The 56,303-nt window shown below is 53.2% G+C and carries 59 protein-coding genes (1 of these 59 only partly in view); 10 read left to right on the forward strand and 49 right to left on the reverse strand.

The annotated features are described in order from the left end of the window. The 4 genes from pgeF to hpt form a co-directional block, all read right to left on the reverse strand. Positions 1-71 carry the start of a peptidoglycan editing factor PgeF gene (pgeF, locus tag BMW31_RS00825; protein WP_091819898.1) on the reverse strand. Its footprint begins 709 nt before the window's first position, so the window shows 71 of its 780 coding nt (coding positions 1-71); it begins with the start codon at positions 69-71; the stop codon falls past the left edge of the window. Then, positions 68-1,246, reverse strand: coding sequence for a GTPase ObgE (obgE, locus tag BMW31_RS00830; RefSeq protein ID WP_091819900.1), 1,179 nt, complete (start codon positions 1,244-1,246; stop codon positions 68-70). Before obgE ends, pgeF begins: the two co-directional genes overlap by 4 nt. 99 nt (positions 1,247-1,345) lie before the next feature. Beyond that, a complete protein-coding gene (locus tag BMW31_RS00835; protein ID WP_091819902.1) occupies positions 1,346-1,918 on the reverse strand; it encodes an adenylate kinase in 573 nt (190 codons plus the stop codon). Between the two features lie 23 nt (positions 1,919-1,941). Then, a complete protein-coding gene (gene hpt, locus BMW31_RS00840; RefSeq protein ID WP_091819905.1) occupies positions 1,942-2,481 on the reverse strand; it encodes a hypoxanthine phosphoribosyltransferase in 540 nt (179 codons plus the stop codon). Positions 2,482-2,572: 91 nt separating this feature from the next. Between hpt and BMW31_RS00845 the strand changes: the two genes are divergently transcribed. Continuing rightward, positions 2,573-4,090 (forward strand): NAD(P)H-hydrate dehydratase, encoded by a 1,518-nt coding sequence (locus tag BMW31_RS00845; RefSeq protein ID WP_091819908.1) that lies wholly within the window; start codon positions 2,573-2,575, stop codon positions 4,088-4,090. 18 nt (positions 4,091-4,108) lie between these two features. Then, entirely contained in the window at positions 4,109-5,158 is a 1,050-nt protein-coding gene (locus BMW31_RS00850) for a DUF4831 family protein (RefSeq protein ID WP_091819911.1), read from the forward strand. Positions 5,159-5,816: 658 nt separating this feature from the next. On the opposite strand, the gene BMW31_RS00855 is transcribed toward BMW31_RS00850, so the two are convergent. Then, positions 5,817-6,830, reverse strand: a complete 1,014-nt coding sequence (locus BMW31_RS00855) for a class II fructose-bisphosphate aldolase (protein ID WP_091819914.1) — start codon at positions 6,828-6,830, stop codon at positions 5,817-5,819. Between the two features lie 396 nt (positions 6,831-7,226). On the opposite strand from BMW31_RS00855, the gene BMW31_RS00860 reads away from it, so the two are divergent. The 4 genes from BMW31_RS00860 (at position 7,227) to BMW31_RS00875 (ending at position 15,146) form a co-directional block, all read left to right on the forward strand. Further along, positions 7,227-10,403, forward strand: a complete 3,177-nt coding sequence (locus BMW31_RS00860; protein ID WP_255404768.1) for a SusC/RagA family TonB-linked outer membrane protein — start codon at positions 7,227-7,229, stop codon at positions 10,401-10,403. A gap of 28 nt (positions 10,404-10,431) precedes the next feature. Next, the gene (locus BMW31_RS00865; protein ID WP_091819917.1) at positions 10,432-12,123 is read left to right on the forward strand and encodes a RagB/SusD family nutrient uptake outer membrane protein; all 1,692 of its coding nucleotides are present in this window, start codon (positions 10,432-10,434) and stop codon (positions 12,121-12,123) included. A 273-nt stretch (positions 12,124-12,396) separates the two neighbouring features. After that, the gene (locus BMW31_RS00870; RefSeq protein WP_091819920.1) at positions 12,397-13,524 is read left to right on the forward strand and encodes an alkaline phosphatase; all 1,128 of its coding nucleotides are present in this window, start codon (positions 12,397-12,399) and stop codon (positions 13,522-13,524) included. A gap of 11 nt (positions 13,525-13,535) precedes the next feature. Next, entirely contained in the window at positions 13,536-15,146 is a 1,611-nt protein-coding gene (locus BMW31_RS00875; protein WP_091819922.1) for an MGH1-like glycoside hydrolase domain-containing protein, read from the forward strand. Positions 15,147-15,200: 54 nt separating this feature from the next. Here BMW31_RS00875 and BMW31_RS00880 read toward each other — a convergent pair whose 3' ends face one another. The 4 genes from BMW31_RS00880 to BMW31_RS00895 form a co-directional block, all read right to left on the reverse strand. After that, positions 15,201-16,412 carry a sugar MFS transporter gene (locus BMW31_RS00880; protein WP_091819924.1) on the reverse strand — a complete coding sequence of 404 codons (1,212 nt, stop codon included), beginning with the start codon at positions 16,410-16,412 and terminating at the stop codon, positions 15,201-15,203. 80 nt (positions 16,413-16,492) lie between these two features. Next, entirely contained in the window at positions 16,493-17,206 is a 714-nt protein-coding gene (locus tag BMW31_RS00885; RefSeq protein ID WP_091819926.1) for an MIP/aquaporin family protein, read from the reverse strand. 96 nt (positions 17,207-17,302) lie between these two features. Further along, the gene (locus tag BMW31_RS00890) at positions 17,303-19,153 is read right to left on the reverse strand and encodes a MutS-related protein (RefSeq protein WP_255404769.1); all 1,851 of its coding nucleotides are present in this window, start codon (positions 19,151-19,153) and stop codon (positions 17,303-17,305) included. A 385-nt stretch (positions 19,154-19,538) separates the two neighbouring features. Beyond that, the gene (locus BMW31_RS00895; protein ID WP_091819928.1) at positions 19,539-22,511 is read right to left on the reverse strand and encodes a PEP/pyruvate-binding domain-containing protein; all 2,973 of its coding nucleotides are present in this window, start codon (positions 22,509-22,511) and stop codon (positions 19,539-19,541) included. Between the two features lie 286 nt (positions 22,512-22,797). On the opposite strand from BMW31_RS00895, the gene gdhA reads away from it, so the two are divergent. Together gdhA and BMW31_RS00905 are read left to right on the forward strand one after the other, a co-directional pair. Then, positions 22,798-24,135, forward strand: coding sequence for an NADP-specific glutamate dehydrogenase (gene gdhA / locus BMW31_RS00900; protein ID WP_091819931.1), 1,338 nt, complete (start codon positions 22,798-22,800; stop codon positions 24,133-24,135). A gap of 102 nt (positions 24,136-24,237) precedes the next feature. Then, positions 24,238-24,888 carry a septal ring lytic transglycosylase RlpA family protein gene (locus BMW31_RS00905; protein WP_255404770.1) on the forward strand — a complete coding sequence of 217 codons (651 nt, stop codon included), beginning with the start codon at positions 24,238-24,240 and terminating at the stop codon, positions 24,886-24,888. A gap of 181 nt (positions 24,889-25,069) precedes the next feature. Here the strand turns inward: BMW31_RS00905 and BMW31_RS00910 are convergent, their stop codons facing one another. Then, positions 25,070-26,599, reverse strand: coding sequence for a Gfo/Idh/MocA family protein (locus BMW31_RS00910; protein ID WP_091819938.1), 1,530 nt, complete (start codon positions 26,597-26,599; stop codon positions 25,070-25,072). Between BMW31_RS00910 and BMW31_RS00915 the strand changes: the two genes are divergently transcribed. Further along, the gene (locus tag BMW31_RS00915; protein WP_091819940.1) at positions 26,588-26,782 is read left to right on the forward strand and encodes a hypothetical protein; all 195 of its coding nucleotides are present in this window, start codon (positions 26,588-26,590) and stop codon (positions 26,780-26,782) included. The two genes, BMW31_RS00910 and BMW31_RS00915, sit on opposite strands and share 12 nt — an antisense overlap. A gap of 297 nt (positions 26,783-27,079) precedes the next feature. Here BMW31_RS00915 and BMW31_RS00920 read toward each other — a convergent pair whose 3' ends face one another. From BMW31_RS00920 to BMW31_RS00930, 3 genes are all read right to left on the reverse strand, one after another. After that, a complete protein-coding gene (locus BMW31_RS00920) occupies positions 27,080-27,919 on the reverse strand; it encodes a glycine zipper domain-containing protein (protein WP_091819942.1) in 840 nt (279 codons plus the stop codon). A 121-nt stretch (positions 27,920-28,040) separates the two neighbouring features. Then, positions 28,041-28,769 (reverse strand): response regulator transcription factor, encoded by a 729-nt coding sequence (locus tag BMW31_RS00925; protein WP_091819944.1) that lies wholly within the window; start codon positions 28,767-28,769, stop codon positions 28,041-28,043. Positions 28,770-28,793: 24 nt separating this feature from the next. Then, positions 28,794-30,332 (reverse strand): sensor histidine kinase, encoded by a 1,539-nt coding sequence (locus tag BMW31_RS00930; protein ID WP_091819946.1) that lies wholly within the window; start codon positions 30,330-30,332, stop codon positions 28,794-28,796. Between the two features lie 149 nt (positions 30,333-30,481). Here BMW31_RS00930 and BMW31_RS00935 point away from each other — a divergent pair, with 149 nt between their 5' ends. Continuing rightward, complete coding sequence (locus tag BMW31_RS00935) at positions 30,482-32,530, forward strand: outer membrane beta-barrel protein (protein WP_091819948.1); 2,049 nt, start codon at positions 30,482-30,484, stop codon at positions 32,528-32,530. 373 nt (positions 32,531-32,903) lie between these two features. Here the strand turns inward: BMW31_RS00935 and BMW31_RS00940 are convergent, their stop codons facing one another. From BMW31_RS00940 to BMW31_RS01115, 36 genes are all read right to left on the reverse strand, one after another. Next, a complete protein-coding gene (locus BMW31_RS00940) occupies positions 32,904-33,245 on the reverse strand; it encodes a type II toxin-antitoxin system HicB family antitoxin (protein ID WP_091819950.1) in 342 nt (113 codons plus the stop codon). Positions 33,246-33,522: 277 nt separating this feature from the next. Next, positions 33,523-34,071 (reverse strand): 50S ribosomal protein L17, encoded by a 549-nt coding sequence (gene rplQ / locus BMW31_RS00945; RefSeq protein ID WP_091819953.1) that lies wholly within the window; start codon positions 34,069-34,071, stop codon positions 33,523-33,525. Positions 34,072-34,094: 23 nt separating this feature from the next. Next, the gene (locus BMW31_RS00950; protein WP_091819955.1) at positions 34,095-35,087 is read right to left on the reverse strand and encodes a DNA-directed RNA polymerase subunit alpha; all 993 of its coding nucleotides are present in this window, start codon (positions 35,085-35,087) and stop codon (positions 34,095-34,097) included. 12 nt (positions 35,088-35,099) lie between these two features. Beyond that, a complete protein-coding gene (gene rpsD / locus BMW31_RS00955; protein ID WP_091819960.1) occupies positions 35,100-35,705 on the reverse strand; it encodes a 30S ribosomal protein S4 in 606 nt (201 codons plus the stop codon). 74 nt (positions 35,706-35,779) lie between these two features. After that, a complete protein-coding gene (rpsK, locus tag BMW31_RS00960; protein ID WP_091819963.1) occupies positions 35,780-36,169 on the reverse strand; it encodes a 30S ribosomal protein S11 in 390 nt (129 codons plus the stop codon). A gap of 87 nt (positions 36,170-36,256) precedes the next feature. After that, entirely contained in the window at positions 36,257-36,637 is a 381-nt protein-coding gene (rpsM, locus tag BMW31_RS00965; protein ID WP_091819965.1) for a 30S ribosomal protein S13, read from the reverse strand. 108 nt (positions 36,638-36,745) lie between these two features. Then, on the reverse strand, positions 36,746-36,862 hold the full coding sequence (gene ykgO, locus BMW31_RS00970) for a type B 50S ribosomal protein L36 (RefSeq protein WP_004350205.1): 117 nt from the start codon (positions 36,860-36,862) through the stop codon (positions 36,746-36,748). Positions 36,863-36,885: 23 nt separating this feature from the next. Continuing rightward, on the reverse strand, positions 36,886-37,104 hold the full coding sequence (gene infA / locus BMW31_RS00975; RefSeq protein ID WP_091819967.1) for a translation initiation factor IF-1: 219 nt from the start codon (positions 37,102-37,104) through the stop codon (positions 36,886-36,888). Between the two features lie 2 nt (positions 37,105-37,106). Further along, complete coding sequence (gene map, locus BMW31_RS00980) at positions 37,107-37,907, reverse strand: type I methionyl aminopeptidase (RefSeq protein WP_091819970.1); 801 nt, start codon at positions 37,905-37,907, stop codon at positions 37,107-37,109. A gap of 14 nt (positions 37,908-37,921) precedes the next feature. Further along, a complete protein-coding gene (gene secY / locus BMW31_RS00985) occupies positions 37,922-39,259 on the reverse strand; it encodes a preprotein translocase subunit SecY (RefSeq protein WP_091819973.1) in 1,338 nt (445 codons plus the stop codon). Between the two features lie 4 nt (positions 39,260-39,263). Continuing rightward, positions 39,264-39,710 carry a 50S ribosomal protein L15 gene (gene rplO, locus BMW31_RS00990; protein ID WP_091819975.1) on the reverse strand — a complete coding sequence of 149 codons (447 nt, stop codon included), beginning with the start codon at positions 39,708-39,710 and terminating at the stop codon, positions 39,264-39,266. Between the two features lie 24 nt (positions 39,711-39,734). Continuing rightward, positions 39,735-39,911, reverse strand: coding sequence for a 50S ribosomal protein L30 (rpmD, locus tag BMW31_RS00995; protein ID WP_091819978.1), 177 nt, complete (start codon positions 39,909-39,911; stop codon positions 39,735-39,737). 15 nt (positions 39,912-39,926) lie between these two features. Further along, a complete protein-coding gene (rpsE, locus tag BMW31_RS01000) occupies positions 39,927-40,439 on the reverse strand; it encodes a 30S ribosomal protein S5 (RefSeq protein WP_091819980.1) in 513 nt (170 codons plus the stop codon). A gap of 6 nt (positions 40,440-40,445) precedes the next feature. After that, positions 40,446-40,790: a 50S ribosomal protein L18 gene (rplR, locus tag BMW31_RS01005; RefSeq protein ID WP_091819982.1), complete on the reverse strand. Its 345-nt coding sequence runs from the start codon at positions 40,788-40,790 to the stop codon at positions 40,446-40,448. A gap of 20 nt (positions 40,791-40,810) precedes the next feature. Continuing rightward, a complete protein-coding gene (gene rplF, locus BMW31_RS01010; protein ID WP_091819985.1) occupies positions 40,811-41,383 on the reverse strand; it encodes a 50S ribosomal protein L6 in 573 nt (190 codons plus the stop codon). 14 nt (positions 41,384-41,397) lie between these two features. Beyond that, positions 41,398-41,793, reverse strand: a complete 396-nt coding sequence (gene rpsH / locus BMW31_RS01015) for a 30S ribosomal protein S8 (protein WP_091819988.1) — start codon at positions 41,791-41,793, stop codon at positions 41,398-41,400. 141 nt (positions 41,794-41,934) lie between these two features. Continuing rightward, positions 41,935-42,237: a 30S ribosomal protein S14 gene (rpsN, locus tag BMW31_RS01020; protein ID WP_091819989.1), complete on the reverse strand. Its 303-nt coding sequence runs from the start codon at positions 42,235-42,237 to the stop codon at positions 41,935-41,937. A gap of 5 nt (positions 42,238-42,242) precedes the next feature. Continuing rightward, positions 42,243-42,797, reverse strand: coding sequence for a 50S ribosomal protein L5 (gene rplE, locus BMW31_RS01025; protein WP_091820204.1), 555 nt, complete (start codon positions 42,795-42,797; stop codon positions 42,243-42,245). After that, a complete protein-coding gene (gene rplX, locus BMW31_RS01030; protein WP_091819991.1) occupies positions 42,797-43,141 on the reverse strand; it encodes a 50S ribosomal protein L24 in 345 nt (114 codons plus the stop codon). Before rplX ends, rplE begins: the two co-directional genes overlap by 1 nt. Before the next feature lie 19 nt (positions 43,142-43,160). Continuing rightward, positions 43,161-43,526, reverse strand: a complete 366-nt coding sequence (gene rplN, locus BMW31_RS01035; protein WP_091819992.1) for a 50S ribosomal protein L14 — start codon at positions 43,524-43,526, stop codon at positions 43,161-43,163. 2 nt (positions 43,527-43,528) lie between these two features. Continuing rightward, positions 43,529-43,795 (reverse strand): 30S ribosomal protein S17, encoded by a 267-nt coding sequence (gene rpsQ / locus BMW31_RS01040; RefSeq protein WP_091819995.1) that lies wholly within the window; start codon positions 43,793-43,795, stop codon positions 43,529-43,531. 2 nt (positions 43,796-43,797) lie between these two features. Then, entirely contained in the window at positions 43,798-43,992 is a 195-nt protein-coding gene (gene rpmC, locus BMW31_RS01045; RefSeq protein ID WP_091819999.1) for a 50S ribosomal protein L29, read from the reverse strand. 2 nt (positions 43,993-43,994) lie between these two features. Continuing rightward, positions 43,995-44,423 (reverse strand): 50S ribosomal protein L16, encoded by a 429-nt coding sequence (rplP, locus tag BMW31_RS01050; protein WP_091820002.1) that lies wholly within the window; start codon positions 44,421-44,423, stop codon positions 43,995-43,997. Positions 44,424-44,437: 14 nt separating this feature from the next. Further along, positions 44,438-45,166, reverse strand: a complete 729-nt coding sequence (gene rpsC / locus BMW31_RS01055) for a 30S ribosomal protein S3 (RefSeq protein ID WP_091820005.1) — start codon at positions 45,164-45,166, stop codon at positions 44,438-44,440. An 8-nt stretch (positions 45,167-45,174) separates the two neighbouring features. Beyond that, positions 45,175-45,579, reverse strand: a complete 405-nt coding sequence (gene rplV, locus BMW31_RS01060; RefSeq protein WP_091820015.1) for a 50S ribosomal protein L22 — start codon at positions 45,577-45,579, stop codon at positions 45,175-45,177. A 40-nt stretch (positions 45,580-45,619) separates the two neighbouring features. Then, positions 45,620-45,886, reverse strand: a complete 267-nt coding sequence (gene rpsS / locus BMW31_RS01065) for a 30S ribosomal protein S19 (RefSeq protein ID WP_009161014.1) — start codon at positions 45,884-45,886, stop codon at positions 45,620-45,622. Positions 45,887-45,904: 18 nt separating this feature from the next. Beyond that, the gene (gene rplB, locus BMW31_RS01070) at positions 45,905-46,729 is read right to left on the reverse strand and encodes a 50S ribosomal protein L2 (RefSeq protein WP_091820018.1); all 825 of its coding nucleotides are present in this window, start codon (positions 46,727-46,729) and stop codon (positions 45,905-45,907) included. Positions 46,730-46,735: 6 nt separating this feature from the next. Further along, positions 46,736-47,080 (reverse strand): 50S ribosomal protein L23, encoded by a 345-nt coding sequence (rplW, locus tag BMW31_RS01075; protein ID WP_091820020.1) that lies wholly within the window; start codon positions 47,078-47,080, stop codon positions 46,736-46,738. A gap of 15 nt (positions 47,081-47,095) precedes the next feature. After that, positions 47,096-47,725: a 50S ribosomal protein L4 gene (rplD, locus tag BMW31_RS01080; RefSeq protein WP_091820022.1), complete on the reverse strand. Its 630-nt coding sequence runs from the start codon at positions 47,723-47,725 to the stop codon at positions 47,096-47,098. After that, on the reverse strand, positions 47,725-48,339 hold the full coding sequence (gene rplC, locus BMW31_RS01085) for a 50S ribosomal protein L3 (protein ID WP_091820023.1): 615 nt from the start codon (positions 48,337-48,339) through the stop codon (positions 47,725-47,727). The genes rplD and rplC overlap by 1 nt, the downstream gene beginning before the upstream one ends. A 24-nt stretch (positions 48,340-48,363) precedes the next feature. After that, complete coding sequence (rpsJ, locus tag BMW31_RS01090; protein ID WP_091820025.1) at positions 48,364-48,669, reverse strand: 30S ribosomal protein S10; 306 nt, start codon at positions 48,667-48,669, stop codon at positions 48,364-48,366. Positions 48,670-48,765: 96 nt separating this feature from the next. Beyond that, entirely contained in the window at positions 48,766-50,880 is a 2,115-nt protein-coding gene (gene fusA, locus BMW31_RS01095) for an elongation factor G (protein ID WP_091820027.1), read from the reverse strand. A gap of 24 nt (positions 50,881-50,904) precedes the next feature. After that, on the reverse strand, positions 50,905-51,381 hold the full coding sequence (gene rpsG / locus BMW31_RS01100) for a 30S ribosomal protein S7 (protein WP_091820029.1): 477 nt from the start codon (positions 51,379-51,381) through the stop codon (positions 50,905-50,907). 257 nt (positions 51,382-51,638) lie between these two features. After that, positions 51,639-52,019, reverse strand: coding sequence for a 30S ribosomal protein S12 (gene rpsL, locus BMW31_RS01105; RefSeq protein ID WP_091820031.1), 381 nt, complete (start codon positions 52,017-52,019; stop codon positions 51,639-51,641). A 281-nt stretch (positions 52,020-52,300) separates the two neighbouring features. After that, positions 52,301-52,483 carry a hypothetical protein gene (locus tag BMW31_RS01110; RefSeq protein WP_091820041.1) on the reverse strand — a complete coding sequence of 61 codons (183 nt, stop codon included), beginning with the start codon at positions 52,481-52,483 and terminating at the stop codon, positions 52,301-52,303. A gap of 14 nt (positions 52,484-52,497) precedes the next feature. Then, a complete protein-coding gene (locus BMW31_RS01115; protein ID WP_255404772.1) occupies positions 52,498-56,106 on the reverse strand; it encodes a hypothetical protein in 3,609 nt (1,202 codons plus the stop codon). Between the last annotated feature and the right edge of the window lie 197 nt (positions 56,107-56,303).

Raw genomic sequence — 56,303 nt, forward strand, 5'->3', positions numbered from 1 at the left:
CCGCGGCGGGTGGTGCTGAAGGCCGTTACGCCGTTACCTATATCGTAATGTATCAGTACCGGTGGGGTCATAACGTCGCGTCGTCATCGTATTCAAAATCCTCCAGGTCTTCAACATCTTCCAACTCGTCGGCATCCATGAACTCAACGTCGCCGTCCTCGCCCTCATCCTGCATCTCTGCCCGGAAGCTGCTCATGTCCTTGTCACGGTGTACGAGGGTGTCCTCGGCCGTTATTTCCTGCAGTTTATTGCTCTCGCTGTTCAGCTCCTTCCATAGTATATCCTTGAGTTCGTTGAGCCCCTGTCCCGTTACTGCAGAGATGAAGACCACGGGGAGGTCGGCAGGCAGCGTGTCACGAAGCATCTCGATGAGCTCTTCATCCAGCAAGTCGCACTTGGTAACGGCCAGAACGCGGTGCTTGTCGAGCATGTCGGGGTTGAATTGCCGCAGCTCGTTGAGCAGCACCTCGTACTCTTTCTTGATGTCGTCGGTATCGCCCGGCACCATGAACAGCAGCAACGAGTTGCGCTCGATGTGGCGCAGGAAGCGCAAGCCGAGGCCTTTTCCCTCGCTTGCTCCTTCGATAATGCCCGGAATGTCGGCCATGACGAACGACTTGTTGTCGTGATATCCCACTATTCCCAGCGACGGTTCGAGCGTTGTAAAGGGATAGTTGGCTATCTTGGGGCGCGCGCTGGAGAGCGACGAAAGCAACGTCGACTTGCCTGCATTGGGAAATCCCACCAGGCCGACGTCGGCCAGCAGCTTGAGTTCCAGGATGATTGTCATCTCTTCCATCGGCTCACCAGGCTGCGCATAGCGTGGAGCCTGGTTGGTTGCGGAGCGGAACTGGAAGTTGCCCAAGCCTCCCCGGCCGCCCTTGAGCAGCAGAACCGTCTGCCCGTCGTAGGTGACATCGCACACGTACTTGCCCGTTTCGGCATTGTACACCACCGTACCGCAGGGCACGTCTATGTACATATCCTTGCCATCGGTACCGTGGCACTTGTCTCGTCCGCCGTTACCGCCGTGCTCGGCGAATACATGTCGCTGGTATTTCAGGTGCAGCAAAGTCCAATAATTATGGTTGCCGCGAAGATAGATGCTGCCACCATGGCCGCCGTCGCCGCCATCCGGGCCTCCGTTAGGCTGGTACTTCACGTGGCGCAGGTGCATGGAGCCTCGGCCGCCCTTGCCCGAGCGGCAGTAAATCTTTACGTAATCAACGAAGTTGGAATCTGCCATTGCCTCTGTATCTTTAAAAAGAAAGAATGAAAAAATGAAGATTCTTCCGGTCAGAAAGGAATCTTTCATTTTCCCATTCTTTCGCTGTAATGTCTTTGTTTATAGGTTGTCTATTACCTTGCAGATATCGCCGAAGATGCGGTCGAGCTCGCCGAAGCCAACAATGTGGTGGCGGATGCCTTCCTTGTCGTACCACTCAATGAGCGGAGCGGTCTGGCTGTGGTAAACGTCGAGGCGCTTCTTGATGGTTTCCTCGTTGTCGTCGCTGCGGCCGCTCTGCTGTCCGCGCAGGATGAGACGCTTCATCAGCTCCTCTTCGGGCACGTCGAGCTCTATCATGGCAGCCACCTTGTGGCCACGCGCTGCAAGCATCTGCTTGAGTGCCTCGGCCTGTGGAATGGTGCGGGGGAAGCCGTCGAAGATTACGCCTTTATGTTCCTTGCCGAAGCTGTCGTAAACACTGGCCAGGATATCGACCATCAACTCGTCGGGAATAAGCTGCCCGTTGTCTATGTAACCCTTTGCAGTTTTACCGAGTTCGGTGCCGTTTTTCATCTCGTTTCGCAGCACGTCGCCGGTAGAGATATGCTCAAAGCCGTACTTGGCTATCAGCTTGTCGCTCTGCGTACCTTTGCCTGAACCGGGTGCACCGAAAATAACAATATTCTTCATCTTTATGTTTTGTATTGAAAAAATTAATCTTTCACGAGCGTGTAGATATCCCGCAGGTTGCGCCCCTGCTGGTCGTAGTCGAGCCCGTAGCCCACTATGAAATCATTGGGGATGTTCATTGCCGCGTATTCTATGTTGAGCGGAACCTGCAGTTTGCCCGGCTTGACGAGCAGCGAGCAGATGTGCACGCTCTTGGGGCCACGTGTGCCGAGCGACTCTATCATCTGTTTCATCGTGGCGCCCGTGTCTACGATATCCTCTACAATGATGACCGTGCGGTCGTGCAGGTCCTCGTTGAGCCCTATGACCTCCTTGATTTTGCCCGTTGAGGTGGTGCCTTGATAGGATGCCAGCTTCACAAAGGAAATCTCACTCGGTATTGTTATGAAGCGCATCAGGTCGGCCGCGAACATGAAAGAACCGTTCAGAACTGCCAGAAACAGAGGATTCTTGCCCTCCATGTCTTGGTTTATTTTCTCTGCAACGGCCTTCACGCGCTGCAGAATCTCCTCTTCAGGGATGAACGTCTTGAACGTCTTGTCCTTGATTTTAACTACACTCATCGCTTGTTTTTAGATAATTTGGAGCAAAATTACTAAAAATATGGCAAACGATGGTCACTGATTAGCATTAATTTTGTATTTTTGCAGAGTTATGAAGATTTTTACAAGTGCTCAAATTCATGAGCTCGACAGATATACTATAGAGCACGAACCCATCAAAAGCATTGATTTAATGGAGCGTGCAGCCAAGGCGCTCACCCGCGCCATTACCGAGACATGGTCCGAACGCACGCCCGTAGTGGTCTTTGCCGGACCGGGCAACAACGGCGGCGATGCGCTGGCAGTGGCCCGCATGCTTGCCGAACAGAACTACCAGGTATCGGTCTATCTCTTCAACATCCACAACCACCTCTCCGAGGAGTGCGAAGCCAACCGCCGGCGCGTGGCCGAGAGCAAGCGCATCAAGGCCTTCACGGAGATTTCACTCAACTTCGATCCGCCCAAACTGGATGCCGACACGCTGGTTGTTGACGGCCTCTTCGGCTCCGGACTCAACAAACCGCTGGCCGGAGGGTTCGCCTCTTTAGTGAAATACGTTAACCAGAGCCCCGCCAAAGTGGTTGCCATCGACATCCCGTCGGGGCTCATGACGGAGGACAACACCTACAACATCCACTCCAACATCATACGGGCCGACCTCACGCTCACCCTCCAACAGAAGAAGCTCGCCATGCTGATGGCCGACAACCAGCAGTACATAGGCCAGCTGAAGGTGCTCGACATCAGGCTCAGTCCCGAGTACATCAACGCCACGGAGGCACAGTACCGCATCCTCGAAGAGTCCGACCTGCGCCCCATGCTGCTCCCCCGGAGCCCCTTTGCACATAAAGGAACCATGGGCCATGCGCTCATCATTGCCGGCAGTTACGGCATGGCGGGAGCTGCCATACTGGCCACGAGGGCCTGCCTGCGCACCGGTGCCGGCAAGGTAACCGTGCACACGCCCAAGCGCAACTACGAAATCATGCAGCTCTCGGCACCGGAAGCCGTGCTGCAGATGGACCACGAAGAGACTTACTTCTCCGAGGCAGTAGACGCGGAAGACTTCGATGCCATTGGCATAGGTCCCGGTCTGGGCCGCCAGGAGAACACGGCCATAGCCCTGATAGCGCAGATACGCCGCGCGCAGTGCCCCGTTGTGCTCGATGCCGATGCACTGAACATACTGGCCAACCACCGCGCCTGGCTCCAGCAACTGCCCACAGGCATCGTCATGACGCCCCACCCCAAGGAGTTCGACCGCCTGGCCGGCGCCGCCAGCAGCGGCTGTTACGAGCGGCTCATCAAAGCTCGGGAGATGGCCGAACACCTGCACGCCTACATTATTCTCAAGGGTCACTGCTCTGCACTCTGCCTGCCCGACGGCCACATCGTCTTCAACCCCACCGGCAATGCAGGCATGGCAACGGCCGGCAGCGGTGATGTGCTCACCGGCATCATCACCGCCCTGCTTGCCCGCGGCTACAAGCAGCCCGAAGCCTGCATGCTGGGCATGTACCTGCACGGCTCGGCCGGCGACATTGCCGCACAGACCACAGGCCAGGAGAGCCTCATAGCAAGCGACATCATAGACCATTTGCCACAGGCATTCAAGCGACTCAACGACTAACAACACAGCACTCAAGATATGAAAAAACTAATGCTCAGCATCCTGATTGCCGCCGGCACAGCGCTTCCCGCATGCGCCCAGCAGCCTGTCAACGGCACTTCGTACTACCTGCCCAAGACGGCCTTGCGCTTCACCCTGCTGATAGAGAAGACCACCTACACGCCCGGGCAGTTCGCCATCTACGCCGACCGCTACATGAAAACGGGCAACGTGCAGCTGCAACCCGGCCAGAGTTACCGCATCGTGAGCACCCGGATGGTGCCCGTAGGCGTGCCCGACTCGGCCAAGCAGTTCACACTCGACCTTGAAAAGAAGCTCAGCATCAGCAACATTGACCGCGACGAGAACGGCATCCTGCTGGCCATCAACGCCAAAGGGCACCGCCAGGAGCTGCCTGCTCCCTTCGTGCCGGGCCGCAAGAAGGCGCTGCCCAACCCCCGCGACTTCATGAACGAGGACATCCTCACGGCCGGCAGCACCGCCAAGATGGCCGAACTCACGGCGCAGGAGATTTACGACGTGCGCGAAAACCGCAGCATGCTGGTCAAGGGGCAGGCAGAGTTCATGCCCAAAGACGGCGAACAACTGCGCATCATGATGAACAGTCTGAACCAGCAGGAGGCTGCCTTAATGCAGACATTCGAGGGTACCAGCGTCAAGGACACAACGGAGGTGGTGCTCAACTTCACGCCAACGGCCGAGACGGACAGGCAACTCTTCTTCCGGTTCTCCAACAAGCTGGGCCTCACTGATACCGACGACCTCGGCGGCTCACCTTATTATATCAGCGTGAAGCGGGCCAACAACGTGCCTACTCCTGCCCCCACGGCCAAGGAGGAGAAGAAAGCAAAGGACGACTTCGGCCTTAACGTGAACGTGCCCGACAAGATTGAGGTAACGCTCTACAAGGAGGAGCAGCCCGTGGAGCAATATGAAGTGCTGGCGGGACAGTTCGGCAAAATGGAGAACATGAGCGCCGAACTCTTTGGAAAGAAACAGACAAGCAAGCTGCTGCTATACCCCGTAACGGGTAGTATTGAGAAGATAGAGGTGGAGAACGTAAAATAGACCTCCCCCCTACCCCCTCCGAAGGAGGGGGAGTAAACCTTCCCCGACCCCTCCGAAGGAGGGGAAAGTCGGCTGTGGACATTTTTCTTGTGACTGATAAAGGCTGAGAACAGGGATAAAAACAGGTTTCTAAGGGAAGAGAATTGGAAAAGAAACATCCTTACTTGGATGATATAAAGGGATTGGCGGACAATGGTTACCCGTCTTTTTTTATGCTTTTTGGGCGGCGGTAACGATTAACTTGGCGGCGAAGGGGGGTGACTTGAGGGCGTGCGGATGATGGCGAAAATTCCTTTCTCATATCACCTGGTTTGTAAAAGCTATAGGTCAAGAGGCTTGAAGCTATCGGTCAAGGAGCTTGAAGATGCCCTTCAAGGGGCTTGAAGAGGGCATGTTTGCGGAACGCCGACTGTATGGGGCTTCCGCGACGGTGTGCAGGAGGGGTGAAAGAACTGGCTTGCGACTGCGTTTCTCACACTCTGCGGCTGTGTTTCTCACGCTCTGCGACTGCGTTCCTCACACTCTGCAGCTGCGTTTCTCAATGGTAGCCGAGGGGCAAACAAAAAGCGGGAGCCGCACATGTGTCGGTCCCGCTTCTTTTCAATTCAATTATGTATGTGCTTAACGTAATCGTTACGTTCAAGCTGCTACTGCCCGGTTAGTCGAGATTAGCGAGCTTGTCGTTGGAGCCAAGCACGTCGGTAATCTTGTGCTTGTACAGGTCCTCCATGTATTCACGTGCCTTGCCGCAATACTGACGGGGGTCGAAATAGTCGGGATGCTCCACGAACGTCTGGCGTACACCTGCCGTGAAGGCCAGGCGAGAGTCAGAGTCGATGTTAATCTTGCATACGGCGCTCTTGGCTGCCTTGCGGAGCTGCTCCTCGGGAATGCCTACTGCGTTAGGCAGCTTGCCGCCGTTGGCGTTGATGATGTCTACATACTCCTGCGGTACTGATGAAGAGCCGTGGAGCACGATGGGGAATCCAGGAAGCTCCTTCTCTACGCCCTCGAGTACGTCGAAAGCCAATGGAGGAGGAACCAGGCGGCCTGTCTTCGGGTCGCGGGTGCACTGCTCGGGCTTGAACTTGTAGGCTCCGTGCGATGTACCGATAGAGATGGCCAGCGAATCAACGCCAGTGCGGGTAGCAAAGTCAACCACCTCTTCGGGCTTGGTGTAGTGAGACTCCTCGGCAACAACCTCGTCCTCAACACCTGCCAGCACGCCGAGCTCGCCTTCAACGGTTACGTCAAACTGGTGAGCGTAGTCAACCACCTGCTTGGTAAGGGCGATGTTCTCCTCGTAAGGGAGTGCGGAACCGTCAATCATCACTGATGAGAAGCCCATGTCAACGCAGCTCTTGCAGAGCTCGAAGCTGTCTCCGTGGTCCAGATGGAGCACTATCTCGGGGTGGTTGCAGCCCAGTTCCTTGGCGTATTCTACAGCTCCTTCGGCCAGATAGCGCAGGAGCGTCTGGTTTGCATATTTGCGGGCACCCTTTGAAACCTGCAGGATGACCGGCGACTTGAGCTCTGACGAGGCCTTGATGATGGCCTGCAGCTGCTCCAGATTGTTGAAGTTGAATGCGGGAATAGCGTAACCGCCGTTGATGGCTCTCTTGAACATCTCGCGTGTATTCACGAGACCTAATGTCTTATAACTAACTGCCATAATGTTGATATGTTTAAAAAATGAATAAATCTCTTGTTTATCTCATTGCAAAATTACGCTTTTAATTTGAGTTAACAAAACGATACGCCGCTTTTTAGTGTTATGTTGAGGTTAAAAAAGATAATATTCCCTTAATTGGAAGCTATGAAGAGACGATTTGCCAATTTTATGTTGCAAAAGCCGAACGGCCGTTCTCCGCTCCGGGTAGTGAGGAGCAATCTGCTTTTTGCAGGCTTTTTACATTTTGATTAAAAATCTTCTGTTTTAATGGATGATTACTGAAAGTTTTTCTATCTTTGCATCCAACCGAAAAGAGAAGCGGCAGCTGGCATCCCACCATCCCGGTCTAACTGTGTGAACAGATACATTACAATTATCATATAACCTAAATTCATCATGATGGAATTAAAGAAATCACCTGACAACAGGCGCAACGTGCTGTGCACGATTGCCTTTGCAGCTTTTTGTTTTTTTGCTCCCACCCCGTCGTCGGCAGGCAATGCGCCGCGCACGGTGCCCGCTGCACAGCAGCAGGACAACAAGATTACCGGCACGGTTAAGGATACCGGCGGCGAGCCACTCGTAGGTGTAACGGTCAAGGTGCTGGGCTCCGGCACGGGCGTTATTACCGATGCCGACGGCAACTTCACCCTCAACGTGCGTCAGGGCAGCACCATCGAGCTTTCGTCTATCGGTTACAAGACCCAGCGCATCAATGTTGGGCGCGGCAGCCGGATGGACATCACCATGCAGGATGACAACCTGATGCTCGACGAGGTGGTGGCTATCGGCTACGGTCAGGCTAAGAAAGGAGACCTCTCGGCGGCCGTTTCAACGGTTACGAACGTGGACAAATTGCAGGAGCGACCTGTGAGCAGCGTGAGCCAAATGCTGCAGGGACAGGTGCCGGGAGTATCTGTCGTGGCCAACGGAGGCCACCCCGGACAGGAGCCCACCATCACTATCCGAGGCATGGGTTCGCCTAACGGCGAGGCTCCCCTGTATGTGGTAGACGGCGTTCCGGGCGCTCCCTTCAACCTGAGCGACGTGACCAACATTACTGTACTCAAGGATGCAGCCTCTGCAGCCATATATGGAGCCTACGCAGGTTCGGCAGGCGTCATTCTCGTAACCACCAAGCAGGCCGCTGCCGGCAGGCCGGGCGTGGAGTACAACGGCGTTTTCGGCTTCTCTACTTCGCAGAATCTGCCGCAGTCGCTCTCGTGGGCAGACGAGATGAGGGTGCGCAAATACTCGTACGAAGAGCAGGGTGGAACGCTCCCCAACGGCTGGAACGTGCTGAACAGCGACCCCGTTTACGGCCAGACCAATACCGACTGGATTGATGCCATCTTCCGTACGGCATCGTTCAACCGCCACAACATCGCCATTTCAGGCGGCACGGAGGAGTTCTCCAACCGCCTCTCGCTCGAGATAAACAATGCCCAGGGCACGCTCGAGAACACCTACAACCGGCAGGTAATAGCCCGGTTGAACTCGATGTGGATGATAAACAAGTACATCCGCATACGCGAAGACCTGAGCTGGCGCGATGTAAAGACCGTGGACGCCAATACCACCAGCGCCGAATCAGGTATCATCTCGTCGGCTCTGATGATGCCGCGCAACGTGTTCCCACGCGAGGAGAACGGCAGCTACATGGGCACCGTGCCGGCTGCCTACAGCCAGTATGGCGACATACACGGCGATGCCATCAACCCCATCCGCATGCTGATGGACCCTTACAACAACAACCACGCATCGACGGTTACCAGCTCCACCTTCCTTGACATTCTGCAACCCGTGCGCGGACTCAACTTCACGAGCCGCTTCACCTACAAGCAGACCAACTACATGCAGCGCACTTACCGCACGCGCCGCACCGAGATAGGACACGGATATCAGGAGAACCAGCTCTTTGAAGCCAGCTATCGCGAGCCGCAATGGGACTGGGAGAACACGCTGTCGTACGACCGCATCTTCGGCCGTCATACCCTGGGGCTCATGGCTTCGACCACGGCAAGCCAGTACCAGTACCGCTATTTCGACGCCATGGCACGTAACTTCAAGGACGAAACGCCGTCGATGTTCTACTTCGTCAATGCCGGCGAGTATCAGAATCCTACCGACCAGTACAACAAGGACCGCAACCTCTCGTTCGTGGCACGTGCTGCCTACAGCTTTGCCGACCGTTACTTCCTCACCGCTTCTATCCGTCGCGACTACGCCAGCAGGCTACCGGAAGGCAAGAAGTACGGCGATTTCCCCTCTGTTACGGCAGCCTGGAAGCTCACTTCAGAGCCTTGGTTCCCCAAGAGCTCCACGCTGAACCTGCTGAAGCTGCGCGCCAGCTGGGGCAAGATTGGCAACCTGGGCTCCATCGGCTACGGTTACGGCAACGCCACGCTGTCCAGCCGCTACATTGGCAGCGGCGACGTGGGCAACCAGATAGGCATCAACACGCCCATAGCCTACGGAACCTACCTGGCCACAGCTTTCAACCCGAACCTTACCTGGGAAACTTCAGAGCAGTGGGACCTCGGCCTCGACGTGGCCATGTTCGGCAACCGGCTGAGCCTGACGCTCGACTTCTTCGACAAGAACACGCGCGATCTCATCAAATACCAGAACACCGACTGGCCTTCTACCATCGGTATCGGCGCACCGCTCATCAACGACGGCGAGGTGAACAACCGCGGCGTGGAGCTCTCGGCACTGTGGAAAGACCGCATAGGCAGCAACTGGACGTACTACATTGGCGGCAACATAGCCACTCTGCGCAACCGACTGACCGACATCGGGGCCGCCAATCCCGACGGCACCAAGCCCGTTGAAGCCCTCGACACCAACTACAAGAGCACCCTCTACCCCTACCGCAACGCCGAGGGACAGCCGCTTTACTCCTATTACCTGGTGCGTACGGCCGGCGTGTTCCAAACTGATGCCGACGCCGCAGCCTACGTTAACGCCTCCGGTAACCGCATTCAGCCCAACGCCAAGGCAGGAGACCTGAAGTTCGTTGACCTCGACGGCGACGGTTCCATCGGCAGCGGAGACTACGAATACCGCGGTAACGCCATGCCGAAGCTCACCTACGCCCTGAGCGGAGGCTTCAGTTACAAGAAGCTCTCCATTGATTTCATGTTCCAGGGAGCCGCAGGCGGCAAGGTATTCAACGCCTACAAGTACACCACTCTCAACGAGGCGCTGAGCAGCTTCAACCGAGATGAGCGCATCCTGCAGGCTCTCGACGGCCCCACTTACGCCGTGCCGCGCATCAGTCAGAGCGACCCAAACGGCAACTTCACAACTGAATCCGACTGGTATCTGGAGAGCGGCTCCTATCTTCGGCTGAAGAACCTCTCCGTAAGCTATTCCTTCACCGACCTGCTGCGCCGCATCAGCTACTTCAACGACCGCCAGAGCGCCCTCGACCTCACGCTGAGTTGCGACAATCTCTTCACCATCACCCACTATTCCGGCATCGACCCAGAGGTTGGCGGCATTGGATTTGACTGCGGACAGTACCCCATCGCCCGCACCATCTCACTGGCTGTAAAGCTTAAATTCTAATGAGTATCACCAAGTAAACATCAAGATTATGAAATTCAACAAACTATATATCCTGTTATTTGCCGCCGCCGGAACGCTCTGCTCCTGCACCGGCGACTGGCTCGACACGACCAACGAGGGCGCGCCTTCGGAGAAGAACTTCTGGAAAACAGATGCCTCGTACATCTCGGCAACCAACAGCCTGTACTACATCTTCGGCCTCGAAGAGACTTACGGGCGTGACTTGTTCTGGGAGCAGGGTGCATCAGACGACATCTTCTACAGCCGTTCGCGAGGCAACGGCGAAATGTCGCTGGCCAACTTCACCTACGACGGCAACACCGAAAGCCGCCTCTCGACCATCTACGACGAGTTCTACACCACCATGGCCGCGGCCAACAACATCGTGTACCACGCCCTGCAGATACCCGAGGCCGAACGTTCGGCCATCGTCAGGCGCTCGCTCGGCGAGGCCTATTTTATGCGCGCGTTCTCTCACCTGATGATTGCGTACCGCTATGGGAGGGCCGACAACGGCGTGCCTTTTGTGCGTTACGAGGACTTCGGCGACTATGCGAAGCAGGTGAACGAGATACCCACGCAGCAGGCTACGGTGATGGACGACTACAAACTCATCATAGAAGACCTGCAGCATGCCGCCGACAACCTCGATTGGTTTAAGAACTACGGCCAGGATGACTACGGTCGGCCCACCAAGGACGCCGCTCTGGCCTACATGGTGAAGACCTACGCCTACTGGGCACGCCACGACGCAAGCCAGTGGGCACACATACCGGCACTGGTAGACCGCATTGAGAGCGAGGGCGAACGCGGCCTGCTCGGCAACTATGCCGACGTTTTCACCGTGGCCAACAACTGGAGCAAGGAGTACATCTGGAGCGTAAACTCCAGCGGCTCCAACTATGCAGGCAGCCTGTTTCCAGCCATCGTGCTCGAAAACAAGGGCTGGGGCATCTACAACGGATGGGGAAACTTCAAGCCAACGCTCGAACTCTACGCCGAATACAACGACCAGGACGCCCGCCGAAGCGCCACGATACTGAAGTACGGCGATGCGTTCACCTTCTTCGGCGAGCAGCGCAGCTACTTCTCGCAGTCAGATAACGAGTGCGGATTCCAGTTCAACAAGTACATGGAACCTTTCAAGTACGGCAGCAAAGGCGTAAGTGAATACGTGTCGAACAACGGCGACCGCCCCACCACAGCACTCAACCTGCCGCTCTGCCGTTTTGCAGAAATGCTGCTGTTCAAGGCCGAGGCGCTCATCATGCAGGGCAAGAATGCCGATGCGGCAGCCCCGCTCAACCGCATTGCCCAGCGCGCCCACGAGGGCGTAAGCTACACGGCACCAACCATGACGGACCTCATGCACGAGCGCCGTTGCGAACTCGCAGGCGAGTGGACGGACCGTCGTTTCGACCTGATACGCTGGGCTTTCAGCGGCAACGAGGCCTGGAACCGGGACGCCCGCGCACGTCTGGTAACGGCCAAGCACGGCCTCAAGCACACCGACCGCGCCAACCCGGCTTCGCCGCTCGATACGGCAGGCGGCTCGACAATGACCATCAACGGCAAGACCTACCAGGGAGTAATCGGCCTGACCAACATGTCGCAGCCGCGTACCATCGACGAGAACCACACCGTATTCCCCTACCGCGTGAACACGGTCATACAGTCAAACGGCAAGCTCAGGCAGAACGCTGGCTACGCCTCCAACTAACAGCCCCGGCCCCAACCATAATCCCCGCTCCTGCATGGGTGGGGATTATGCGTTACAGGTGCTCGGAAAAGGTGCTGAATACATGCTTCAGGAACTTTCGACACCTGTCGCACATGAATGCGACAAGTGTCAAACAATCGTGCGACAAGTGTCGAAAGTTCCCGAAGCATGCCTTTTGCACCGTCGGGGCAGTCAATTATCACCCTGTTTAAGGTGCAATTCGCTATTTATTTCGTATATTTGCATCAATCGAACCTCATCAACAAAAACTACATGAACATAAAGAACCTCACGCTCTCGTTGCTGGCAGCCCTGCTGCCCGTCTCGCTCCATGCGCAGGAAGCAAACCTGCAGACTTTCACTCTCGACCGTCCTTACACCGTGGAGAAGCTGCGCGTGCCCAAGGGAAAGAAGGTAAAGAACGTCATCCTGATGATAGGCGACGGCATGAGCCTGATGCACATCCAGGCTGCCTGGACCTGCAACCGGGGCCGCCTGTGGCTGGAGAACGCCCAGTACACCGGCCTCTCGAAGACGCCTGCTGCCAACCGGCTCATCACCGACTCCGGTTCGGGCGGCACGTCGCTGGCCACCGGCCACAAGACTCTGTACCACGCAGTGGGCGTGGACGTGCAGGGGCGGCCGCTGAAGTCGCTCGTTGACTATGCCAAAGCCAGCGGCAAGGATGCCGGCATAGCCGTTACCTGCCGCCTGTGGGACGCCACGCCCTGCGATTTCTGCTGCCACAACATAGACCGGAACAAGGCACAAGAGCTCATAGCCGACTATGTGAACAGCCCCGTTGACTATGTTTTCGGCGGCGGCGCCAAGTATTTTACCCAGCGTACTGACGGCCGCAACATCTTCAGCGAGCTGCAGGCCAAGGGCTACCACATATCGCGAACCTTCGAAGACCTGCAGACCTGGCACACGAGCAAGGTGTTCTGCGTGCCTTACGACGTAGACACGCCGCTGCCCGACGAGCGCGGCGACCTGCTGGCCCGCGCCTCGCTGAAGGGCATGGAGCTGATGTCGCAGAACCGCAAGGGCTTCTTCATGATGGTTGAAGGCTCGCAACTGGACGACTACGGGCACTTTAACCAGTTGGACATGCTGATGAAGGAGACGCTCGACTTTGACCGCACGGTGGGCGAAGTGATGAAATGGGCGGCCCGCGACGGCGAAACGCTGGTTGTTGTAACGGCCGACCACGAGACCGGAGGCATGACGGTGCACGGCGGAAACCTGCAGAGCGGCACCGTTACCTGCAACTTCTCGTCCAAGAACCACACGGGTACAATGGTGCCCGTCTATGCCTTCGGCCCCGGCGCCGAGCACTTCAGCGGCATCATGGACAATACGGACATCTGCTGGAAGATAAAGAGTTTGATGAAAATGTAACCCCCCGCACGATGATGAAGAACAGATATCTGCTTGCAGCCTTGCTGCTTCCGGCCTCGGCAATGGCCGTGGCACAGAACCTGATACCGTCGGGTTCGCCCCTCTACAAGCTGCCTTACAAGAACACCTACGTAATGGAAACGCTCGTGGCGGAGAACTCGTTCCGCACGGCAAAGGTGGAGAAGACGCGCCCCGGCACCTTTGAGCAGGCCCGCCGCGTGCTTCCGGCGCCCTACTGGGAGGGCCACGAGCGCGAGATTGACATGTACTGGAGCGCCTGGCAGTACGGAATCAGGAACATCTGCCAGCCGCTCGACGACTCCGGTTTTGTGACCAGCTACATCTCACCGGCCTATAACGGCAACATCTTCATGTGGGACGATGCCTTCATCACCATGTTCTGCCGCTACGGCAAGAACTTTTTCCCCTTCCAGAAAACGCTCGACAACTTCTACGCCAAGCAGCATCCCGACGGCTTCATCTGTCGGGAGATACGCGCCGACGGCTCCGATTGCTTCGGCCGTTACGACCCCACGAGCACCGGTCCCAACCTGTTGCCGTGGTCGGAGTGGCTCTATTACACCCAGTTTGGCGACGACAACCGGCTGAACAAGGTGTTTCCGGTGCTGGCGGCTTACTACAAATGGCTCAAGCTGAACCGCACCTGGCGCAACGGAACCTACTGGACAAGCGGCTGGGGAACGGGCATGGACAACATGCCCCGCGTGCCCGAAGGTTACAACACCATCTACAGCAACGGCCACATGGTATGGCTCGACGCCTGTCTGCAGCAAATCATGGTGGCCCGCATACTGCTCAAGATGGGCTTCTACCTTGAGAGATGGCAGGAGATAGAGACCTTCGAGGACGACATCAGGCAGCTGTCCGCGTACATCAACGCCCACATGTGGAGCCGGAAGGACGGGTTCCTGTACGACCAATATGCCAACGACAGCCTCAGCACCACCCAAGGCATCTACGCCTACTGGGCCTTGCACACCGACGTTCTGCCCAAGGCACGGCTCGACAGCCTTGTATCGCACCTGGCGGACACGGCCAAGTTCAACCGCCCACACCGCGTGGCATCGCTTGCGGCCGATCATCCAAAGTACAAGGCCAACGGCCGCTACTGGCTTGGTGGCGTATGGGCACCTACCAACTACATGGTTATATCGGGCCTGGTGGATAAAGGCTATCGCCAGCTGGCATGGGACATCACCCTCAATCACTACCGGAACGTGTTCAAAGTGTGGCAACGCACGGGTACCTTCTACGAGTACTACGCCCCCGAAGCTGCCGAACCGGGCTTCATGGCACGCAAGGACTTCGTGGGATGGACCGGTCTTCCGCCCATCGCAGAGCTCATTGAGTACATCTTCGGCATACGTGCAAACTACGGCGAGAATACCATCACCATCGACGTTAACCTGCTCGATGCCTATGGCATAGACCGTTATCCCTACGGACCTGATGGCAGCATCTCCTTCAAAGTGGCCAGGCGCAGCTCCCGCGAGCAGCAACCCAAGGTGACCATCAAGACCAACGTGCCCTTCAAGGCAGTTATCCTGTGGGGAAATCACAAAACAGAAAAAGAGGTGAAGGCCGGAAGCCAGACCATTTAACAAGAGGACTGGAAAAGAAAAGCTCAAGCTCCGACGACGGAACTTGAGCTTTTTTCATTCCCGTTTGCGGGTCAGCTCCGAGGCAAAAAGCAGCACTACGAAGTACCCTAAGAATGGAATGACGAACGGGAGGGTGAGGTTCGTGTTGTCGGCAATGATGCCCATGAGCAGGAATCCGCAGCCTCCGATGGGCGTCATCATGAGCAGCGACGAGGCGCTCTTGGTGAGATTGCCCAGTCCCGACAGGGATAATGAGAAGATGGTGGGGAACATGATGGCCTCGAACAGGTAGTTGCAGATGACTGCCACCATAGACAGACGCCCCAAATCGAGCAGCACTACGCCCATGCACGACACGCTGCCGATGGCACAAACCAGCAAGGTGTACTCCGCGGGGACGCGCCTCATGACCCAGCTGCCAATGAAACGGCCCACCATAAAGAATGCAAGCGCCACCGTAAGTACCACGGATGCCGTGTTGTCACTCATCCATCCCTTGCCCGTAACGAAGTTGATGAAGTAGCTGTTGATGGAGATTTCGGCTATCTCATACGCCAAGAGGGAGAACAGACCGAACACGAACATGGGGTGATGGACGAAGAGTTTCCGGATGCGAGTGCCGCTGCTGCGGTCTTCCTCCGTTTCTTCGTGCTTGATTTCGGGCAGATGCACGCGCGAGAAAACTATCGCTATCAGCAGCACCAGCACGCCAAGAATGGTGTAGGGTATCACCACGTCGCCGCCTTCTGCACTGCCGCTGAAGAAGAACTGACCAATGGTAAAGGTGGCAAAAAGCGAACCGAGGCCGTTGAACGACTGCGAGAAGTTGAGCCGTGCCGTGCCCGTAGACTCATCACCCAGCTCAGTAACGTAGGGATTGGCCGCCGTTTCGAGGAACACAAGCCCGCACCCGATGATGAAAAGCGCGCCGAGATAAGCGTAGAAGGTGCCTGCCTCGGCCCCGGGAATGAACAGGAACGCCCCGATTGCAAACAACATGAGGCCGAAAACCACACCCCGGCGGTAGCCCTGGCGGTTGATGAACCAGCCTGCAGGTATGGCCATAATGAAATAACCCAGGTAAGTAGTCACCTGAATGAGCGACGACTGGGTGATTGAAATGTCGAGTGCATTCTGAAAATGCTTGTTAAGCACATCGAGAATGGCCCGCGCGAAGCCCCACAGAAAGAACAGCGAAGTTATCAGAATGAACGGAATAACGTACCGTTTGTCCGTCAGCGAGTGTTTTGGCTTGTCTTTTGACATAACTGAATGGCTCGAAACGCAAAAAGATGAGGGGCGCTGAAAGCAACGCCCCTCATGGTTTTACGGTTTTCTTGTTAGTGTTATTTGTCCGCGGGCTCTATCATCTTCCAGATGCCTGCTGACAAGGCAGCGCCGATGAACGGGCCTACGATGAATATCCACAGGTGAGACAGCGCGGAGGCATGGCCCGGTGTGAGCTGTGCGAAGATAGCAGGACCGATGGAACGAGCCGGGTTCACGGACGTGCCGGTGTAGCGGATACAAACCAGGTGAACCAGAACAAGCGACAAACCGATGGCCAGACCGGCGAAGTTATTGGTCGCTCCATTGGTCTTGGCGGTAGCACCAAGCACCACGAGTACGAACACGCAGGTGAAGAAAATCTCTGCCAAAAGGCCTCCGGCCACTGTAACAGTCTGCGCATCATTGAGTGCCTGCAGGTCGTTAGCGCCCAAGGCACTGGCTGCCAGGTCGCCACCGGTAGCGGTAACGAGCACGTACAGGATGGCTGCACCTATCAAACCGCCTATTACCTGGAACAACATGTACATGCCGCAGTCCTTTGCGCTCATGCGACCGCTCAGGTACACGCCGAGCGTTATGGCCGGGTTGATGTGGCAACCCGAAATACCACCGATGGTGTAAGCCATCGCCACTACCGACAGACCGAACGCCATAGCGGTTCCGATAACCGTTTCGGGGTCTGCGTTGTTACATCCCAAGGATACGGCTACGCCGCAACCCATGAGCACCAGCACCATAGTGCCGACCATTTCTGCTAAATACTTTTTCATTTGTTATGATGTTTAATAAAGTAAATTCTCATGTAGACAACGCAAAAATAGCAATTATATTTTATCCGACAATGGCTTTTAGCCAAAAATTATTAATTACTCAACATTTTTCAGTACATCGCGTAACAGAAACGTTGCATTCTGGTTACGAGCCACGCCGGGCGTTATCTTGTACGAATAGGTAACCTGCGTGCCGAGTTCTATCTCGAAGCAGTAGTTGTGGAAGCGGTCAGGACGTTCGTCGCCCATGCGCGACAGCTCCAGGTCGTGGGTGGCTATGAGTCCGCTAACGGGCAGTTTGGCGATGCTCTCGAGGAAGAGTCGCGAGCCGTTCAGCTTGTCCAGAGAGTTTGTTCCCTTAAGTATTTCGTCCAGGATGATGAGCGTACTGCGCATGGAACCGTTGGAGCCTGCCGCCGGCTGCCGGCCTCCGGTCTTGCAGAAGCCGATGAGCTGGCGCAGCCGCAGCAGCTCGGCATTGAAGTAGGAGATGCCGTGGGTGAGGTCGTCGGTGGTGCGCATGCTGCTGAAGAGGTTGAACCGCGACACCTGCAGCTGCTCTGCAAACACGGGCATGCCGTTCATTGCCAGCACGTAGTTGATGCCGATGGCGCGCAGGAAGGTGCTCTTGCCGGCCATGTTGGCACCCGTTACTATATAATAATGTGTGTCCGCAATCTCGAAATCGTTTCTTACGGCATCCTTGCCGATGAACGGATGCCAGATGCCACGCGCCCGATACGTCACGCCGTCGCCCTCTGCAATCTCCGCCGTGCAGGCCTCCGGATGGTTACAGGCAAAGCGGCCGGCCGACACCAGCGCGTCTACATGGCTCATGGCCTGCATCCAGCGGCCGCTCCCTTGGGCGAGTGCAGCCCGCCAATGCAGAAAACGGCGCACGATGAAGAAGTCGCCCAGATAGAAGACATTGGTAACCAGGAGGCCGAACTCGTTGCCGCGGCGGTCGATGGCAGCCATGAGCTGCTCCAGCTGCTCAAACGAGCCGGACGCTGCCTCCAGTTCTGCCACGTCGGCCTTTAGCCCCTCCGGCCAGTCCGTCTTCTGCCTGCACAGCTGCACCAGCTTAACGTACAGGCCTACGTGCCGCTGCAGCGAGCCGGCTGACTTGGAGATGCGGCGGATGTACGGATGGCACAGCAGGAAGACGAGGTAGAACTGCACCACGCCCCAAGCTATGGGAACGCCCACAGAGACGCGCCCCGCAAAGGCCAGAACCACCACCGCAAAGAAGCCTGCCAGCAACAACACGGCCGCCGCACGAGCCGCCCACGAGCCCAGCCAGCGCGGTACACGCACACCGCACAGGGCCTCCGTGGCCTTACGGATGGCCTCGGTGTCTGCCTGCCCGCGCTGTCCGAGGGCCTGGAAATGGTCCATGAAGCCGGCATCGTGCCCCAGGTGGCGTATCGCCTCGGGCTGACAGACGGCGCACTCGAGCGAGAGATAGCCGGCCAGCAGCTGCGCCCCGCCCGACGTAACGCAGCGGTTCATGCGCTGATAGAGCGAATCGGGGCCGAAGACATCCAGGTCTACGGCGAACGGATGGTGCGGATTGGCGAAGCGGCTGCCGTCATTGAACGACGAGAAGTTGCCCTCCAGCGCCTCCAGCTCGTGAACGAAGACGCTGCGCAAGTCCTCCTTCCGGGCTATGGTACGGTCGTTGCGCACATCCAGCCAGCGCACCACAAAGTAGCCCGCCAGCCACAGCGCGGCCGCCGCCAGCAGCCCCCAGCCCCACTGCACCACCGTGTACAGCACCACGAAGCCCACGGCAGCGAGAAAAAACACTATCTCGGCGCCAACGTAACCGCGGCTCCTGCGCTTGAGTAACTTGATTTCGGAGGCCAGCCGGGCTGCGCCTTCCTCGTAATGTTCCCTGTTGGACATGTTGACGTGTAAGTTATAGCTGTACTGATACCAATCCATACGGCTGCAAAAATACGCATTTATTCCCACCCGTGCAACCCCCCGGTGCTCAAAAACTTCTGCCTCCACGCGGCCGGAGCTATCCTTCAAGGCGCCCGAAGGTATCGTTCGGGCCCCTTGAAGGCATCATTCAGGGGGCTTGAAGCATAGCTTTTACGAAACCGCTCTGCAGCAGGCAGTTACACGACAGAGAAAAACGGAGGGACTGAAGACGGCGAACGCACCAGACTAAAGGGCATAAAAAAAGGGGCTCCGCTGAGTCCCAATCTTTGTTAACCTTAAATCTAATACCATGAAAAACACGATGCAAAGATAAAGGTAAATAGCATACCGTGCAACAAAAACATGCTTTTATTTTGCCGAAAGCGTGTTTTCTTGATTTAAATCAAGAGTTTGTGTGCGTAAACAGCACCACTCCCTCCTGCTTCTTGCCGTCCATCATGATTTTAAGCGGTTGCGGGAAGCGCACGTGGCGCACGTACTCGGTCTCTTCTACGGCGGGCATCGCGTCGAGTATCTCCTTGCGGTAGATGCCGTTGCCGGCAGCGGCATCGACGGTGAAGTAGCCCACGCCGAAGCTCGTCAGGTTCTGGAAGAAGTGCGTACCCTGGCTGGGGTCCACGTGGTAGTTCTTGAGCGCCACCTCTACGATGACCCTCGCCGCGCTGATATGGGGCCACTTGACCGGTACACCCAGCCAGGCGTCGCTGGAACCCCAGCGCCCCGGGCCTATGAGTACGTAGTTGCGGCCGGCATCGAGGAAGCTGCGGTTGATGCGTTCGATATCAGCTGCCACGGCCGGATTGTTCATGGCGGTGTACTGACTGTTGGTTTTTACGTACAAAACATCGGTTACATCGTCCGTGATACCATGCCCCAGCGAGTTGTGAGAGCGCAGCAGGCAGTCGGAGTCGGGTATGGCGGCAAGGTCCTCGTCGAGCATCTGCTTGGAATCTACGATGGGTCGGATTTGCAGGAGGTAGAATTCGCCCGTGCGGTCGGCGTTCAGGTTGCAGGCGAACTCTATCTCCACGGGGCGGCGCATCTCTCCGGCGCCGTACTTCATGGCCAGCTGCAGTATCTCCGGCAGGGGGAACACGCCCTGCTGCAGCACGCCGGCAAAGGAGATAATCTTGCGCCCGCCCTCGTAAAGACCATCGCGTATAACCTGGTCGTAGGGGTCGTAAGTGGAGGCGATGTAGCTGAGCGTGCGGTCCTGTTCGGCCTCCTTGACCTTGAGGCTGAGGATGTTGAAGCCGTCGTCGACCTTGAAGTCCTCGCCCACCCGCGTGGTGTCGAGGGCGTAGAAGTGCGTCTGGGTTTCGCGCAGGGCCGTTTCCATCTCCGAGGTCTGCAGCACCTGGTGCGGGTGGTAGGGCGAAACGCGCAGCGTCTGGCCCCCGTCAACGATGTACTTGCCCAGTCCCAGGGCCAGCGATGCTATGCCCTCCTCGGCCGTCTCGTCGCCTATGGGGTAGTAGTTGAGCGAACGCAGCACGCCGCTGAAGCTGGGGTAGAAGCGCGTAGCATGCTGCTTGCCCACCACCTCCTGCAGGATGACGGCCATCTTCTCCTGGTCTATCACGTTGCTCGTGGCCGTCATGTAGGCCTTGGAGTCCTTGTAGAACACCGAGGCGTAAACACCCTTGATGGCGCAGGCCAGCATGTGGAGCATGAGGTCTTTGTCTTCAAGGTACGGTATCATGTAAGTGGAGTAGATGCCTGCAAAGGGCTGGTAGTGCGCATCTTCCAGTAAAGAGCTGCTGCGCACGGCTATCGGGCTGTTGGTGGCATCGAAGAAGGCGTAGAAATCGCCGATGAACTCATCGGGGAGCTGTGCCTTGAGGAAGGCGGAGAGAATTTCCTCGTCGCTTACGTCACTGAGTGCAAGCGGGTAGAGGTCGTTGCGTTCCATGAATTGGTCGAACACGTCGGTGCACAGAACTACCGTCTTGGGTATCTGTATCGTTACGCCGGGAAACTGGTTGAAGTCGGTGTGCCGCTTGATGATGTTGTCCAGGAAAGCCAGTCCTCTGCCCTTGCCGCCCAGGGAGCCGTCGCCTATGCGGGCGAAGTGGGCGTATTTGTCGAATCTCTGCCGGTTGAAGACGGCCACAATGCCCAGGTTCTTCATCTGGCGGTACTGTACGATGGCGTCGAAGATAATCTGCCGGTGCACGTCAACATCCTGCAGCTTGTGCCAGGTGATGTTTTTCAGGAAGGCGGAAACGGGGAAGATGGCCCGCGCACAGAGCCAGCGGCTCATGTGGTTGCGACTGATGTGGTAGAGCATGGAGTCGTTGGGTATCTTGAAGATGTTGTCCTGCAGCTCCTTGAGGTTGTGTATGCGCATGATTTCGGCATGCGTGGCGGGGTCTCGGAAGATGAAGTCGCCGAAGCCCATGTGCTCTTCGAGCAGGTTGCGCAGGTCGAGGTTCATCGTTTTCGAGTTCTTGTCAACAAAGCGGAAGTGCTCTGCCTCGGCTCGGGAGCGGTTCTCCTGCTCGGCACTCTCCATGATGAGAGGCACGTACTCGTCGTTGCGGCGGATGGTGCGCAGCAGTTTGAGGCCGGCATCGGAGTCCTTCTGGCCGTTTACGGGGAAGCGGGCGTCGCTGATAACGCCCAGAGTGTTGTCGGCATACTTGGTGTACAGATCCATTGCTTCTTCGTAGTTGCGCGCCAGCACTACCTTGGGTCGGCCCCGCATGCGCAGTGTAGCCGAGTGGGTGTTGAGCGCCTCGGTCGAGAAACTCTTGCTCTGGACCAGAATGTAGTTGTATAGATTGGGCAGGATGGAGGAATAGAAGCGCACGCTGTCTTCCACTAAGAGTATCATCTGCACGCCAGCTTCGCGGATGTCGTGCTCCAGGTTCATCTTGTCTTCAATGAGTTTGATAATCGACATGATGAGGTTGGTGTTGCCGAGCCAGCAGAACACGTAGTCGAAAATGCTCAGATCCTCGTTCTCCATGCGCTTGGTAATGCCATGCGAGAAAGGCGTCAGGACGATGCAGTGTATGCGCGGGAACTCTTCCTTGATGGCTCGCGCCACGGCGAAGGCATCGTTGTCGGCGTTGCCCGGCATGCAGATAACCAGGTCAATGCGTGTGGTGGCCAGCACCTTCTCGGCCTCCGCTATCGTACTTACTTGCGTGAAGGTGGGCGGATAGCGCAGTCCCAGCTCCATGTACTCATTGTATATCTTCTCTTCTACGCGCCCGTCTTCCTCCAGCATGAAGGCATCGTAGGGGTTGGCCACGATGAGGATGTTGTAGATACGCCGCATCATCAGGTTGACAAAGGTCACATCCTTCAGATAAAACTTATTCCATTCCTGTGGTATCTTTGCTTTCATAGACTCTTGTTTGTCGCGACAAAGATAAGTAAAATATTGTGTTTTCAGCCTGAAAAGTAATGTTTCCTGTCGTTTTAGTTGCAAAAATGAAAAGTTTTTCATTAATTTGCAGCATTGATTTAACCGTCATGCGCTCTTTGACAACAGGCAGATTTGACAGATTGTAACGTAAAAATTCAAAATTATCCGCTTTTAATTTGGAGGCTATCCATAAAAAGCATATATTTGCCTTGTCAACAATGACAATGTGTAAAATACTAACCTAATTTTAAATAAACGTATTACTATGGAAGTCGAGAAAATCATGCAGGAGCTGGAACGCAAGCATCCGGGCGAGTCGGAGTATCTTCAGGCAGTCAAGGAAGTGCTGCTGTCCATCAAAGATGTCTATGAGCAGCATCCTGAGTTTGAAAAAGCAAAAATCGTTGAGCGTATCGTCGAGCCGGAGCGAGTGCACGAGTTTCGCGTGCCTTGGGTAGATGACAAGGGCGAAGTGCATGTAAACATAGGCTACCGCGTACAGTTCAACGGCGCCATAGGCCCCTACAAGGGCGGCTTGAGGTTCCATCCGTCGGTCAACCTGTCCATCATGAAGTTCCTCGGATTTGAGCAGACATTCAAGAATGCCTTAACTACGCTGCCCATGGGCGGTGCTAAAGGTGGTTCCGACTTTGCTCCCCGAGGCAAGAGCGACGCTGAAATCATGCGCTTCTGCCAGGCATTCATGAACGAACTTTACCGCTACATAGGCCCCGACGAGGACGTACCGGCAGGCGACATCGGCGTAGGCGGCCGCGAGATAGGCTACCTCTTCGGCCAGTACAAGAAGCTAACGCACCGCTACGAGGGCGTGCTCACCGGCAAGGGAATGGAATGGGGAGGCAGCATCCTGCGGCCGGAAGCAACCGGCTTCGGCGCCCTCTACTTCGTGAACCACATGATGAAAGCGCACGGACTCGACCTGAAAGGCAAGACGATAGTGGTTTCCGGCTTCGGCAACGTGGCCTGGGGAGCCGTGAAGAAGGCCACCCAGCTGGGCGCGAAGGTTATCACCATCAGTGGCCCCGACGGCTACATCTACGACCCCGAGGGCATTAGCGGCGAGAAGAACGAATACATGCTCGAGCTGCGGGCAAGCGGTAACGACATCTGCTCACCCTATGCAGAGAAGTATCCCAATGCCAAATTCATTGCCGGCAAGAAGCCCTGGGAGCAGAAAGCGGACATTTACCTGACCTGCGCCACGCAGAACGAGCTGAACGGTAATGACGCTGAACAGATTCTGACCAACCATCCGCTCTGCGTTGCCGAGGTGAGCAACATGGGATGTACGGCCGAGGCAGTAGACAAGTTCATCGCTGCAAAGCAGCTCTTTGCACCGGGCAAGGCCGTAAATGCAGGCGGCGTGGCCACATCCGGACTGGAAATGACGCAGAACTCCATACGTCTGCACTGGAGCAAGGACGAAGTTGACGAGAAACTGCACTACATCATGAGCTCCATCCACGAGCAGTGCGTGAAGTACGGCACACAACCCGACGGCTACGTAGACTACGTGAAGGGTGCCAACATTGCCGGATTCATGAAGGTGGCCAATGCCATGATGGCGCAAGGCATCGTATAAAACGCCTCTCCCCACTCTCTCCCTCCTCACGGGGAGGGAGCTCTGCCCGAGTGGGAGAGCTCTAACATAAACGTTTTGAGATATAGAAGAAACCTTTTTTTATTGTTTATATTACTGGCAGGCTTTACCTCTCTGAGTGCTCAAACGCAGAGGGGTAAGGCCTCTTTTTATTCCAAGAGAGCCACGGGAGCACGCACCGCCAGCGGCGAAAGGCTGCATCACGACAGCCTCACGTGTGCTCACCGCTACTATCCCTTCGGCACTTTGCTCAAAGTAACTAACCTGGCAAACGACAGCGAGGTAATAGTAAAGGTCACAGATCGCGGCCCCTTCGGGCGCGGACGCATCATCGACCTGTCCTGGAGAGCCGCCAAGGAGCTGGGCATACTGGCACAGGGCGTGGCAATGGTGAAGGTGGAGGTTTACCAGGAAGCCAACGGCATACCCTACAAGGGCAGTGACAACATCGAACTGCCTGAACTCGACTTCGAGATAACGGAGGCCGGATACAGCTACATCGACGAGTGGAAAGAACGGAGTCAGGCTCCCGACCTGTCCGGAAAGATGAAACCCGAAAGCAAGAGCAAGGCAACGAGAAAGCCCGCACAAAAGACCAAGCCCGCAACTGCCAAGCCCGACAAAGCCGAAAAGCCAAAAACCACGGCCTCTGCCAAGAAGAACGAGAAGGAAGGAAACAAGTGGATGGATGTTTTCGAAAAGCTGAAAAACTGGTCGGGCGACATCTTCAAATAGCCTTCCCTCCCACTCCGTCTTCCCGTAAAGCGTGAACGCACAAGCCGCAATCGTGCTACCGGCGCTGCACCGCCTGCCGTTCTGCTTACAAAAAATCCGCCATTCCGTCCCTGCCCGGCAGCCTGTTGCTGCGCTGTGGGTAAAGGTCGAAATGGCGGATACTTATTAGTAAACCGGGCGCCTACTTGTGCTTCTCCCAGTACTTTTTGCCTTTGGCTTTCAGCTTGGCCGTAAATTCGGCCGAAGCCTTGTCTACCTCAGCCTCTTCCTCGGGCGAGGCGAAAGCGTGCTGGTAGCCTTTCAGCTCGTTCCAATGGCCGCGGGTAAAGTCGGGAACGGCCACGGGCATGTTGCCGTTTTCCATGGAGATGCTGCCCAACTCGGCCAGACAGCACCACTCGGCCAGGTCGTAAACGTCCATATCGAGTGGTAATCCGTGCTGCAAGCAGTACACCAGGCGGCTGTCCATGATGAAGTCCATGCCTCCATGGCCTCCAACCTCCTTCGCCTCCTCGGCATATTTCTTGATTATCGGGCTCTCGTACTTGGCCTCCAGCGCCTTGCGGTCGGCCTCCTTCATGTAGCTGTGGCCCGAGAGGTCATCGGCCGAAGGCGTTACGCCGGCCTTCTTCATCTCCTGCCCCGACAGCGCGTAGCCCTCTACCGGATACTTGTTGGCAAATCCGTGGGTACCAATGAGCTGGTACATGCGGTTGTAGGGCTGCGGCGTCATGGTGTTGTGCTGCACCTCTATCACCTTACCCTGCTCGGTGCGGATAAGTGTTGTGGTGTGGTCTCCATTGGCAAAGGCGTCGCACTCCTTGCCCGACAGCTTCTCGACCCACGCCTTTCCGTTCACCGATTTGGTGTCCATGGCCACGAGCGTGCGCATGCGGTCGCCGCGGTGTATGTTCAGCACCTGGGCGATGGGGCCCAGTCCGTGAGTGGCATACACGTCGCCGCGGAACTTCTGGTTGTAGTCCAGGCGCCAGCCCAGCTTGTCGTTGGCGTCTTTCTTCCAATAGGCATCCCAGAAAGGCGACAGGTCGTGCCTATAGGCACCCGTTACGTAGAGCACGTCTCCAAACACATTGTGCTGTGCCATGTTCAGGGCATTGAGCTCGAAGAAGTCGTAGCAGCAGTTCTCCAGTATCATGCAGTGCAGGCGGGTTTTCTCGGAGAGGTTGATGAGTGTCCATATTTCGTTCATGTTCATGGCCGAGGGAACCTCTATGGCCACGTGCTTGCCGTGCTCAAGGGCGTACTTGGCCACGGTGAAATGGTGCAACCAGTCGGTAGCGATATATACCAGATCGATGTCCTTGCGCTCGCACAGCTTCTTGTATCCTTCCTCGCCGCTGTACACATCGGCAGCAGGCAGCCCGGCCTCTTTCAGTATCCGGTTGCAAGCCTCGGCGCGGTTGGCCTCATGGTCGCACAGGGCCATGGTCTGGGTGCCGTTGATGTAGGTCCAGCGACGCACGGCATCGGGGCCGCGCATGCCTAATCCCACGAAGCCCACCCGCACCACTTTGAGCTTGGGGGTAGTGAGGTTAAGAACCGGCTGCTGGCCGGCCGGGCGCGCGGGCACATCGGTCACGATGGTGCCGTCTACAACTTTGTAGGGCCAGTTGAACTGGGCACTGATGCTCTGTGGCAGCAGGGCCAACGCTATTAACACAAGGGATAACAGTTTCTCATGAAGTTTCATAAATCTTTGGTTTTAGATATAGACACGCAAAAGTACATAAAAAAAGCCGTACAAGCAAACGTAAAAGGCAATATTTTCATGCTGCAGCCTAAAAAAGGATTTCTGCCGGCAAGCCGAACGGGCGTCACTGCCCTGCCGCACAGCCACCCGCAGCGGCAGCAAAGGCACCCACAGCAACCGTGAAACACCGAAAGGCAGGTTGCCGAGGAATTGAGACGGAGGTACTGAATGACGGGAGCAGGAACTTTTGACACTTGTCGCATCATCGTGCGACACCTGTCAAACAATCGTGCGACAAGTGTCGAAAGTTCGCGAAGCATATCTTCAGCACCTTTTTAGCCATGCTGCAGCGAGCCCGAACACGGCCGGCCGTAAAACAGCAAGGGGACACCGGCACTGCCGGCATCCCCCGCTTTCTTGAGTTCTTGCTTGTATCGGCTCTGTGTAAAGCCTTTTTGCGGTTCGGCGGTTCGGCGCGTTCTATCTCCTGGTGGGGATGTTGAACTCGCTTACCTTCGATATTTTTTCGTTGTTGCCCTGTATAACGGAGACGCAAATCTTGACCGTTCCGTCCTTCAGTCGGTTGTCCGCCTTCACCAGTGCGGTGTAACGGATGCCCTTGCCGGGATCTATCTTCTCCACGTGCATGCCCGGCGAGATGTACAGATGGCGGTTGCCCGTAGCCTCAACCACCGTGGGCTGAATGTCGTAGAGCGGCTGCTGGCTGCGGTTCATGACCTCGAAGATGACCTTGCACAGCTCTCCGCGGCTGATGGCATCATCGCCGTCGGCATCTACAAAGCGTGCATTGCGTATCTCGATGGCCGGCGTATAGGCCAGTCCCTGGGCTATTTCCTCCACGCTCGAGGTGCCGGGAAGCGTGGCGGTGGGCTGCTGCCCGTTCTCCGGAGCCGTGTAGTCGGGGCCGTTGAAGTCGTAGATGCGGTCGTCGCCGCCGTTGTTTTCGTCGAACCCGCTGCCCTCTTCATCCTGCTGGCTGTAGTTGTAGACATCGTTCCGGCTGTTGTTCTGCTGCCTGTGTTGGCGCATTCTTTCGGCCTTGTCGCGGCGGTACTGATCCAGGTCGGCCTCCCGTTTCCGGTCCATCGACGTGCCTATGGCACTGCCCACCACAGCTCCGCCGGCCATGCCGATGATGGTTCCGATGTCGGAACCGCGCGGGCCGTCGGCCAGTCCGCCTATGGCGCTGCCCAGGATGGAGCCCAGCGTGGTGCCCGTATAGGCGCCCGCGCCCGCATAAGTCTGGCAACTACTTGCCAGAACAGTTGCGCATACTGCCAAAATAACATTCCTTTTCATAATCAAGAGCTATATTTCTGCCGCAAAGATAGCCATTATCGGTTACCCGGCAAGTATATTTTCCCTAAATAAGAGTAGGGAAATTCCTACTCTTGAGCAGCCTTGCCGGGCTTTTGATGGGTCAGGTCAGGCGGCCGGGAGAGCCGTCTACGAGCTTGTAACCTATACCACGCACGTTTACGATGCGTACCTGCGGGTCGCGTGCCAGCTTGTGTCGCAGCTTGGTAATGAACACTTGCAGGCTGCGGGAGTTGAAGAAGCTGTCGTCGCCCCATAGCTCGAGCAGGATGTCGCGGGTGTTTACCACGCGGCAGTTGTTGTCGGCAAGGCGGCGCAGTATCTCGCTTTCGCGGTACGACAGCTGCTCCGTTATGCCCGAGAGCTGCAGTTGCTGCGTGGTGGCGTTAAAGAGATAGTCGCCTATCGGCACCCACCCGGCTGCCGGACGGGCGGGTTGGCGCTGCTGCTCGTTGTCTTTCATCCTGCCGGTCAGTGCCCGCAGGCGCACGATGAGTTCCTGCATGCCGAACGGCTTGCGCAGGTAATCGTTGGCGCCGGCCTCGAATCCCTGCACTACATCGTTCACCGCAGAGCGCGCAGTGAGAAAGAGAACGGGCGTGAGGCGGTCGTGCTGCCTCATGCGGCGTACCATCTCGAAGCCGTCCATGCGCGGCATCATCACGTCGGCCACCACCACGTCGGGCTTCCGCCGGCTGAACTCGTCGAGCCCGGCCTCTCCGTTGGGGGCAATGGTGATGCTGAAGCCCTGCGCATCAAGCGTGTCCTTGATAATCATGGCCAGCGTCTGCTCGTCCTCAACCAGCAGCACCTGTATCTTGTCTTCTGTCATATCCGTTTGTTGTTTCTGCCTCCGCTACTGCCCGAAGAGCAGCGTAAAGGTTGTTCCGCGGCCCGGCGTGCTGGCTGCGGTTATCTGTCCGCCCATCTTCTCCATGAGGCTCTTCACGTAGTAAAGCCCCAAGCCGTAGCCTTTCACCTCGTGACGGTCGCCCCGGGGCACGCGGTAGAACTTGTCGAAAACATAGGGCAGCCGCTCCGGAGAGATGCCGATGCCGTTGTCGCTCACCACGATACGGCCGGGCGAACACGCAATGCGGATGGCTACCTCGGCGCCGGAATACTTGATGGCGTTGTCTATCAGGTTGCCCACTATGTGCTGCAGGTGCTGGCGGTCAGCCCAAACGGTGGCGCCAGGGGGTTCCACGGAGAGCGAGAGTTCTGCCTTCTTGTGCGCCTGCAGCCTGTATTGGGCCATGAGCGGGGTAATGAGCGGCTCCACGGCTACGTGCTCCATGCTTAGCTGCAGGGTGTGGCGGCGCTCCATGCTCATGGAGAGTATCTGCTCTACCAGCCCCCCGAGCTTTTCCAGCTGCTGCTGACTGATGCGCAGATACTCCTTCTGTTTCTCTGCTGTTATGGAGGTATCGAAGTTCAGCAGCGCGTCGTTGGCGGCGTAGGCAACGGCGATGGGCGTCTTCAGTTCGTGCGTCATGTTGTTGGTAAAGTCGCTTTTCATCTCGTCGAGCGTCTTTTGGCGGAGGATGGTACGGATGAGATACCAGAACACAAGCACCAACACGGCCAGCGTAACGAGCGATGCGCCGAGGATGCCGGCCATCTGGCGCAGCACCACCGTAGTGGTTGGCGGCAGCAGGAGCAGGTAGCTGTAGCTGTCAACCAGGTCGGTCTCGTAGCTGTAACGTTCCGTCCGCCCTCCCGGCAGGTGGCCTTCGGCGGCTACGGTGTCGGTCAGCATGCCCTTGGAACCTGCCGTTTTGTACTTGTGCAGATAGTAGAGCCGGTGCTGCCCCTTGATACCAAGCTCGGCAAGACGCCTGGTGAGCAGCCGGTCTACGTACTTCACGTCAGGCTCACTCATTGCATCGAGCCCCGAATGGAGGCCCCGCTGCATGTACAGAGCCAGCTCCTGCATGTTCTGCTGGTCCTTGAGAATGGTGCTGAAGTTGTCGTTTGTGGTCAGGGCAGCATCCGATGAGTCGGCCGGCAGCACTTTAGTCTCCTTGGTATCGGTATTGAAATGGATGGCGGCAGGCTTGTGTTGCCGCATCAGCTTGGCGAGTGTACGCTTGGCCTCGGTATTTTTTTCGTCTTTGACAACTACCTCGCTGGTGCCGCTGGTGGTGCCGGTATGCACGTTGTAATTGGCCGATAGCTCGATGCGGCCATGCTGGTCGTGCTTTCGTTTGCGCAGTTTCTCCACCCGATACATCATTTCGCCGTAGTCGGAAATGCGGAGCGCCTCGCCTATATCGGTGCGCATCTTGGCCTGCATGGTGCCGTACAGCCCCACGAGCCAATACGCCTGGTAGGCAAAGATGGCCAGCAGGGCGGCCATAACCAGCAGAGCTATGTATTTAAGAGGCAGTTTCATGCTGCAAAGATAGTTGTTTTTCGGTTTCGGCAGGTGATATGATAAGACTAAATAACACTTCTCTTAACACTATATAAGCGTAAAACTTTCGGCCTAAACCTATTTGGTCGTAACTTTGCAGCAACGAAACAACACCAACAAGAAGCGTTATGAAGAAAGTTATAGTTTGTTTTACCCTCGCCTGTTGCTGCACGGCGGCATGGGCACAGGAGGCCGACTCGCTGCGCATGGACAGCATTATACACACCCTGCCCGATGTGCTGGTGAAGGGAGAACGCCCGATGGTGAAGGTTGAAGGCAGCGCCATGATATACGACCTGCCGCGAATGGTGGAGCAGAAAGCCATAGACAACGTGTACGAAGCCCTGAAGGAGCTGCCCGGAGTGACGGAGCAGGGAGAGAGCCTGTTGCTCTCGGGGCGGCCGGTGAACATCATCTTCGACGGCAAAGTTACCACCATGACGGCCGAACAACTCTACACCACGCTGCGGGCCATGCCTGCCGGGCGTATAGACAAAGTGGAGGTACTGTACAATGCACCTGCCCGCTACCAGCTGCGGGGTGCAGTCATCAACGTGAAACTGAAGCACCAGACCGACAACAAGGCCGCGCTGCAGGGCGAGGTGAACCTGGCGTGGAACCAGGAGCACACGGCCAACTTCGGCGAACGCGCCTCGCTGCTCTACAACAAGGGGCCGTGGGCGGTGGACTTCATGTGGAAACACAGCCACGGCAAGGACTTCGGCGTTACCGATGAGACCTCTCTGCACACCCTGAACGACGGCACCACCCACGACATCAGCACCCGCGAGGTTTCCCGCTACCGCTCTCATGGCGACAACTTCAGGCTCGGCATTGACTACAACATCGCCAAGGACCACCGCCTGAGCCTTGTTTACAGCGGCAACTACGAAAAGGACAACAGCCGACAGGATGTGAGCGGAACCATCGAAGCCGACTTCCGCATCCGCTCATCCGACTGGTTGCACAACGTGAGGCTCGACTATCAGTCGCCCTTCGGACTGAAAGCTGGCGCCGAGCTCACCTACTATCACAACCCCGAAACACAGTGGCTGGCGAGCACGCTGCCCACAGGAACCCTGAACTACGAGATTACCAACAGCCAGCGCATTAACCGCTGGAAGTTCTTCATCGCCCAAGAACACAAGCTGAAGCACGGCTGGGGCATCAATTACGGCACCACTTACACCACCAGCCACGACAACAGCAGCCAGCTGACGGCCGGCACCGGCGACCGCGTAAGCCAGCGCGAGGACAACGTGAACGCGTACTTCGGCCTGAACAAGAACTTCTCCGCCAAGCTCATGATGGACGCCTCGCTGGCTGCGGAGTATTACCACTCCCCGCTGTGGCACAGGTGGGACCTCTTTCCCACCCTCAACCTGACGTGGCTGCCCGCACAGGGACACGTGCTGCAGTTCGGACTCAGCAGCGACAAGGCATATCCCGAATACTGGGCAATGAACAACTTTGTTACCTACAGCAACGGCGGTTACAACGAGATAACGGGCAACCCGCAGCTCAAACCATCGGTAGAATACCAGGCGCAGGCGGTCTACATTCTCCGCAGTAAGTACCAGTTCGTGGCTTGGTTCAAGCATACGAGAGATTACTTCATACAGGCACCCTACCAACGGGCCGACCGTTTGACCATTGAGTACCGGTACCTGAACTTCAACTACCAGCAGCAGGCGGGCCTGCAGGCGTCGGCGCCCTTCAAGATAGGCCGCTGGCTCGACTCCCGACTCACGCTAATCGGCGTGTGGATGCGCGAGAAGGACGACGATTTTCACGACCTCTCGCTCGACCGCAGCGTGGCTTACGTCATGGCAACAATGCGCAACACCTTCACCCTCTCACGCCGGCCGGACATCGTACTCACTGCAGATGGCATGATACATTCCAAGGCCAACCAGGCCACTTACGACCTGCCGGGGTCCGGATACCTGAACCTGGGGCTGCGTTACCGCTTCTGCAAGCAGAAAGCCACGCTCAAGCTGTTCTGCAACGACATCTTCCGCACGGCCACGATTAACCCGCGCGTGGATTATAAAGGGCAGCACCTGACCATGAACTTTGCCTGTTACCGCACCTTCGGCATCAGCTTCACCTACAGCTTCGGCGGTTTCAAGGAGCAAAAGCACACCGAGGTAGACACGTCGAGGTTCAAGAAATAAACCCAAACCAAATCTCTCTCTGCCGGTATAACAGCCTCTCCTGGGGCGTTATACCGGCTTTTTCGCGGTGCAGAAGGATAGCTCTTGGAACTTTCGACACCTGTCGCACGATCTTTTGACACTTGTCGCACGACCGTGCGACAAGTGTCAAAAGATCCAGGATGATGTGTATTGGGTAATGGTTGCACCCTCCCCCGCACCCCGCTTTACCACATCTCTCTTAACTCTTTGCATACGGAAATGAGAACGGAGGCTGCAGACGGGGCAGCGCTTCGGCCGCAAGCGGAACTGCAAACAATAAAAAAGAAGAGCCGGGAGAACTGCTGCTATTGTTCTCCCGGCTCCGTTCCGCATTGCCAAACAAGCGGTGGCGCTAAAGCGAAAGGCCTACGGCCTTGGCCAAAGTTTGGCGTATGTAGCCGTTGATGGTGGTACCGGCCTGCTGTGCCAGCATCGCGATACGGCTGTGAATCTCGGGCGTGAGGCGCACATTGAGACTCCCGCTGTAAGGTTTACGAGGTTCCACACCGCTGGCACGGCAGCTGTCGAGATAATCGTCTACGGCTGCCTGGAAGTCGTTGCGCAATTCGTTTACATCGCGCCCCTCGTAGGTGATGGCGTCCTTGTTCATGCCCAGCACTTTGCCGTAAAGGCAGTTGTCAGCTTCGCTGTAATCAACGCTGCCCGTATATCCCTTGTAAGTCATTGTTCCCATAATCGTTTCCTCCTTAATGAATATATCCGTTAGCTTTCAAATAAGTGTGAACTTGCTTCATCACGTACCCCTTGATGATATTGGCCGAGGCATGGCACACTACATACAGACCTCCAAAAGTAACTAAAAACAGTTACATAGCCAAGCAAACGGTCAGCTTATTTAATGCCAAGGGTAAAAGCGGCAGCTGGTAGGAGAAACGGGTAGAACTACCGGACACAAAAAAAGCGCCTCACCTAAGTGAAGCGCTTTATTGCGAGTGATATTAATCAAACGATTATTCAGCCTTGGGAGCTTCCTCTGCGGGAGCTTCTGCAGCCGGAGCCTCCTGTACGGGAGCCTCTGTAACCGGTGCTTCCTTAGCGGGAGCCTCGGCAGCCTTGGCGGCCTCTTCGGCTGCAGCGGGCTTAGTGGAACGACGGCTACGGCGTGTCTTCTTCTCAGCCTTGGGTGCCTTGGCCATGTTCTCATCGAAGTCTACAAGCTCGATGAAAGCTATGGGAGCAGCGTCGCCCTGACGCAGGCCGAGTTTAATGATGCGCGTGTAGCCTCCGGGACGGTCAGCCACCTTTGCTGCAACCTCTCCAAACAACTCTTTAACAGCTTCCTTGTTCTGCAGATAACGGAATACAACACGGCGGCTGTTGGTGTCATCTTTCTTTGAGCGTGTGATCAGAGGCTCTACATACTTCTTCAAGGCTTTTGCCTTGGCGAGGGTCGTAGTGATTCTTTTGTGCACAATCAGCGAGATGGCCATGTTAGCAAGCATGGCGCTACGGTGAGATGCAGTACGACCCAGGTGGTTGAATTTCTTATTGTGTCTCATTCTTGTTTTTTACTTTTGTGGACTTATTCTTTGTCCAGTTTATACTTTGAAATGTCGGTTCCAAACGACAGATTCAGACCCTCGAGCAAATCATCAAGCTCTGAGAGCGATTTCTTACCAAAGTTGCGGAACTTCAGGAGGTCGGTCTTGTTGTACTGTACGAGGTCGCCCAGCGTCTCTACATCGGCTGCCTTGAGACAGTTGAGGGCACGAACGCTGAGATTCATGTCTACCAACTTGGTCTTCAGTAGCTGGCGCATGTGCAGTACCTCCTCGTCAAATTCCTGGTTGCCCTCCTGGTCGGAGTTCTCAAGCGTAATCTTCTCGTCGGAGAACAACATGAAATGATAGATGAGGATTTTGGCTGCCTCCTTCAGTGCATCTTTGGGATGAATGGAACCATCCGTAGTAACCTCGATGACGAGCTTGTCGTAGTCGGTCTTCTGTTCAACACGATAGGGCTCAACAGCGTACTTTACGTTACGGATTGGGGTGTAGATGGAATCGATTGGAATTACGTTGACATCGTTGCAGAATTCGCGGTTCTCATCAGCGGGAACGTAGCCACGGCCCTTGTTGATGGTAAGGTCAATCTGCATAGATGCTTTGGAGTCTAAATGACAAATCACCAAATCAGGATTTAACACTTCAAATCCAGTCAAATACTTGCCTATATCACCGGCTTTGAACTCTGTAGCGTTCTCTACGGTGATACTAACTTTCTCGTTCTCGAATTCTTCTACTACTTTCTTGAACCGAACTTGCTTCAGATTCAAGATAATGTTGGTAACATCTTCCTTTACACCAGGCACTGACGAGAACTCATGCTCAACACCGCCTATACGGATGGTGTTGATGGCAAAGCCCTCAAGTGATGAAAGGAGAATGCGGCGCAGGGAGTTACCGATGGTAACACCGAAGCCAGGCTCAAGAGGACGGAATTCGAACTTGCCGAAATGGTCATTAGCCTCCAGCATTACTACTTTATCAGGTTTTTGAAATGCTAATATCGCCATTAATTTAATGATTTATTTAGAGTACAACTCAACGATTAACTGTTCCTTAATGTTCTCAGGGATGTCAGCACGTTCGGGCTTGTGCAGGAACTTGCCGCATTTTGCATTGTCATCCCATTCGAGCCATGGATACTTGCTGTGGTTGAAACCTGCCAGAGCTGCCTGAATTACCTCGAGAGACTTGGCCTTCTCGCGTACACCTACAATCTGACCTGGCTTAACTGAATACGAAGGAATGTTAACTACCTGGCCATCTACTACGATATGCTTGTGGCCTACCATCTGACGGGCAGCGGCACGGGTAGGAGCAATACCAAGACGGAACACGACATTGTCGAGACGGCACTCCAAATTCTGGAGGAGAACCTCGCCGGTAATGCCCGAAGCCTTGGCTGCCTTTTCGAACATATTACGGAACTGACGCTCCAGCACACCGTAGGTGTACTTAGCTTTCTGCTTCTCTGCCAACATGACACCGTACTCAGATTGCTTTCTGCGGCGGTTGTTGCCATGCTGTCCAGGAGGGAAGTTTCTCTTGGACAAAACTTTGTCGGCGCCGAAGATGGGTTCACCAAACCGGCGTGCAATTTTAGATTTCGGACCTATATACTTAGCCATAATAAAATAAATGTTCTTTTTTGATTTTTATCTGCAAGAGCTAGCGGTTAACTCTACGCTGTTAACTCTTACGGTTATACGCGGCGGCGCTTGGGAGGACGGCAGCCATTGTGCGGTAACGGGGTAACGTCAACGATTTCGGTTACCTCGATGCCTGCACCGTGGATGGCGCGGATAGCACTCTCACGACCGTTGCCCGGACCCTTGACATAGGCCTTTACCTTACGGAGACCCAGGTCGAAAGCTACCTTGGCACAATCCTCGGCAGCCATCTGAGCTGCGTACGGAGTGTTCTTCTTGGAACCACGGAAACCCATCTTGCCGGCAGAAGACCAAGAGATAACCTGACCCTCGTTGTTGGCAAGCGATACTATAATGTTGTTAAACGAGCTGTGGACATGAAGCTGTCCGATAGCGTCAACCTTAACATTTCTCTTCTTTGATGTTGCTGATTTTTTTGCCATAATCTTTTTAGTTTTAAGTCAGAGGCCTAAAGTCTAAAGTTATTGGTTCACACCATGAACTCTCTACCATCAACCCTCAACTAAATTTTACTTAGTAGCCTTCTTCTTATTAGCAACAGTCTTCTTCTTACCCTTGCGGGTGCGAGCATTGTTCTTTGTACTCTGTCCACGAACGGGAAGACCATTACGATGACGGACGCCACGGTAGCAACCGATATCCATGAGGCGCTTGATGTTTAACTGGATCTCTGAACGGAGATCACCTTCAACTTTGAATCCAGCGCCGATAATTTCACGGATTTTAGCTGCCTGGTCGTCAGTCCACTCGCTGACCTTCAGGTCTCGGCTCACGCCGGCTTCATCCAATATCTTTGCTGAACTACTTCGACCTATACCATAGATATAGGTCAATGCGATTTCGCCACGCTTATTCTGGGGCAAATCTACTCCAACAATTCTTATTGCCATTTGTTAATTGAGAAAATAAATAAAAAAATAATGTTTAGTACGTGCTAAAAAGCATGCAAAGGTAAGCATATTTTTTCGCGTAGCTTGCCATTTACATATTTTTAACCTTTAGCCCTGACGCAATTTGAACTTAGGGTTCTTCTTGTTGATAACGAACAGACGACCCTTGCGACGAACGATTTTGCAGTCGGGAGTACGCTTCTTTAAAGATGCTCTTGTTTTCATATCTATAAGATATATAAATTGATTTATTTGTATCTGAACACAATTCTGCCTTTAGTCAGGTCATAAGGGCTCATCTCGACCTTTACCTTGTCTCCGGGCAGAATTTTAATGTAGTGCATTCTCATTTTACCAGAGATATGCGCTATAATCTGGATCCCATTTTCAAGCTCTACGCGGAACATCGCATTAGAGAGGCTCTCTATGATTGTTCCGTCTTGCTCTATAGCGGATTGTTTTGCCATAATTAATTGTTTACTCTTTCTAAATGTTCTATTTCTTCAAACGTAGATAAAATCTCGGCGCGCCCTCGGTGTATGGCAATGGTATGCTCGTAATGGGCTGCTGGCTTGCCGTCGCGGGTTACGATTCCCCACTTATCGGGTAACATCCAGACCTTGCGGTCGCCCAAGGTTATCATTGGCTCAATGGCAATGCACATTCCTGCCTTGAGCATAACGCCGTTGCCACGTGTGCCATAATTGGGAATCTGCGGAGGCTCGTGCATCTCTTTACCGATGCCGTGGCCTGTCAGTTCCCTGACAACCCCATAACCATTTTTTTCACAATGCTCCTGTACAGCAGCACCTATATCACCAATATGCCGGCCAGCGAGAGCTTGCTCAATTCCCTTGTACAGACTTTCCTTGGTGGTACTGAGGAGTTGTTTTATCTTCGGGGCAACCTCGCCCACATAGAACGTGTAGCAACTGTCGCCATTGTATCCATCAAGCAACATACCACAGTCAATGGAGATGATGTCTCCTTCCTTTAGTACCGTCTTGTCATCGGGAATCCCGTGAACCACAACCTCATTTACGGAGGTGCAGATACTTGCGGGGAAAGGCCCTCCAAAAGGATTGGGGAAGTTTTTGAACGTAGGGGTAGCCCCATGGTCGCGTATAAACTCCTCTGCAATCTTATCCAGTTGGAGAGTCGTTACACCTGGTTTGATATGTTTTCCTAATTCTGCAAGTGTTGAGCCGACGAGTCGGTTAGCCTTGCGCATCAGGTTGATTTCATCTTCTGTCTTCAGAAATATATTCATTCTGTAAGAACAGACTAATATGCTGACACTGCTCCGCTGCGAGTGTGGCCAGAATTCAGCAGACCGTCGTAGTGACGCATCAACAGGTGACTCTCTATCTGCTGGAGGGTATCGATGACAACTCCGACAAGAATCAGCAACGATGTACCTCCGAAGAACTGTGAGAAGCCCTGCTGAACATTCAGCAGTCCTGCGAGAGCCGGCATAATGGCGATGAAGGCTATGAAGAGTGAACCTGGGAAAGTAATGCGAGTCATAACGGTATCGATGTACTCTGCCGTGTCCTTGCCCGGCTTTACGCCAGGGATAAATCCATTGTTGCGCTTCATGTCCTCAGCCATCTGGGTGGGGTTCAATGTAATGGCCGTGTAAAAATAGGTAAATGCTATTACCAGAATTACATAGATTACATTGTACAGCAGACTGCGGTTATCCATCAGATTGCGCACAACCCAGCTTGCGTTCTCGCTCTGATACTGCACGATAGCCAACGGAATGAACATCAGCGCCTGGGCAAAGATGATAGGCATTACGTTTGCTGCGAACAGTTTGAGCGGAATATACTGGCGAGCACCACCATACTGCTTGTTGCCAACGAGACGCTTGGCATACTGAACAGGTACCTTGCGTGTTCCCTGCACCAGAAGAATGGATGCACAAACAACTGCATAGAGGATAAGAATCTCGACTATGAACATCACAAGACCGCCTCCAATGATAGCGTTCAAGCGGGAACTTGCTTCCTGCATGAAAGCCTGGGGCAGACGCGCAATAATACCTATCATAATGATAAGCGAGATTCCATTTCCAACACCTTTATCTGTAATGCGCTCGCCGAGCCACAGAATGAACATACTGCCTGCTGCCAGAATGACCGTTGCGGGAATCATGAATACCGACCACGAGATGCCGGAAGCCAAAGCCTGGCTTGCCTGCATCTTGAGGTTGATAAGGTATGACGGAGCCTGAAAAAGCAGAATAGCTATAGTCAGGACACGTGTGTACCAGTTGATTTTCTTACGGCCACTCTCGCCCTCGCGCTGCATCTTTTGGAAATAAGGCACAGCAACGGCGAGAAGCTGCATAACGATAGAAGCTGAGATGTAAGGCATAATTCCAAGTGCAAAGATTGACGCATTGGAAAATGCTCCACCGGAAAACATGTCCAACAGTGACATAAGGCCACCAGAGGTTTGCGACTGCAGTTTCTCCAACATGCTCGGGTTGATACCGGGAAGTACCACGAACGATCCGAAACGGTAGATAGCCGTAAACAGAAGAGTAATAAGGAGGCGCTGGCGCAAGTCCTCAATCTTCCAACAGTTCTTCAGTGTCTCAATAAACTTTTTCATTTACTTAGATTATAGTTGTGTTACCACCTACTGCCTTTATAGCTTCATCGGCAGTCTTTGAGAAAGCGTTGGCTTCAACTTCAAGTTTGGCTTTCAACTCTCCGTTGCCCAGAACTTTAACGAGCTCCTTGCCATTGGTAAAGCCGGCGCTAACCAGTTCGGCTATTCCTATCTTGGTGAGGTTCTTTTCCTCAGCAAGTTTCTGGAGAGTAGAAAGATTGACTACGAAGTACTCCTTATGGTTGATGTTCTTGAAACCAGACTTCGGTACACGACGCTGCAATGGCATCTGACCACCTTCAAATCCAATCTTTCTCTTATAACCAGACCGAGCTTTTGCACCCTTGTGACCACGTGTAGAGGTACCACCCAGTCCGGAGCCCGGACCGCGGCCAATACGACGACGTGAATGAGTAGAGCCCTCTGCTGGCTTTAAAGTATTTAATTTCATAATTGCTGCTAATTTAAAGATTAATTATTCAACTACGCTCACCAGGTGATGAACCTTGCGAATCATACCACGAACACTGGGAGTATCCTCAACCTCAACAACCTGGGAAATCTTATGGAGCCCCAGAGAGATAAGGGTCTTCTTCTGGTCTACGGGAGCTCCGATTCTGCTCTTAACTTGCTTAATTTTAATTGTTGCCATTGTTTTTATCTCCTATTATCCGTTAAATACTTTATCCATACCAACACCGCGTTCACCGGCAATGGTGTAGGCGTCACGAATCTGGCTCAGTGCCAGAATGGTTGCCTTTACGAGGTTGTGGGGATTGGAAGAACCTTTAGACTTAGCAATCACGTCTTTAACGCCTGCACTCTCCAGTACGGCACGCATGGCACCTCCGGCCTTCAGACCGGTACCGGCAGCAGCGGGCTTGAGGAGCACCTTGGCTCCACCGAAAGCAACTTCAATCTCATGGGGGATTGTACCTTTCAGCACAGGAACCTTTACGAGATTCTTCTTTGCAGACTCGGTACCCTTGGAGATTGCAGCCGTTACTTCACCTGCCTTGCCAAGGCCCCAGCCGATGACGCCATTGCCGTCACCAACAACGACGATAGCAGCGAATGTGAAGGTACGACCACCCTTGGTAACCTTTGTTACACGGTTGATAGCAACCAGACGGTCTTTGAGTTCTACGTCACTATTTACTTTTACTTTATTCATTGCCATAATCGTTTAAAATTTAAGACCACCTTTGCGGGCTGCATCAGCTAAAGCCTGTACGCGGCCGTGATAGAGATAACCGTTACGGTCGAACACAACAGCTTCGATGCCTGCTGCCTTGGCCTTCTCGGCTACAAGTTCGCCAACTTTCTCAGCCTGCTGAATCTTTGCCATCTTCTCAAGTCCGAGAGAGGAGGCAGAGGCAAGGGTCTGGCCTGTCACATCATTAATCACCTGAGCATAAATCTGCTTGTTAGAGCGGAAAACACTAAGACGTGGACGCTCAGCAGTTCCGTTCACGTTCTTGCGGATACTGAACTTTATCTTAATTCGTCTTTCAACTTTCTTTGTTGTCATAATCGTAAAATCAATTAAAATTACTTAGCTGCAGCGGTCTTACCAGACTTTCTGCGAATAACCTCACCCTGGAACAGGATACCCTTTCCTTTGTAAGGCTCAGGCATGCGGAAAGAACGAATTTTTGCACAGATGAGTCCGAGCAACTGCTTGTCGCAAGACTCCAACGTAATGATAGGGTTCTGGTTTCTCTCTGACTTGGTTTCAACCTTTACCTCCTTGGGAAGCTGGATGAAAATGGGGTGAGTATAACCGAGTGAAAACTCTACGAGATTACCCTGGTTTGAAACACGATAACCAACACCGACCAGTTCCATGGTCTTCTTGTAGCCTTCGCTTACACCAACAACCATGTTGTTAACCAGTGAGCGATAGAGGCCATGGAAAGCCTGTTTCTGCTTGTAGTTAACCGGGCTTTTCTCGTCAACTTCCAGAGTTATCTGACCATCTGCATTGCTGAACTTGATAGAGGGGTCAATACGCTGGGCAAGTTCGCCTTTGGGGCCCTTTACGGTAACGACACTTGACTTCTCATCGAAGTTAACAGTAACTCCGGCGGGAATACTAATTGGCAATTTTCCTATTCTTGACATAATCAATCCTCCAATTAATAAATGTAGCAAAGAACCTCACCACCTATTTTCTGGGTAGCTGCTTCCTTATTAGTCATTACACCTTTGGATGTGGATATAATGGCTATACCCAATCCGTTAATTACTCTCGGCATGTCCTTGTAACCAGTGTATCGACGGAGACCTGGTGTTGACACGCGCTTCAGGCACTTGATAGCGCTTTTTTTGGTAGACGGGTCGTACTTCAAGGCAACCTTGATAGAACCCTGTGGGCCATCCTCTACGAACTTATAGTTCAGGATGTAGCCTTCCTCGAAGAGAATCTTTGTTATTTCCTTCTTCAAGTTTGACGCAGGAACTTCAACAACACGGTGATGAGCCATGATTGCGTTTCTGAGTCTTGTCAGATAATCTGCTATTGGATCTGTCATAAAATATAAATGTTTAATTAATCGGGACTACCCCGACAATATTAAAAAATGTATGCTTGGTAATTGAGTTCAGTTCATGGCCGGCAGCTGGATGTAGGGCATCACGACCGAACCATAAACCTGCACCTTGATACCCGCTGATTACCAGCTTGCTTTCTTAACTCCGGGAATCAAGCCTGCTGATGCCATCTCACGGAACTGAATGCGAGAGAGACCGAACTGACGGATATATCCTTTCGGACGGCCTGTAATCTTGCAACGGTTGTGCAGACGGATGGGGTTTGCATTCTTTGGAATGGCCTGAAGTTTACGGGCAGCCTCATAAGCCTCTGCCGGATTATCAGTAGTTGCGATAACCTTTTTCAGGGCAGCGCGCTTCTCAGCATAACGAGCAACAAGTTTCGCACGTTTAACTTCGCGTGCTTTCATTGATTCTTTTGCCATATCTCTTAATCCTTTTTAGCGTTCTTGAATGGAAGACCGAAAGCCTTGAGAAGTGCATAGCCTTCTTCGTCGGTCTTGGCCGTAGTAACGAAAGTAATGTTCATTCCTTGGATGCGGTCAACACTGTCAATGTTGATTTCGGGGAAAATAATCTGCTCGGTTATGCCGAGTGTATAGTTACCGCGACCGTCAAACTTACTCTCGATGCCCTTAAAGTCACGGATACGAGGCAGAGCCACGCGAACGAGTTTCTCCAAGAACTCGTACATACGCTCGCGCCGCAGTGTTACCATAACGCCGATAGGCATCTTCTTACGGAGCTTGAAGTTGGCAATATCCTTCTTTGAGAAGGTTGCCACAGCTTTCTGGCCTGTAATGGCAGTAATCTCGTTGAGGGCAACGTCAACAATCTTCTTATCCTGTGTAGCATCACCCAGGCCCTGATTGATAACAATCTTTTTCAGGACAGGAATCTGCATTGATGAAGAATAGCTGAACTGCTTCTGCAGTGCCGGAGCAATTTCCTCCTTATACTGTTTCTTTAACTGTGCTGTTTCCATCATTTAATTTCCTCCCCCGATTTTTTAGCGATACGAGTAACTGTCTTACCCTCACGCTTGATTGAAATTCGTGTTGGTTCACCGCTCTTGGGGTCAACCAAACTCAGATTAGAAATATGAATAGGAGCCTCCTGCTTGATGATGCCTCCCTGAGGATTCTTGGCCGAAGGCTTGGTGCTCTTAGAGACCATGTTTACACCCTCTACGATTGCGCGCTCCTCGTCAACAAGAACTTTGAGCACCTTGTGGGGTGCAGGGTACTTGCCATTTGAGTTCTTCACATCCTTGTCTTTTCCGGCAAGAACGAGAACCATGTCACCTTTCTTTATATGTAACTTACTCATTACTATTTCTTTTAATTAATTAAAGAACCTCAGGTGCCAAAGAAACGACTTTCATATTTACGGCACGCAGCTCACGAGCTACAGGGCCGAAGATACGGCTGCCGCGGAGTTCGCCGGCATTATTCAGCAACACGCAAGCATTGTCATCGAAACGGATGTAAGAACCATCGGCACGACGGATTTCCTTCTTTGTGCGAACAATCAAAGCCTTAGATACTGCACCTTTTTTCACATCACTCGACGGAATGACATTCTTGACAGCAACGACAATAACGTCACCCACACTTGCATAACGACGGCCGGTTCCACCGAGAACACGGATGCAGAGAGCCTCGCGTGCGCCGCTGTTATCACATACTGTAAGTCTTGATTCTGCTTGTATCATAATTACTTAGCTTTTTCTACTATTTGTACTAATCTCCATCTCTTTGTCTTGGACAGAGGACGAGTTTCCATGATTAACACTGTATCACCTACATTGGCCTCATTCTTCTCGTCATGTGCATGGTACTTCTTTGTCTTCTGGACAAACTTACCATAAATAGGGTGCATTTCCTTGAACTTAGCTGCAATAACAATGGTTTTATCCATTTTGTTGCTGACAACAACACCCTGTCTTACTTTTCTTAAATTTCTTGTTTCCATCTGGACCATTATTATTTATTAAGTTCTCTCTGACGAAGTACGGTTTTCATACGAGCGATGTCACGACGAGCAGCCTTAATCTGTGATGGATTCTCAAGCGGAGAGATGCTGTGGTTGAGTTTCATCTGATGCAACGCAGCCTCTGCAAGCTCCAGTTTCTCGCGCAAGTCCTTGTCTGCGAGTTCATTTACTTCTTTAATCTTCATAATTAAGCGTTTTTATCGTAATCGCGTCTAACAACAAACTTAGTCTTAACGGGGAGTTTCTGTGCTGCCAGGCGTAGAGCCTCTTTGGCAATGTCAAAAGATACTCCCTCTACTTCGAAGAGGATACGACCCGGAGTAACCGGTGCCACCCATCCTGCGGGGTCACCTTTACCTTTACCCATGCGGACGTCGGCAGGCTTGCGGGTGATGGGCTTATCGGGGAAAATGCGAATCCAGACCTGTCCCTGGCGGTTCATGTAACGGTTCACTGCTACACGGGCTGCCTCAATCTGTCGGCTGTCTATCCATTTTGCCTCAAGTGTCTTGATGCCAAATGAACCGAAAGCCAGCTGTGTACCTCTGTGGGCGTTGCCTTTATTGCCACGTCCGTCTTGAGGTCTTCTATATTTTACTCTTTTTGGCTGTAACATGTTAGCTTCTACTTTTAACGGTTATTGTTTCTTCTACGATTACCGCGACCATTACGGCCACCGCTGGGACGGCCGGCATTCTGCTTATCCTGGGTAAAGTTTGGTGTCAGGTCACGCTCTCCGTAAACCTCACCACGGCATATCCATACCTTGATACCCAGCAGGCCCACCTTGGTGAGAGCCTCAGCCTGGCAATAATCGATGTCTGCGCGGAATGTGTGCAGAGGAGTACGCCCCTCTTTATACATTTCCTTACGAGCCATTTCGGCTCCGTTCAGACGACCAGTGATTTGAATCTTGATACCTTCGGCACCGGCGCGCATCGTATTCTGAACCGCCATTTTGATAGCACGGCGGTAGGCAATCTTGCCTTCCACCTGACGGGCGATGTTGTTGGCTACGATAGTTGCATCGAGCTCCGGCTTCTTTACTTCGAAGATGTTGATTTGGATGTCCTTCTTGTAGAGCTTCTTCAACTCTTCCTTCAGTTTGTCAACATCCTGACCACCTTTACCAATGACGATACCCGGACGGGCAGTACAAATAGTGATGGTGACGAGTTTCAGCGTGCGCTCGATGACAATCTTTGAAACGCTGGCCTTGGCCAGACGCTCATTGAGATACTTGCGGATTTTCTGATCCTCGACGAGGTTGTCTCCGAAGTCTTTGCCACCGAACCAATTTGAATCCCAACCACGGATAATTCCCAGTCGGTTGCTTATTGGATTAACTTTCTGTCCCATTCTGTCTATTATTTTTCGTCGTTAGTTTTGGCATCAACAAAGAGCGTAACGTGGTTCGAACGCTTGCGTATTCTATAGCCACGTCCCTGCGGTGCCGGTCTCATACGTTTCATTGTAACACCTTGGTCAACGAAGACACTGCTAACATAAAGTTCACCGTCTTCAGCCTTGCGGTCGTTTTTGTTCTCCCAGTTTGCGATAGCCGAGCGCAGCAGTTTCTCAACGTCTGCGGCAGCCTGCTTGTTAGAGAATCTCAATACTCCGAGCGCGCGGTTCACTTCCATGCCACGAATCATGTCTACAACGTAGCGCATCTTGCGTGGAGAAGAAGGAACGCCCTTCAGCTTTGCGAAGTACAAATTTTTGCGAGCTTCCTTTATTTTCTCAGCTGCTATATGTTTTCTTGCTCCCATTATTGTTTCTATTGTTTAAATAAAATGGTTGTCCCTTCGACTACTTTCTGTTGCCTGAGTGACCACCGAAGCGACGCGTGGGAGAGAATTCACCCAGCTTGTGGCCTACCATGTTCTCAGTAATGTAGACAGGGATAAATTTGTTTCCGTTATGAACTGCAACAGTGTGTCCCACGAAGTCCGGGGAAATCATTGATGCTCTGGCCCAGGTCTTAACGACACTCTTCTTGCCACTCTCGTTCATAGCGAGAATCTTCTTTTCAAGAGATACGTTGATATATGGACCTTTTTTTAATGAACGACTCATAATTTACTCTACTTAATGTTATTTATTAGCCCTTTCGATAATATACTTGCTTGAGTGCTTCTTCGGTGCACGAGTCTTCAGACCCTTAGCGTACAAGCCCTTGCGTGAGCGTGGGTGTCCACCGGACTGACGGCCTTCACCACCACCCATCGGGTGGTCAACAGGGTTCATAACGACACCACGGTTGTGCGGGCGACGACCCAACCAGCGAGAGCGACCAGCCTTACCTGACTGCTCCAATGCGTGGTCAGAGTTTCCTACACTTCCTATGGTAGCCTTGCAAGCAGATAAAATCTTACGAGTCTCTCCTGAGGGGAGCTTGATTACACAATAACTGCCCTCACGAGAAGTCAACTGAGCAAAATTCCCAGCCGAACGAACGAGTAATGCTCCCTGACCCGGACGCAATTCAATGTTGTGAATTACCGTACCTACAGGGATGTTTGCCAGCGGCAGGGCATTGCCAACCTCTGGTGCTGCCTCAGCACCCGACATCAGTGTTGCGCCTACCTGCAGTCCGTTAGGAGCAATGATATAGCGTTTTTCACCATCAGCGTAATACAACAAAGCGATACGAGCCGAGCGGTTCGGATCGTACTCTATTGTCTTTACTACGGCTGGAACACCATCCTTCTCACGTTTGAAGTCAACTAAGCGCAACTTTCTCTTATGACCGCCGCCCATGTAGCGAACAGTCATTTTACCGGTGTTGTTTCGACCACCTGTTGAGCGCTTACCGTAAACGAGAGACTTCTCTGGCACGGATGCAGTAATATCCTCGAACGTGCCAATAACTTTGTGTCTTTGGCCCGGTGTAACGGGCTTTAATTTACGTACTGCCATTTCTTATTAAATATTGCTATAAAAATCTATTGTATCGCCATTCTTCAGCGTAACAACTGCCTTCTTGAACGCATTCTTCTGGCCTTTCACAAGACCTGCTTTGGTGTAGCGGCTTGAGCGCTTGCCGGCATAGCGTGCAGTGTTCACATCAACTACTGTAACATTGTACAGTCTCTCGACTTCCTTCTTGATTTCGAGTTTGTTGGCTTCTGGCTTTACGATAAAGCCATACTTGGGCTGTGCAGAAATGTTTCTGCTCTGACCCTTCACCTTAACGACCTTATCTTCAGAAGACTTGTCTGTCAGTTTGGTCATCTTCTCAGTGACCAACGGTTTGATTATGAATGCCATATTTTATCTCCTAATTTATTTGGTTAAGGTCTGGTCGATGGCCTTGAGCGATTCCTCCGTGATAACTACAACATCTGCATTCAAAACTTTATACGAATTGAGCGAAGATGCTAACATCACTTCGGACTGCTGCAAGTTACGAGCTGACAAATATACGTTTTTATTGCTGTTAGGCAAAAGGAGCAGGGTTTTCTTGCCGTCGACTTTAAGATTTTTAGTAATATTTATAAAATCTTTTGTCTTCGGAGCATCCATTGAGAAGTCTTCAACAACTACGATGGCATTCTCCTGTGCCTTGTAAGACAATGCTGACTTACGAGCAAGAACTTTTACTTTTTTGTTCAATTTGAAGCGGTAGTCACGGGGCTTGGGACCAAATACGCGACCGCCACCAACAAGAACCGGCGAATTGATGTCACCGCGACGTGCGCCGCCGCCACCCTTCTGCCGGCCGAGCTTGCGGGTAGAGCCTCTGTGCTCACTTCTTTCCCGAGATTTAGCTGTACCCTGGCGCTGGTTAGCGAGATACTGCTTAACATCGAGATAGAGAACGTGATCGTTAGGCTCAATGCCAAAGATAGACTCGTTCAGAGTTACCTTTCTTCCGGTCTCCTGACCGTTGATATTTAAAACGCTAACTTCCATTATTTCTCAATTAAAACAGTTGAACCATTGCATCCAGCTACAGAACCCTTCACGAGAAGGATGTTGTGCTCTGGAATTACCTTAATCACCTTGAGGTTCTGAGTAGTTACTCTGTCGCCTCCCATCTGGCCACCCATGCGCATGCCTTTGAACACCTTTGCAGGGTAAGAACAGGCACCGATGGATCCCGGCTTGCGGGCACGGTCATCCTGGCCGTGAGTACTCTGACCTACACCACCGAAACCGTGGCGCTTTACTACTCCCTGGAAACCTTTTCCTTTAGAAGTGCCGACTACGTCTACGAACTCCGTGTTGCTGAAAAGTTCTACCGTAATCGTGTCACCGAGGTTATATTCCTCGTCAAACTTGAACTCGGCCAAGTGCTTCTTCGGTGTTGTACCTGCCTTCTTGAAGATTCCCATCATCGGCTTGGTAGTTCTGCTTTCCTTAGCCTCTGCGAAACCTAACTGAACAGCCTTGTAACCGTCGTTTTCAACAGTCTTTACCTGGGTTACAACACAAGGACCAGCTTCGATAACAGTGCACGGTACATTCTTACCGTCGGCACTGAAAACGGATGTCATTCCGATTTTTCTTCCAATTAATCCTGGCATTTCAATTAAATATTAATAGTGTAATTAAACTTTGATATCTACCTCTACTCCACTGGGCAACTCGAGCTTCATGAGCGACTCTACGGTCTTGGCCGTTGCGCTGTAGATGTCTATCAGGCGCTTGTAGTCTGAGAGCTGGAACTGCTCGCGGGCCTTCTTGTTAACGAAGGTACTGCGGTTTACGGTGTAGATACGCTTGTGGGTTGGCAATGGAATAGGGCCGCTAACAATGGCACCCGTAGCTTTCACTGCCTTCACAATCTTCTCGGCTGACTTGTCAACCAACTTGTGGTCGTACGACTTCAGCTTAATTCTGATTTTCTGACTCATTGTTTTACTTTGTATTTGTTGTTGTTGATGGTTCGGGAGGTACGCTGCTTAAGAGTCATTCGCTAAGCAGCGCCTCCTTTACCGGTTGTTTTCTTTTTAAAGAAGTTCCGAGTGGCCTTTCACCTCGTCGAGCACGTCCTTGGCTATCGATGCCGACAGTGGAGAGTGATGATCGTACTCCATGGAGCTTGTTGCACGACCGGAGGTGATGGTACGCAGGGCCGTTACATAACCGAACATCTCGGCCAGCGGAACCATTGCCTTCACGATGCGTGCACCGCTGCGGGCTTCGTCCATGCCCTGAACCATGCCACGGCGCTTGTTCAGGTCGCCTATAACGTCACCCATGTTCTCTTCCGGCGTTACCACTTCTACCTTCATGATAGGCTCCATGAGTACGGGGCCTGCCTTGGGGCAAAGCACCTTGAAAGCCTGGTGGGCAACAAGCTCGAACGAGAGCTGGTCGGAGTCTACCGGGTGGAAGCTACCGTCGTTGAGAGTAACCTTGAGGCCGGTCATTGGGAAGCCGCCCAGCACACCGTTGGAGAGGCAGTCCTTGAAACCTTTCTCTACCGAGGGAATGAACTCCTTAGGCACGTTACCGCCCTTCACGTTGTTGATGAACTGCAGGTCGCCTTCCTTGTAATCCTCGTCTTTCGGACCGATGGTTACGTCTATGCAGGCAAACTTACCGCGGCCACCGCTCTGCTTCTTGTAAGTTTCGCGGCTCTGTGCCTTCTTGGTAATGGCCTCCTTGTAGTTAACCTGGGGCTTGCCCTGGTTGCATTCTACCTTGAACTCACGCTTCAGACGGTCGATGATGATGTCGAGGTGAAGCTCGCCCATACCCGAGATAATGGTCTGGCCACTCTGCTCGTCGGTACGTACGGTAAAGGTAGGATCCTCTTCGGCCAGCTTGGCAAGACCATTGTCCAGCTTGGCCACGTCGGCCTGGCTCTTCGGCTCTACGGCGATGGATATCACGGTATCGGGGAATGTCATGGATTCCAGCACGATAGGGTGGTTCTCGTCACACAGCGTATCGCCGGTACGGATGTCCTTAAAGCCTACACCGGCGCCTATATCGCCGGCATCAATGGAGTCCATGGGTATTTCCTTGTTTGAGTTCATCTGGAACAGGCGGCTGATGCGTTCCTTCTTGCCCGAGCGGGGGTTGTAAACGTAAGAGCCGGCAACCACCTTACCCGAGTAAACGCGGAAGAATACCAAACGACCCATGAACGGGTCGGTAGCAATCTTGAACGCCAGAGCCGATGTAGGAGCGTCGTCCGACGGCGTACGGTCTTCCTCTTCCTCGGTATCAGGATTGGTACCGATGATGTTCGGTGTATCCAGCGGCGACGGCAGGAAAGCGCAGGTATAGTCGAGCAGCGGCTGCACACCCTTGTTCTTGTACGAAGAACCCAGCAGCATGGGGCAGCACTCCATGGCGATACAACCCTTGCGGATGGCGGCGATAATCTCCTCTTCCGAGATTTCCTGGCCGTCGAGATACTTCTCCATCACGTCGTCGTCAAAGTTGGCGGCACCTTCCAGCAGTTTATCTCTCCACTCGTTGGCCTCGTCTACGAGGTTGGCGGGAATGTCCTCTATGTCATATTCGGCGCCCATGGTCTCGTCATGCCACAGGATAGCCTTCATCTTAATCAGGTCTACCACGCCCTTGAAGTTCTCCTCCGCACCGATAGGTATCTGGATAGCGATAGGATTGGCTCCCAGGATATCCTTCATCTGGCTAACGGTCTCGAAGAAGTCGGCACCCGAGCGGTCCATCTTGTTCACGTAGCCTATACGGGGCACGTTGTACTTGTCGGCCTGGCGCCAAACAGTCTCACTCTGGGGCTGTACGCCGTCGGCAGCCGAGTAGGTTGCAATGGCTCCGTCGAGCACGCGCAGAGAGCGCTCTACCTCGGCGGTGAAGTCTACGTGTCCCGGAGTGTCAATCAGATTGATTTTATATGAGTTGCCCAGATAGTTCCAGTTACAGGTTGTTGCAGCCGAGGTGATGGTGATGCCTCTCTCCTGCTCCTGTGCCATCCAGTCCATTGTGGCTGCGCCATCGTGCACCTCACCTATCTTGTGGGTCTTGCCCGTATAGAAGAGGATGCGCTCTGATGTGGTTGTCTTACCAGCATCGATATGAGCCATGATACCGATGTTGCGAGTCAAATGTAAATCGCGGTTTGCCATTTTTCTTTTTACCTTTATTTGTGATTAGAATCTGAAGTGAGCGAATGCGCGGTTGGCCTCGGCCATACGGTGCATGTCCTCCTTGCGCTTGTAGGCGCCACCTTGGTTATTGAACGCGTCAACAATCTCGGCAGCCAGCTTGTCGGCCATCGACTTGCCGCCGCGCTTGCGGGCGAAGGCAATCAAGTTCTTCATCGAGATGCTCTCCTTGCGCTCCGGACGTATCTCGGTAGGAACCTGGAACGTGGCACCACCTATACGGCGGCTCTTCACCTCCACCTGCGGAGTGATGTTGTCCAGTGCCTGCTTCCAGATTTCCAGAGGCGACTTTTCTTCCTTGTCCATCTTCTGCTTAACGAGGTCGAGCGACTTGTAGAAGATTTCGTACGAGGTATTCTTCTTGCCGTCGTACATCAGGTGATTAACGAACTTTGATACTTTCTGATCATTGAAGACCGGATCCGGCAGGACCACACGCTTCTTTGGTTTTGCTTTTCTCATTTTGTTTATTTAAATATGTATTCTGCGGAGGCTGTCGTTCTGACGTTCTTCAACGCCCGCACCCGGGCATTTACTCAACCTTGTGTAACAATTCTCCAGCAAAACGATTGTTGTTTGTAATTCCTCTTCAAAAGTTCTCAAGTTTGTGAGTCGCATTCCCCTTTAGGCGGAAAATGTCTGGTTCTGAAGCAGCAGCCGTGCTGCCGGCTTACCAACCTGTCAACTCATAAACTTAAAAACTTGTCTCCTGCGGGCTTTTACTTCTTAGCCTTCGGACGCTTGGCTCCGTACTTCGAACGGCGCTGCGTACGGCTGGCTACACCGGCGGTATCGAGTGTACCGCGAACGATGTGGTAACGTACACCGGGCAGGTCCTTTACACGGCCGCCACGTACCAGCACGATGCTGTGCTCCTGCAGGTTGTGGCCCTCTCCGGGAATGTAGGAGTTCACTTCCTTCTGGTTTGTCAAACGCACACGGGCAACTTTTCTCATTGCCGAGTTAGGCTTCTTGGGGGTTGTAGTGTAAACACGAACGCAGACGCCACGACGCTGTGGACAGTTGTCCAAAGCCGGAGACTTGCTCTTGTCTACCATTACCTTTCTGCCTTTTCTTACCAACTGTTGAATTGTAGGCATAATTTTACTTTTAAATTTTATATGTTTATTTTGTTTATAATCAACGCATTACGCAACAGGCCACAATAAGGCCTATTTCGGGCTGCAAAGGTACGAACAATTCTTGAAACAACCTAATATATATATAGACAAAAAGTAAACCAATAGGGATTTTTAACATTATATAGGCTTTATTGGCGAGAGGAAACCATGAAAGGAGCTCAAAATAAAAGTCTCCCCACCCTTTCAAGGGGGAGAGACTTTGCTGGATGGAGCTTTCCCTCCTCGCGGAGGGGGCTTCATCAATCTTCCCAGAGGTTCCGATGTTGGATGTTCAATTCATCCTCGTCGGCCACCTCATCGTCATATAAGAAACCATTATTCTGCTTAGCGTCGGCATGATCATTCCAACTACCGTCAAGGATAGCGCCCTGCTGGGCAACACGAATCGTCTCGGCCATTGGTGTCATATATTTCTTTTTCATAGAGCGGTCCTCCTTTACTTAACGATCATTTTAGTTCTATTAACAATATAAACACCAGCGGGCAAAGCTATCGTTCGCCTGTCGCCAGCCTTCAAGGAAAGCTTATTGACCATGGTGCCATTGACGGCGAACACCCGAACTTGCTGGTCGATGGCGGTCTCGAAGGTAAGCGTTCCATTGCCTGGCATAACGGCCAAGTCGGCTTTCTCGTCAATGTCGGTAATACCCGTGGTCGTGCCGTTCTCACCATAGAGCACATTGAACGACTTCATCACCTTGGCGCCAGAGCCTCCCGTGTATTGATAGTAACCACGGAACGGATATACATATACATACTGTAGATGCTCGCGCAGGTTCTTGGAGTTCAGATACATATTGCCCGAGAAGTAGAAGATGTTTCCGTTCTTGTTCAACTTCTTGCCGGAGTACGAGCCATAGTTCGTAAAGCTGTAATTGCTACCAGCCATAGTGCCCGTGGCCGTCTCGCCCATGAAGGTGTAGTCGCTCGCCATAGCACCCTTCGTGGCAACCACGTCAGAGCCATATTGCGTAGCGATGAACGACACTTTAGCGTCGGTTGGAGCGTTTGTCACTTGCACCATATAAGGAACATTCGCCTCTGTAGTGCTTCCACTTACTGGCGAGAAGTAAGCGTTTCCGATATAGTCGGATGCCGACGCTGTAGCCTCTTGGTCGAGCGACAGGCAATTGCTTGCGTTCATCTGGTTCACCGTGAACGAGCAAAGGCCATCTCTATTGGTATGTGTTCCGGCCTGCAAATCCAACGTGAACGGAAGAATCACCGTGGCGTTGGTCACCTTGCCGTTCTGCGGAATGGTGATCTCACGTGTGTAAGTGGCGTAGTTCTCGGCTGGCACCGTAATTTTGAACGGTGCGTAGAATGGCTGGCGGTCGGTTATCACGATGTTCTTACAAGCGCGGTAGTCGCCACTAATCGTCTTTTGGATATAGTTGTCCTCATTGTAGTTCGTGCGCACGGGGAAATAGATCAGGCAGTTGGGATTGAGCAACGCCTTCATGGCATCCATCTCGGTCTTCTCTGGAATGTGAACCGAATAGAGATTGGTGTAGTCGAGATAGAGAACCTGCATTCCCGTAGCCCCCACTCCAGCGATGCCCTTCTCGGCATTACCGTAAAGCTCGTCTTGCAAAGCCTGCCGCATCATGGGAACAGTGAGATAGGCATTCTCGCCAGGGATCTCCTCGCCCGTCTCCTTGTCCAAGGCCTTGAACACGCCTCCATACATCGGCAACTCCGCGTCCGCGCCATCCTTGTTGTAGCAGGTAGCGTCATAGAGTTTGGTCAGCTCGCACTTAGCCACATAGTCTTTGGTTTCCAGTTTCAAGTCCATCAAGTAGTAAGCATAGTAGCGATGCTCCCAAGCCGTGGTAGGCGCAATGTTCCAGCGAGTCTCGTCGGCCGTGAAGAGATAGCAAGGCTTCTCCTCTCCCACCGCAAGCACAATGTCGCTGGAGAAACTACCGCCCTGTTCCAGATAGAGAGCCTCAGAATACGGGTACTCCTCCAATGTGGTGGAACTGGCGCTGGTGTTATTGTTGTCCAACTCGTCGATATTGCTGTACTTGAAAGGCACATCGCCGCACATCTCGGTATGGATCTTGTCGGCGGCAGGCTCGTTGCCCGTAGCATTATACTGCTGCCCATCGTATGTATTATAATAAGGTGACTTCACGAAAAAGTAGCGAGCATGGTGAGGATCGGTCACACCAGGATAGGTCTCGTCGCCATACTTGCTGAGCAGGTTCTCGAACGTGAAGCTACACTTTTGCTCTCCTCCGCCAAAGAAGTCTTGTGGCACATAGAAGACGAACTTGCCTCCCGAAACTTGGAAGTCGTTGCTGGTGAACTGCTGCATCAGCGTTGGCCCACTCTCCACCATGGAATGGCAGACAATGTCAATGGAGTTGACGAATGGATTCAGAGCCTCAAGGGTGAGTTCGAATGTAACCAAAGCCTTGGTGTTCTCGGCAAGTCCCTCTATCTGGAACTTGATGGCGTCATTGTTCAAGCCCGCCAACTCTACAGTACCATCAGATCCACTGCGCACATTCACTTGCTGGTCCACATTGTTTTTGTCCGTACCATATATCTTTAAGGTATAGGGCGATGGCGTAAAGGCTGGATTCTGCACTGTACCTGTAACTGTAGCCGCCGTCCAACTGGCCGCGTTATTGCTTGAACTGGTTATCTGGGCACGAGTTCTGTTACTATAAACCAAAAAGCCATTACCATACTTGATATGATTACCATTTATAGTAAAGGATGTAGCCTGACTTATGTTTGTCGTACCATAAATATAATATCTGCTTCCACTTTGATAAACATATAAATAGTTATCCCCGCTATAAATCTTACCACTACTGGCCGCGTTGCCGTTCAGTTTCCACAACACACGGTTGTTCTGATTCCATGTTCCATCTGTCTGCAAGTAATACGTAGAGCCATAACTCGTATGTGTAATATAGAAGCCCCCTAAATCGCCCGTGTAACTCACTGTACCTGCGGAGGCTGCCGTGCCGTAATGGTACTTGATCTTGGCGCCTGTGATGCGATAGCCCAAAGGAATGTCCGTTCCCTCTTGTGAGGTAGTGGATGTAGGTGTTTCTATATAATAGGTATTATTGCCCAAGGCATAATAGAGGTCGTTGCCGTTCTTCAACGCTTGGATAGAGCCACTGCTGGCTGTTGCCGGCAACTTGTGGTCAGCCGTCACCGCATCCTCTTGATAGAGCCAGTTGCTGGCGGTCAACTCCTTTACATCGTTAAAGTCGTAGCTATAGAAAGTTACGCCATTCTTGGTGCGAGGCTCCAACTTGCCTAAATCAAGTTTGCTGGTAGAGAAAGCCGATCCCACCATATTGACACCCTCGCTGATGATATTCGTTGGCTTACCTGGAGTGACATCAGCCTCGAAAGCGCCCTCCGCCGTAAAGTAAAGCTCGCACGATTTCATCGTGACACCATAGAAACCTTGCTGCGTATGGTGCAACAGGAAATAGAGATTGTTGCCCATATCGGTCTCTGTCTTGCTCGTGCGCTCAATCACATACTCGTTGTCGTTGTTTGAGCTTGGCATGTTCTCTGTTCTTGCCTTGTAATTGTTAAAGTTGAAGTCGGTTCCTGTCTCGTAGAACCTCTTCTCTCTATTGTCTATATCTATTCCACCAATGGTCTTGCCGTTCACATTGTTCAAGAGCACGATTCGGTAGCCTGTGAAGCGATAGCCCTTTGGTAAGGAGATTCCCACATGCAGTTCCGTAGTGAGAGGCGAACCTGACATGAGTACATATAAATCTTGTGTCGTGTCCAAGATAATGTCGCCCGCAGGGTCTTTCAACACCCCACTCTCTGAAATAAGGCTCTTATCCGACACGGTGAGTGTCAGGGGCAACTGGTTGTGTCGCCAAAGCGAACTCCAACCCTTTTCAAAGCCAATCTCTCCCTCGTAGGTGAGACCCGCCACCAACTTTCCCGACGAGGGACTTATCGTGACGTTTTGCGCCTTTCCGCCTAACGGAATCAGCAGGAACGAGCACAGCAACGCCATGAACATTCCATAGCTACGCTGCGCTAAATTCATTTGTGTTTTTGTTTTCATTTGATTCATATTGCTATTAAGTTATTGATTCAAAGGTATTGAACAGTGCCACCAATGGTGTGGCAGAACCAAAGACGCACACCCCTGAGGGTTCTTGTTGCAAAGCTAAAGAAATATTTTAAAACCCTTTTGAACTATTTAACTAACCATTTGGACTATATGACCTTTCTACTTTTCAG

It is taken from the genome of Prevotella sp. kh1p2, from assembly GCF_900111525.1.
Lineage (GTDB): Bacteria > Bacteroidota > Bacteroidia > Bacteroidales > Bacteroidaceae > Prevotella.

Excerpts from the sequence above, each read along its gene's own strand:
- BMW31_RS00910 (WP_091819938.1), bottom strand. The coding sequence starts at position 26,599 with ATGAAACTTCATGAGAAACTGTTATCCCTTGTGTTAATAGCGTTGGCC.
- rplB (WP_091820018.1), bottom strand. The coding sequence starts at position 46,729 with ATGGCAGTACGTAAATTAAAGCCCGTTACACCGGGCCAAAGACACAAA.
- rpsQ (WP_091819995.1), bottom strand. The coding sequence starts at position 43,795 with ATGGTCCAGATGGAAACAAGAAATTTAAGAAAAGTAAGACAGGGTGTT.
- rpsE (WP_091819980.1), bottom strand. The coding sequence starts at position 40,439 with ATGGCAATGAATAAAGTAAAAGTAAATAGTGACGTAGAACTCAAAGAC.
- rpsM (WP_091819965.1), bottom strand. The coding sequence starts at position 36,637 with ATGGCAATAAGAATTGTTGGAGTAGATTTGCCCCAGAATAAGCGTGGC.
- BMW31_RS00865 (WP_091819917.1), top strand. The coding sequence starts at position 10,432 with ATGAAATTCAACAAACTATATATCCTGTTATTTGCCGCCGCCGGAACG.
- gdhA (WP_091819931.1), top strand. The coding sequence starts at position 22,798 with ATGGAAGTCGAGAAAATCATGCAGGAGCTGGAACGCAAGCATCCGGGC.
- rpsJ (WP_091820025.1), bottom strand. The coding sequence starts at position 48,669 with ATGAGTCAGAAAATCAGAATTAAGCTGAAGTCGTACGACCACAAGTTG.
- rplO (WP_091819975.1), bottom strand. The coding sequence starts at position 39,710 with ATGAAATTAAATACTTTAAAGCCAGCAGAGGGCTCTACTCATTCACGT.
- BMW31_RS00885 (WP_091819926.1), bottom strand. The coding sequence starts at position 17,206 with ATGAAAAAGTATTTAGCAGAAATGGTCGGCACTATGGTGCTGGTGCTC.
- infA (WP_091819967.1), bottom strand. The coding sequence starts at position 37,104 with ATGGCAAAACAATCCGCTATAGAGCAAGACGGAACAATCATAGAGAGC.
- rplN (WP_091819992.1), bottom strand. The coding sequence starts at position 43,526 with ATGATACAAGCAGAATCAAGACTTACAGTATGTGATAACAGCGGCGCA.
- BMW31_RS01115 (WP_255404772.1), bottom strand. The coding sequence starts at position 56,106 with ATGAATTTAGCGCAGCGTAGCTATGGAATGTTCATGGCGTTGCTGTGC.
- BMW31_RS00870 (WP_091819920.1), top strand. The coding sequence starts at position 12,397 with ATGAACATAAAGAACCTCACGCTCTCGTTGCTGGCAGCCCTGCTGCCC.
- BMW31_RS00880 (WP_091819924.1), bottom strand. The coding sequence starts at position 16,412 with ATGTCAAAAGACAAGCCAAAACACTCGCTGACGGACAAACGGTACGTT.
- BMW31_RS00845 (WP_091819908.1), top strand. The coding sequence starts at position 2,573 with ATGAAGATTTTTACAAGTGCTCAAATTCATGAGCTCGACAGATATACT.
- BMW31_RS00920 (WP_091819942.1), bottom strand. The coding sequence starts at position 27,919 with ATGAAAAGGAATGTTATTTTGGCAGTATGCGCAACTGTTCTGGCAAGT.
- BMW31_RS00835 (WP_091819902.1), bottom strand. The coding sequence starts at position 1,918 with ATGAAGAATATTGTTATTTTCGGTGCACCCGGTTCAGGCAAAGGTACG.
- BMW31_RS01110 (WP_091820041.1), bottom strand. The coding sequence starts at position 52,483 with ATGAAAAAGAAATATATGACACCAATGGCCGAGACGATTCGTGTTGCC.
- rpsG (WP_091820029.1), bottom strand. The coding sequence starts at position 51,381 with ATGAGAAAAGCAAAACCAAAGAAGCGTGTGGTCCTGCCGGATCCGGTC.
- rpsH (WP_091819988.1), bottom strand. The coding sequence starts at position 41,793 with ATGACAGATCCAATAGCAGATTATCTGACAAGACTCAGAAACGCAATC.
- BMW31_RS00930 (WP_091819946.1), bottom strand. The coding sequence starts at position 30,332 with ATGAAACTGCCTCTTAAATACATAGCTCTGCTGGTTATGGCCGCCCTG.
- BMW31_RS00940 (WP_091819950.1), bottom strand. The coding sequence starts at position 33,245 with ATGGGAACAATGACTTACAAGGGATATACGGGCAGCGTTGATTACAGC.
- rpsS (WP_009161014.1), bottom strand. The coding sequence starts at position 45,886 with ATGAGTCGTTCATTAAAAAAAGGTCCATATATCAACGTATCTCTTGAA.
- fusA (WP_091820027.1), bottom strand. The coding sequence starts at position 50,880 with ATGGCAAACCGCGATTTACATTTGACTCGCAACATCGGTATCATGGCT.
- rplF (WP_091819985.1), bottom strand. The coding sequence starts at position 41,383 with ATGTCAAGAATAGGAAAATTGCCAATTAGTATTCCCGCCGGAGTTACT.
- ykgO (WP_004350205.1), bottom strand. The coding sequence starts at position 36,862 with ATGAAAACAAGAGCATCTTTAAAGAAGCGTACTCCCGACTGCAAAATC.
- rplC (WP_091820023.1), bottom strand. The coding sequence starts at position 48,339 with ATGCCAGGATTAATTGGAAGAAAAATCGGAATGACATCCGTTTTCAGT.
- rplR (WP_091819982.1), bottom strand. The coding sequence starts at position 40,790 with ATGACAACAAAGAAAGTTGAAAGACGAATTAAGATAAAGTTCAGTATC.
- BMW31_RS00950 (WP_091819955.1), bottom strand. The coding sequence starts at position 35,087 with ATGGCGATATTAGCATTTCAAAAACCTGATAAAGTAGTAATGCTGGAG.
- rpmD (WP_091819978.1), bottom strand. The coding sequence starts at position 39,911 with ATGGCAACAATTAAAATTAAGCAAGTTAAGAGCAGAATCGGAGCTCCC.
- rpsD (WP_091819960.1), bottom strand. The coding sequence starts at position 35,705 with ATGGCTAAGTATATAGGTCCGAAATCTAAAATTGCACGCCGGTTTGGT.
- rplD (WP_091820022.1), bottom strand. The coding sequence starts at position 47,725 with ATGGAAGTTAGCGTTTTAAATATCAACGGTCAGGAGACCGGAAGAAAG.
- map (WP_091819970.1), bottom strand. The coding sequence starts at position 37,907 with ATGAATATATTTCTGAAGACAGAAGATGAAATCAACCTGATGCGCAAG.
- BMW31_RS00860 (WP_255404768.1), top strand. The coding sequence starts at position 7,227 with ATGATGGAATTAAAGAAATCACCTGACAACAGGCGCAACGTGCTGTGC.
- BMW31_RS00915 (WP_091819940.1), top strand. The coding sequence starts at position 26,588 with ATGAAGTTTCATAAATCTTTGGTTTTAGATATAGACACGCAAAAGTAC.
- secY (WP_091819973.1), bottom strand. The coding sequence starts at position 39,259 with ATGAAAAAGTTTATTGAGACACTGAAGAACTGTTGGAAGATTGAGGAC.
- rplP (WP_091820002.1), bottom strand. The coding sequence starts at position 44,423 with ATGTTACAGCCAAAAAGAGTAAAATATAGAAGACCTCAAGACGGACGT.
- rpsC (WP_091820005.1), bottom strand. The coding sequence starts at position 45,166 with ATGGGACAGAAAGTTAATCCAATAAGCAACCGACTGGGAATTATCCGT.
- BMW31_RS00925 (WP_091819944.1), bottom strand. The coding sequence starts at position 28,769 with ATGACAGAAGACAAGATACAGGTGCTGCTGGTTGAGGACGAGCAGACG.
- rpsL (WP_091820031.1), bottom strand. The coding sequence starts at position 52,019 with ATGCCTACAATTCAACAGTTGGTAAGAAAAGGCAGAAAGGTAATGGTA.
- hpt (WP_091819905.1), bottom strand. The coding sequence starts at position 2,481 with ATGAGTGTAGTTAAAATCAAGGACAAGACGTTCAAGACGTTCATCCCT.
- rplQ (WP_091819953.1), bottom strand. The coding sequence starts at position 34,071 with ATGAGACACAATAAGAAATTCAACCACCTGGGTCGTACTGCATCTCAC.
- rpsN (WP_091819989.1), bottom strand. The coding sequence starts at position 42,237 with ATGGCAAAAGAATCAATGAAAGCACGCGAAGTTAAACGTGCGAAACTT.
- rplW (WP_091820020.1), bottom strand. The coding sequence starts at position 47,080 with ATGGCATTCATAATCAAACCGTTGGTCACTGAGAAGATGACCAAACTG.
- rpmC (WP_091819999.1), bottom strand. The coding sequence starts at position 43,992 with ATGAAGATTAAAGAAGTAAATGAACTCGCAGACAAGGACTTGCGCGAG.
- rplV (WP_091820015.1), bottom strand. The coding sequence starts at position 45,579 with ATGGGAGCAAGAAAACATATAGCAGCTGAGAAAATAAAGGAAGCTCGC.
- BMW31_RS00935 (WP_091819948.1), top strand. The coding sequence starts at position 30,482 with ATGAAGAAAGTTATAGTTTGTTTTACCCTCGCCTGTTGCTGCACGGCG.
- rplX (WP_091819991.1), bottom strand. The coding sequence starts at position 43,141 with ATGAGTAAGTTACATATAAAGAAAGGTGACATGGTTCTCGTTCTTGCC.
- rpsK (WP_091819963.1), bottom strand. The coding sequence starts at position 36,169 with ATGGCAAAAAAATCAGCAACATCAAAGAAGAGAAATGTTAAGGTTGAC.
- rplE (WP_091820204.1), bottom strand. The coding sequence starts at position 42,797 with ATGGAAACAGCACAGTTAAAGAAACAGTATAAGGAGGAAATTGCTCCG.
- BMW31_RS00850 (WP_091819911.1), top strand. The coding sequence starts at position 4,109 with ATGAAAAAACTAATGCTCAGCATCCTGATTGCCGCCGGCACAGCGCTT.
- BMW31_RS00890 (WP_255404769.1), bottom strand. The coding sequence starts at position 19,153 with ATGGATTGGTATCAGTACAGCTATAACTTACACGTCAACATGTCCAAC.
- BMW31_RS00895 (WP_091819928.1), bottom strand. The coding sequence starts at position 22,511 with ATGAAAGCAAAGATACCACAGGAATGGAATAAGTTTTATCTGAAGGAT.
- obgE (WP_091819900.1), bottom strand. The coding sequence starts at position 1,246 with ATGGCAGATTCCAACTTCGTTGATTACGTAAAGATTTACTGCCGCTCG.
- BMW31_RS00875 (WP_091819922.1), top strand. The coding sequence starts at position 13,536 with ATGATGAAGAACAGATATCTGCTTGCAGCCTTGCTGCTTCCGGCCTCG.
- BMW31_RS00855 (WP_091819914.1), bottom strand. The coding sequence starts at position 6,830 with ATGGCAGTTAGTTATAAGACATTAGGTCTCGTGAATACACGCGAGATG.